Source organism: Streptomyces sp. NPDC052773 (assembly GCF_044547145.1).
In the GTDB taxonomy this organism is placed as follows: Bacteria; Actinomycetota; Actinomycetes; order Streptomycetales; family Streptomycetaceae; genus Streptomyces.
In genome coordinates this window covers 280342-338012 of sequence record NZ_JBITZX010000006.1, presented here as the reverse complement: position 1 = coordinate 338012, position 57671 = coordinate 280342, and the positions used below count along the sequence as shown (strand labels likewise).

Below are 57671 nucleotides of genomic sequence, written 5' to 3'. Positions count from 1 at the left end.
CCAGGTCGAACGGCTCCACGCCCAGTTCGGCGAGCTGCCGCTGGTGGTCCTCCAGGCGCAGGTCGGCGAGGATGCCCGCGTGCACCCGCGGGTGCAGGGTCTTGACCCGGCCGTCCAGGCACTCCGGGAAGCCGGTCAGCTCCTCGACCTTGGTGACGGGGACGCCGGCCGCGGCGATGCGCGCGGCGGTGGACCCGGTGGAGACGAGCTCCACGCCCGCCTCGTGCAGGCCGCGCGCGAGGTCTTCGAGGCCCGTCTTGTCGTAGACGCTGACGAGCGCCCGGCGAAGGGGCCGCTTGTTGCTCTCGGCGGTCACTGGATAACTACCTTTCGTCCCTCAATGCGATAGCCGTTGCGGGCGAGGCGCCCCACGACCTCGACGAGCAGCCTTCGCTCGACGTCCTTGATGCGCTCGTGCAGCGCGCTCTCGTCGTCCTCGTCCCGGACCTCCACCACGCCCTGCGCGATGATCGGCCCGGTGTCGACGCCGTCGTCGACGAAGTGGACGGTGCAGCCGGTGACCTTGACGCCGTACGCGAGCGCGTCACGGACGCCGTGGGCGCCGGGAAAACTGGGGAGCAGGGCGGGGTGGGTGTTCACGAACCGCCCGCCGAAGCGGGCCAGGAACTCCTTGCCCACGATCTTCATGAACCCGGCGGAGATCACGAGGTCGGGCTCGTACGCGGCGACGGCCTCGGCGAGCGCGGCGTCCCACTCCCCGCGGGTGGCGTGGTCCTTGACCCGGCACACGAACGTGGGCAGTCCGGCGCGCTCGGCCCGCGCGAGCCCCTCGATGCCGTCACGGTCGGCGCCGACGGCCACGATCTCGGCTCCGTACGCCTCGGCGCCGGTGGTCGCGATGGCGTCGAGAAGCGCCTGGAGGTTGGTGCCGGATCCGGAGACCAGCACGACGAGGCGCTTGGCCACGGGCTTGGCGGCCACGGTGGGGCCCTTTCTCGGGGGGTACGACGGTACGGTCGGCCGCGTACGGCGCCGTATGTGCGTTCGTACGAATGCTTCGCGCCCCCGGATACGGGGAAGCCTACGAAGCAGCCGACCGTCAGCAACGATACCGGCACACCGGGCGGCCCCCTCGGGACGGGGGCGTGGCCGGAAGGTAGCGTCTGGGGAGAGCCGGGTCGGGAACCCTCCGCGCACACGGTGCGTTGATCGGGTGACGGGCCTGGCCCTGTCGTATTCGTCATGCCGTACTCACCAGGGGAACGCTCACTTGATGCCGGACCGCAGCCTGCGACGCCTCACGCTCACCCCGCAGTCGGCGCAGGGAGGGCGGCCCGGCGGCGTACTGCTGCGGGAGCGCCCCACCTCACCCCCCGACAGCGACGAGCGCGCCGGAGCCGGGCAGGAGGACAACCCGTTCGCGCCGCCGCCCGAGGGCACGCCCGACCGGCCCTGGCAGCCGCGACGGCCGGTCGACGGCGGCGGTCCGCAGGACGGCGGGGGCCCGCAGGGCGGCGAGGGCGACGGCCGGCCCCGGTGGGGCGGCCAGTGGAGCGACCGGCAGCCCGGCCGCTCCCCCGGCGGCTTCGGCGAGCGGCCGGGCGGCGGCCCCGAGGGACAGGGCGGCCCCGGCCCCGGCGGGATGCGCTGGGACCCCACGGACCCGGCCCAGCGCCGCGCGCGCTACGCCCTGCTGTCCGGCATGTGGGCTTTCTTCTTCGCCCTCTTCTCGTGGGCGTATGTTGCGTTGCTGCTCGGCGCGCTCGCCCTCTACTGGGGCATCAGCGCGCTGCGCGCCAAGCCCCGCACCCCCGACCCGGACTCCCCGGCCCCCGTGTCGAACGCCCGGCCCCAGACCGCCGCCGCGATCAGCGGCCTCGTCACCGCCTCCCTCGCCATCACCCTGGTCGCGGCGTCGTTCATGGCCCAGCTGGTCTACCGCGACTACTACACCTGCACCAACGACGCCCTCACCAACGAGGCCAAGCAGGCCTGCACCCAGCTGCTCCCGAAGGAGCTGCGGGGGGTGCTGGGCGGCGACGGCTGAGGTTCGGCTGGTTCGCCACGCCGGCAGTCCGACGTCCGGCTGGTTCAGTGCGGCGCCGGTGGGCCCCCCGGCGCCGCTGCTTCGGGTTCCGGTGGGTCCGGGCGCCAGGAGTCGTCCGCGCGCCAGATGTCGCCTGGGCGCAGGGGTTCCTCCGTGCGCCACGGCTCGTCGGTGCGCCACGGTTCCTCCGTGCGCCACGGTTCGGTCGGCAGGAAGTCGTACGGCTCGAAGGACGGGTCGTCGGCGGCCGGGCGGCCGATGGACAGCTCGCCGTCCTCGCCGAGGGTGATCTCGTCGTCGTAGTCGTGCGAGGGAGCCGGGTCCTCCTGGTCGTACGGCTCGTCGTGGTCGTGCCGCTCGTGCTGCTCGTCGCAGGGTTCCTCGGGGGCGGTCTCCCGTGGGTCGTCGTGGGGCGAGGGCACGGGGGCCGCGGGTGCCGGCACCGACACGCCTGACGTGCCGGTCCGGGTGTCGCCGGACTCCGTTCGCTGGTCGCGCCGGTCCCGCCAGGCCCGTACCGCCCACGCCACCGGCATCCCCACCACCGCCGTCCACACCGCGCCCGCCACGCCGACCTGCCACCACACCGGGCCGAAGTGCGCCAGCCGGCCGACGCCGAGCGGTCCGCCCGCCAGGCCGGCCAGCACGGCGAGCGCGGGTGCGCACAGCCCGGCGGCGTACAGCGCGCCCAGGGCGGCCCGGCCCCGCGTCCAGCCGTCCCCGGCCGCCCGGCCCGCGAACCAGCCCACCGTCACCCCGGCCGCCACCGGCACCGCCCCCGCCGCCCAGTGCAGCGGCGTGCCGGGGCCGGGCTCCGGTACGGCCGCCAGCAGCGGGAACGGCGGCAGCAGTGGCGCGGGCGCGGCGGACAGCGGGCCCGTGACCTGGCCGGCGCCGAGGGCGAAGCCCGGGCCGAGGGCGTACGCCATGCCCCAGACCGCCGCGTTCGGCACCAGCGCCAGGCAGAGCAGGAGCACCGCGAACCGGCCCGACCAGCCCTCCGTGAGCTGGGCGAACGCCACCCGGGCCGCCCCGCCGTGCCACACCAGCGACACCGCCACCAGCAGTGCCCCGCCGCCGACGTAGGCCGCGGTGCCGGCCGCGGCGGCCCGGGCCGCGATCGCCGGCCGTGCCCGGCCCGGCCACCGCCCCGGATCGAGGAGGAAGCGGCGCAGGCCGCCCGGCAGCGGCAGCGGCGCGCTGCCCAGGGGACCGCGGGGCCGGCCGTACGCCGTCCACACCCCGGCCCCGGACGCCACGACGGTGACCAGCGGCAGGGACAGCCCGGTCCACAGCCACGAGGGGCGCAGCGCGCCGCCCGCCGCGTACAGCGCGACGCCGGCGCCGACGGTGAGATAGCCGAGCACCACCCCGGCCCACGCGGTCCGCGCCCCGACCGGTCCGTCGGCGTTCTCCGCGCTGTCCGTCCCGTCGGCCCCGTCCACCGCGTCGCGCGCCGCCCGGTGCAGCAGCCAGGCGGGAAGGGCGAGCAGCAGCAGCGGGGTGACGCCGACCGGGGCGGGGACGCCGGAGAGGGTGTCGGCGCGGACCAGTTCGGCGCCGTGTGCGAGCAGCCACAGCGCGGCGACCACGTGCAGGGCGCTGCCGGGCCCGCTGTCGGGGTACGGCGAGCTGATCCACAGCATCATCACCAGCATGGTGAAAGAGCCGAGGCCCAGTCCGGCCGCGAGGGCGCCGCCCAGCAGGCCGGCGGCGAGTCCGGGCGTACGGCCCCGCACCGGGGTGAGCAGGGGCGACGGTGACGTTCGGCGGTCGGTCATCCGGTTCACGCCCGTCATGCTCCCAACGACACGCGCTTTTCCGTCGTAACAGGCGAAGCTCCGCCGTGTCACTCAATATGTGCTTATGTGGTTTTTCGTACGGAGGCGCGACCGGTGACGCGGCAGCCCGCAACCCCGCTTCCCCCGCCCAAGGAGCGCCGACGTCTGCGTGAGGCCGGGGCACTGACGCATGCTCAGCTCGCGTCGCGCGTCGGCGTCAGCCGGGAGACCCTGCGCGCGTGGGAGTCCGGCCGCACGGCTCCTCGCGGTCACAGACGCGAGGCGTACGCCCGACTGCTGACCCAGCTCGCCGAGTCGGACCGGTCCGCCGTACAGGAGGCGGCAGGCGAGCGGGAAGTGACGGACGGTCACACGGCCCTGCGAGCCGAGGAGCCGGCCCCGCCGCCCGACGGGCCCGCGCCCCTCACCCCCGCCCAGGCCTTCGACGCCCTCTACGCCTTCTGCGCGCCCGCGCTGGTCCGGCAGGCGTACCTGCTCACCGGGCGGCGGGAACTCGCCCGCGAGTCCGTGGAGCGTGCGTTCGAGCTGGCCTGGCAGCAGTGGCCGGAGGTGGCCGTCGACCGGGACCCGGCGGGGTGGGTGCGGGCGGCGGCGTACGAGTACGCCCTCTCCCCCTGGCACCGCTTCCGCCCCCGCTACCGCCACCCCGAGCCGCCGCCCGCGGACGTGCGGGACCGGGCCCTGCTGGACGCGCTGCTGGCGCTTCCCGCGCCGTACCGGCGCACGCTCGTGCTGCACGACGGGGTGGGGCTCGGGCTGCCGGAGACCGCGGCCGAGACGGAGGCCAGCACCCCCGCGACGGCGAAGCGGCTGCTGCACGCGCGGGAGGCGGTGGCCGAGCGGCTGCCCGAGCTGGCGGACCCGGCCGTGCTGCACCGGCGGCTCGCCGAGCTGGCGTCCACGGAGCGGCTGCGTGCCGCGCGGCCCCCGGCGGTGCGCGTGGGCAGCGAGCGCCGGGCACGGTTCTGGACCCGGGCCGCCATCGCCTTCACGGTCGCCCTGATCGGCGCGACCACGCTGACGCTGCGGACGGCTCCCACGCGGTACGAGCCGCCGGTGCCGCCCGGTGAGACGGTCCGCGGGGTGCCGCCACGGGCGGCGCCGGGGCCGCTGTCGCAGCGGGAGCTGGGACTGCGGGAGAAGCTGCGCGAGGAGATGGTGACCGGGCCGGTGAGGCTGGTCCCGCAGGCTTGGTGAGCGAAATGGCGGCAGGCCCGCCCCCACGCGGGGGACGGGCCTGCCGACGTGTCGATGCCGGGTCGGCGAACCTCAGCCGGCGAGGATCTCGCGCGCCAGCTTCGCCGTCTCGGTCGGGGTCTTGCCGACCTTGACGCCGGCGGCCTCCAGGGCCTCCTTCTTCGCCTGGGCGGTGCCGGACGAACCGGAGACGATGGCGCCCGCGTGGCCCATGGTCTTGCCCTCGGGCGCGGTGAAGCCCGCGACGTAGCCGACGACCGGCTTGGTCACGTTGTCCTTGATGAAGGCCGCGGCCCGCTCCTCGGCGTCGCCGCCGATCTCACCGATCATCACGATGAGGTCGGTCTCCGGGTCCTCCTGGAAGGCGGCCAGAGCGTCGATGTGGGTGGTGCCGATGATCGGGTCACCACCGATGCCGACGGCCGTCGAGAAGCCGATGTCACGCAGCTCGTACATCATCTGGTACGTCAGCGTGCCGGACTTCGAGACCAGGCCGATGCGGCCCGGCTTCGTGATGTCGCCCGGGATGATGCCGACGTTCGACTGACCCGGGGTGATGATGCCGGGGCAGTTCGGGCCGATGATGCGGGTCTTGTTGCCCTTCTTGCCGGCGTACGCCCAGAAGGCGGCCGTGTCGTGCACGGCGATGCCCTCGGTGATCACGACGGCCAGCGGGATCTCGGCGTCGATGGCCTCGACGACCGCGTCCTTGGTGAACTTCTCCGGCACGAAGATGACGGAGACGTTGGCGCCGGTCTTCTCGATGGCCTCCTTGACGGTCCCGAAGACGGGTACCTCGGTGCCGTCGAAGTCCACGGTCTGACCCGCCTTGCGCGGGTTCACGCCGCCCACGACGTTGGTGCCGTCACCGAGCATGAGCTTGGTGTGCTTCATGCCCGTGGCGCCGGTCATGCCCTGGACGATGACCTTGCTGTCCTTGTTGAGCCAGATAGCCATGGTGTGTGGTGTCCTCGTCCTGAGTGCTTACTTGGCGGCGTGGGCCAGCTCGGCGGCCTTGTCGGCCGCGCCGTCCATGGTGTCGACGCGCTGCACCAGCGGGTGGTTGGCGTCGGTGAGGATCTGGCGGCCCAGCTCGGCGTTGTTGCCGTCGAGACGGACGACCAGCGGCTTGGTGACCTCCTCGCCGCGGTCCTCGAGGAGCTTCAGGGCCTGGACGATGCCGTTGGCGACCTCGTCACAGGCGGTGATGCCGCCGAAGACGTTGACGAAGACGGACTTCACGTCCGGGTCGCCGAGGATGATCTCAAGACCGTTGGCCATGACCTGGGCGGAGGCGCCGCCACCGATGTCCAGGAAGTTGGCCGGCTTGACGTTGCCGTGCTTCTCACCGGCGTACGCGACGACGTCCAGGGTGCTCATGACGAGACCCGCGCCGTTGCCGATGATGCCGACCTCGCCGTCGAGCTTGACGTAGTTGAGGTTCTTCTCCTTGGCGGCGGCCTCGAGCGGGTTGGCCGCGGCCTTGTCGTGCAGCTCCTCGAAGTCCGGGTGGCGGAACTCGGCGTTGTCGTCCAGCGACACCTTGCCGTCGAGGGCGATGACGTCGCCGGAGGCGACCTTGGCCAGCGGGTTCACCTCGACGAGGAGGGCGTCCTCCTTGATGAAGACGTCCCACAGCTTGACCAGCACGTCGGCCACCTTGTCGGCGACCTCGGCCGGGAACTTGGCGGCCTCGACGATCTCGCGGGCCTTCTCCGGGGTCACGCCGTCGATCGCGTCGATCGGCGTCTTGGCGACGGCCTCCGGACGGGTGGCCGCCACCTCCTCGATGTCCATGCCGCCCTCGACGGAGGCGATGGACAGGAAGGTGCGGTTCGCACGGTCGAGGAGGAAGGAGACGTAGTACTCCTCGACGATCTCCGGAGCGGTCTCGGCGATCATGACCTTGTGGACCGTGTGGCCCTTGATGTCCATGCCGAGGATGTCCGTCGAACGGGCGACGGCCTCGTCCGGAGTGGCGGCCAGCTTCACGCCACCGGCCTTGCCGCGACCACCGACCTTCACCTGCGCCTTGACGACGGACTTGCCGCCCAGACGCTCGGTGATCTCGCGCGCCGCCTCAGGCGTGTCGATGACTTCACCGGCCAGCACCGGTACATCGTGCTTGGCGAAGAGGTCCCTCGCCTGGTACTCGAACAGGTCCACGCGCTTCCGTCCCTATCAGTGATCTCGCGGTTCGTTGGATGCGTGGGCGTGCCGCGAAGGGCAACGTGACGACCGCATGTGTCACAGGGGAGGCGCACACGGTGTCCGAGCGCGCGGCATGTCCGTCTCGCAGGTTATCGCCGGTTGCGGGGGCGTTCTAAATCGCGGGTCACACCCGAGCGGTGATACCTGTCACATGATGCCGCGATCTGTGGCACCCGGTGTCGGAGCCTGTGCGGAGCCTGCGCGAACGGGGCGGAACCTCACCGGGTTGGGGTCTGCCCGGTGAGGTTCCTCGATCGGACCCCGGGCGGGACGAAACCGCCGTCCCGTGCGGGGCTCGGGCCCGGCGATCCCCACCCCAATGGGGACCGCCGGGCCCTCTCCGCGGGGCTCCGGTCCGGACCGGCCGACGGCTTTCGGCGGTCCGGGACGGGCCCCGGCGGGGTCGGGGTTACGGCGCCCGCGGCGGTGGAGGGGCGGATCAGACGCCGTACGAGCCGTTATGCGCCGTACGCGCCATGCGAACTGTTGTGCGGGGCGTGCAGGTCGTCGGCGTCCGGTGCCCAGCCGGGGGTGGCGGAGCCTGCGACGCCCTGCGTGCCGGTGACCGCGTGGCCGGCGAGCGAGCCGCCGGTGGAGTGCGTGGTTCCGGTGAGGTCCCGGGCGAACGGGTCCACGTCGCCCGCCACGCCCTGCGCGAACGGGGCGGCCTCGCCCGCCACGCCGTACGCGAACGGGGCGACGTCCTCCGCGACGCCGTATGCCAGTCCGGTGGCGCTGCCGCCGACGCCGTCGACGACCGGCCGCGCGATGTCGTACACCGCCTCCACGACCGGCTGGACGGCACCCGTGACGCCCTGGGCGAACGGCGGCACCTCGTCGGCGACGCCCTCCGCGAACCGGCCCGCCTGCCCGGCCACGCCGTACCCGAACGGCGCCACGTCCGCGGCGACACCGGCCCCGAAGGAGTGCACGTCGCCCGTCACGCCGTACGCCAGCCCGCCCGCGTCCGCGACGGCCTGCCCGGCGACCGGCACGACACCGTCCACGACGGTGTGCGCGAGCGGCGGCAGCACCGCGCCCGTGGCGTCCGCGACGGCCTGTCCGGCGAGTCCGCCGGCGTACGGCGGCACGTCCGCGACCACGCCGGTCGCGTAACCGGGCACGTCCGCGACGACCCCGCCGACCACCGGCTGGACACCGGCCACGGCGTTCCCGGCGACGTACCGGACGTCGGCCACGGCACCGGCGGCGACCGGCGTCACCCCGTCGACGGCCTGCCCGGCGACCGGCGTGACCCCGTGCACCGCGTCCGTGACGACCGGCTGGATGCCGTGCACCGCGTGGGCGGCGACCGGCTGGACGCCCTGCGCGACCCCGTACGCGACGGGCTGGACGTCGGCGACGACGCCGTACGCGAGGGCGGTCGCCGCGGCCACGGTGTGCGCCGCGGTGGCCTCGACCCCCGCGACGGCCTCCCCGGCGACCGGGGTGAGGCCCGCGACGGCGTCCGTGACGACCGGCTGGATGCCGTGGACGGCCTGCCCGGCGACGGGGGCCACGCCGTGCGCCACGCCCGTGACGACCGGGGTGGCGCCGGCCACGGCCTCACCGGCGACGGGGGTCACGCCGTGCACGGCGTCCGTGGCGACCGGCTGGAGGCCGTTCACCGCGTGGGCGGCGACCGGCCGGATCCCGTGCACCGCGTCCGCGGCGACCGGCTGCACGCCGCGGACCGCGGAGGCGGCCAGCGGAGGGGTCGCCGAGGCGGCGGTCTCCTGGGCGATGGGGGTGACCGTGCCGGGGAGGGCGGTCGCGGTGGCGGTGGCCGCGTCGGCGGTGGTGCCCGCTGTGGTGCGGACGGTGGTGACCGTGCCGGAGACGGTGGTGACCGTGCCGACGACCTGCTGCCGGACGCCGTCGGCGGTGCCGGTGACATGGGCCGGCACGGCGGAGACGGAGGCCTCGGCGGCCGTGCGCACCTTGCCCGCCTCGGCCTGCCCGACCGCCGCCACACCGGCGGCCCGGGCCTGGGTGCCGTGGAGCGTGGCCTGGGCGGCGCCCTGCGCGCTGCCGGCCGTGCGGCCCGCACCGGCGACCGCGTACTGCGCCTTCGTCCGCACGACGCCCTCGACGCCCTGCGCCTGGCTGCGCGCGGCCGACTGCACGCCCTGGAGCCGCGTCTGGGCGGCGGCGAGGGCCTTCTCGAGCTCGGGGGCGAAGGCGGAGAGGGGGCCGAAGAGGTAGTCGATCACGTCCTGGGGGGACGTGGGGGCGTCGGGCAGCGCGTCGGTGGTGGCCGCAGCCTGGGACTGCGCGGCGGCGCGGGCGGCCTGGGCTCCCTGGATGGCCTCGCCACCGCGGACCTTCGTGGCCCTGGCGGCCTTGTCCGCCTTGTCGGCCTTGCCGGTCTTCGGGAGGGAGACCTTGGCGTCGATGTAGCGGCGGGCCTGGTCCTCGGGGGAGAGGGCCGGGATGTTCTTGGTGGCGGTGGCGGTGTTCGTGGCGGTCGTCGCGGTCTTCGAGACGGTGCCGGTGACCTGGGAGGTGGCGCCCTCGACCGTGCCGAGGGTGTCGTCGACCGTCGAGGTCACGCCCCGCACGGCGCTGCCGCCGGTGACGTCCGACAGGGTTCCTTCGACCGTGTCGGTGACGCCGTCGGTGACCGAGGCGAGGGTGCCCTCGGCGTCGGCCGCGTCCGGGGCGGAGAGGGCGGAGGCGGGCAGTTCGTCGGCGCTGGCGTAGGTGGAGCCGAGCGCCCAGGCGCCGGTGACGCCGGCGGCTATGACGATCGAACGGCGGATGTGCTTGTTCATTGCGTGCGTCTGATCCTTTGGGGTTCCGAGACGCCGCGGATTCCGTCGGGACTCCGGGCTTGGGGACATTCCGGAGGTGGGATCTCCGGGGTGGGTGGGCAGACCTGTTCCGCCCCCGCGCGGCAGGTCAGGCGGGGAAGGCCTGCCCTAGCCCGGGAATACGGGAATGTCCTGGTACCGGTCCCGCGACTCACCCGCGCCCGCCCAGGCGGCGACGCCGGGCAGGAGCCGCAGCGGAGCCGCCTGCTCCGCGGTCATCGCGTACGCGTCACCATGCCGCGAACCGCCGTTGTCCGCGGCCGTCCGGTTGCCGAGCACGCCGCTGTCGCCACCCGTGGGTGCGGGGTGGGCGGGGGCGTGATCGGTGCCGCGGGAGTCGCCGTGGGGGTCGCCGTGGGCGGGGGCCGACGCGGGGCCCGCCGCCGAGGCGGGGGTGGTGTGGGCCGTGGTGATCCGCTGGGGCCCGTGGTGTGGGGCCGGCTTCGGCTTGCCGGAGTCGGCCACCCGCGCGTCCGGCGCGTCCTCGCCCTCCTCCGAGACCGCCGGGGCCTGCGGCTCCGGCAGGGGGTGGGGGTGAGGGTCGGGGTGGGCGGGCGACGGGAGCGGAAGCGGATGCTCATCACCCGGTGCCGGAACGGTCTGCTCCGGGAACTGGGGCAGACCCGGCAGCGACGGATTCTCGGGGAGGCCGGGCAGCGAGGGGTTCTCGGGGAGGCCGGGCGGGCCGGGCAGGCCGGGCAGGCCGGGGAGTGAGGTCGGGCCGGGAAGTGAGGGCAGCGACGGCTTCGCCGTCTGACCGTCGGGCAGGCGCCCGGACACGGACGTCACCGCGTCCGACACGGGCTGCACGACATGCCCCGACACGCCCTCGACGACCGACTCGGCCCCGGAGAGCGGCTTGGCCTCGGAGAGCGGCTTGGCCTCGGAGAGAAGCTTGGTGTCGGTGGGCGGCTCGGTGTCCTCGGAGTCGGTGGGGAGCGAGGAGTCCGCGTCCGGCGCCGTCTTCGGCGTCGTCTCCGCCACCGCGTCCGCCACCGCGTCCCTGACCGCGGTCGTCGCCCCGAGCGGCGAACCCTCCGCCGCCTCGGCCCGCGCCCCGCAGACCGCCCCCAGCACGAACAACCCGCCCACCAGCAGGGCCAGCTGGAGCGCACGCCGCCCGGCCGCCGCGCGCAACACACGCACAGCGGCACCGGGCAGGGCTGCTGACCAAGTCAAGAGGGGGAGGTTCCTCCCGTGCGGCGGGACGAGACGGGACCGGGCATTCGGAGCCGGTGGGCGGCGTCGATCCTTGCACGGAACTCCCGAGGTTACGCAAGCCCCCTGTTACCGATGGGTAGTCATGTCCCCTTTCACCTATGCCTTCTCCACCGATTACCGGTTTCTCACACCGTGTCCGGTATCGGCAGCGGTCGCTTCTCGATCGCCGCCGCCATCACCTCCGGGAACAGATCGGGCGTGCAGGCGAAGGCCGGTGCGCCGAGCGCCGCCAGCGCCGCCGCGTGACCCCGGTCGTACGCGGGCGCCCCCTCGTCGGACAGCGCGAGCAGCGTCACGAACTGCACCCCCGACGCCTTCATCGCCGCGACCCGCTTCAGCATCTCGTCGCGTATCCCCCCTTCGTAGAGGTCGCTGATCAGCACGACCACCGTCTCCGTGGGCCGGGTGATCCGCGACTGGCAGTACGCGAGCGCCCGGTTGATGTCCGTGCCACCGCCCAGCCGGGTGCCGAACAGCACGTCGACCGGGTCGTCGAGCTGGTCGGTGAGGTCGACGACCGCCGTGTCGAAGACGACGAGCCGGGTGCTGATCGACCGCATCGACGCCAGCACCGCCCCGAACACCGAGGCGTGGACGACGGATGCCGCCATCGACCCCGACTGGTCGACACACAGCACGACGTCCTTCTTCACCGAGCGCGCCGCCCGCCCGTATCCGATCAGCCGCTCGGGCACGACCGTCCGGTGTTCGGGCAGGTAGTGCTTGAGGTTGGCCGCGATCGTGCGGTTCCAGTCGATGTCGTGGTGGCGCGGGCGCCGGACGCGGGCGCTGCGGTCGAGCGCGCCGGTCAGGGTGGCCCGGGTGCGGGTGGCGAGCCGCTTCTCCAGGTCGTCGACGACCTTGCGGACGACCGCCCGCGCCGTCTCCTTCGTCGCCTCCGGCATCGCCTTGCCTAGCGAGAGCAGCGTGCCGACGAGATGCACGTCGGCCTCCACCGCCTCCAGCATCTCCGGCTCCAGCAGCAGGGTGGACAGCCCGAGCCGGTCGATGGCGTCGCGCTGCATCACCTGGACGACGGAGGACGGGAAGTACGTCCGGATGTCCCCGAGCCACCGCGCCACGGCCGGCGCCGACGCCCCGAGCCCCGCCGCGCGTTCCCTGCCCGCCGCCGGTTTGTCCCCCTTCCCGTACAGCGCGGACAGCGCCCCGTCCATCGCGGCGTCCCGTCCGGCGAGGGCGTGTCCGGTGCCGTCGGCCGGGTCGCCGCCGAGCACCAGCCGCCACCGCCGCAGTCGCTCCCGAGCCGCGTCGCTCGGCTCCGTCGTCATGCGTCCACCTCCACAAACCGGTCGTCCTCGGCGCCGGCCGGCCTCCCGGCTTCGTCCGCGTCCAGGCCCAGCAGCAACCGCACCACCGGCACCACGGCATCGGCCCGCGCGAGGTCCGGTTCGGCGGCGAAGCCGGGGAGTCCGGTGCCCGTTCCGGCGACGCTCCCCCGCGCCCCGGGTCCACGCCGGACCAGCTCGCCGAGGGTTCTGCGCACCCCCGCCTCGTACGCGGAGAAGGTCCGCCGCAGCAGCGGCAGCACATCGGTGAACGCGTCCGCCGGCACCCGGGTCAGCCAGTCGTCGACCAGGGCGAGCAGCCGCTCGTCGTGCACGAGCAGCATTCCGCCACCGCCGCCCCCGACGAAGCCCTCGATCCACGCCGCCGCGTCGCCCGGCGGCGTCCCCGGCGACAACGCGAGCCCCATGAGCCGCGCCGCCTCGCGCGGATCCAGCACCCCGTCGTCCAGCAGCAGCCGCACCGCACGGCCCCGGATGACCCCGGGCACCCTGTCCCGCCCGGACAGCACCCGCAGCACGGCCTGCCAGCGTGGCCGCAGACCGACGCGGTCCGGGGGGAGGGAGGGATCGGCCGGTGCCGGGGCTGCGGGGGCGGGCGCCGACGCGGGCGGGTGGGCGACCGCCTCGACCTCGCCGAGCAGCCCCACCGCCCCGTGCACGGCGTCCAGATGGCGCCGCATCTCCTCCGCCGCGTCCGCGTCGAGCGCGGCGCAGGCCGGGGGCAGGCCGACGAAGACCCGCTCGGCGAGGCCCGCGGCGACCCCGGCCAGCGCCCGGGTGTCCGTGCCGCGCACATCGCCGTAGCGCAGGGCGCGGACCAAGGCCGGAAGCGCCTCGGCGAGACGGCCGACGTCGGTGTCGAGCGCCGCGCGGTCGGCGAGGATCCGCATCACCGCGGGCAGCGCGTCCGGCAGTTCGGCCGGCAGGCAGTGCTCGGCGAGCGCGGTCACCTCGGCGAGACTCTGGGCGGCGACGGCGTCGGCCTCCGCCTTGGCGGTCGCGGCGCCGAGCACCGTCGTCCCCCACACGCCCGCCTCGGCGACCCGCACCGCCAGCTCCGGCTCCCAGCGCAGCCGCCAGGTCTCCCGGAAGGTGCCGGTGCTGCCGCGCGAGACGGCCGGCTCGCCCCAGGGCACCCCCAGCAGCCGCAGCCGGTGCAGCAGCCGGCTGCGCCCGGCGTCGGTCTCCTTGCGCAGGTCCAGCTCCAGCTCGCGGTCCTGCGGCTCCGGTTTGAGCCGCAGTGCGCGCTGGAGCCGGGCGAGATCCCGCTGCAACGGCACCGCGGGCGCGCCCGGCGGCACCTCCCCCATGGCGTCGCCCACCACCAGCCGGTCCCGCACCAGCGCGAGCGGCACCTCCGAACCGTCGCACATCACCGCCCGTACGGCGTCGGTCGTCTCGCCCAGTCCGGGCAGCGGGCGGCCCCGCAGCGCGGCGAGCGTGTCCGCCAGCCGGACCGCCTCGATGACATGGGCCGCGGACACGATCCGGCCCTCCTCCCGCAGCAGCCCGGCCACCTTGGCCATCCACCGCTCGACCGGCCGGTCCGGCGCGGCGAACAGATGCCCGTACCACCCCGGCGAGTCGATGCCCGCCCCGTACCCGCCGGCCCTCGCGAGCCGGCGGTACGTCCACGGCACCCAGGTCAGGTCCGCCTTGACCTTGGGCAGCCCCTTCAGCAGCGCCCGGTCGGCCGCGACGGTGGGCCTCCGGCGCAGCGCCGGCACGTGCCAGGCACCGCAGACCACGGCCACACCGCCCCCGAACTCGCGCTGGGCGGCGCGCACCTGGAGCCGCATGTACGCCTCCCGCACGAGGTCCCGGTCGTGGCCCCCGCTGCCGTACACCTCCCGCACCGAGCCCATGGCCTCCTCCAGCGCGGCGAACGGCGCGAACGGGTCCCCCTCGTCGCCGACTCCCCGGTGCTCGACCACGTCCTCCCACCAGCGCTCCGGGTCGTCGTATCCGGCGATCCCGGCTAGCACCGCGAGCGGGTCGACCCGCATGTCGGCGCGGGGCGGGGAGGGCTCCGCGGCGGGCACGTCCACCGGGGTGTCCGCAGGCGCGTCCGCGGGCGGGTCCGCGGGCCCGTCCGCAGGTGCCTCCATGGGTGCGTCCGCGGACGGTTCCGGCGGGTCCGCCGTCTTCTGCCCGGCCGCCTCCGCGCCCCACGCGAGGGTGTGCGCGGCCGGCAGGTCGATGAAGCGGGCGGGGACGTCGTGGTCCAGAGCCCAGCGGAGGGCGACCCACTCCGGGGAGAACTCGGCCAGCGGCCAGAACGCCGACCGTCCGGGTTCGTCCACGGCGTGGGCGAGGAGGGCGACCGGCGGACGCATCTCCTCGTCGGCGGCGAGCGGAATCAGCGCGTCCGCCTCGGGCGGGCCCTCGATCAGCACCGCGCGGGGGAGCGCCGCGTCCAGCGCCGCCCGGACGGCCCGTGCCGAGCCGGGGCCGTGGTGCCGTACGCCGAGCAGCAGCGGCTCGGCGGCAGCGGCCCGCCCGCGCCTCTCCGCGCCGGCCCGTTCAGTCTCCTCGGCGCCTGGCATTCCGTCCCCCTCGCCGCCGCGGCCATCCCAGGTCGTCGTCGGACACCGCGCGGCCGGTCACCCCGTACGTCCCGCCGCCGGGTACGGCGTTCCATCCGCTGTCGTCGCCACCGTTGCCGCCGTCGCCGTTTCCGCCGTTGACGTTCACGCGCTCACCTCCCGGCACGCCCGGTAGAAATCGCTCCAGCCGTCGCGTTCGCGCACCACCGCCTCCAGGTACTCCTGCCAGACGACGCGGTCGGCCGCCGGGTCGCGGACGACGGCGCCGAGGATGCCCGCCGCGACGTCGCCGGGCCGCAGCACGCCGTCGCCGAAGTGGGCGGCGAGCGCGAGTCCGTTGGTGACGACGGAGATCGCCTCGGCGGTGGACAGCGTGCCGCTCGGCGACTTCACCTTCGTCCGGCCGTCGGCGGTGATCCCGTCGCGCAGTTCGCGGAAGACGGTCACGACGCGGCGGATCTCGTCGATGCCGTCGGGCACAGCCGGCAGGTCGAGGGAGCGGCCGATCTGGTCGACGCGCCGAGCGACGATGTCGACCTCGGCCTCGACGCTCTCCGGCAGCGGCAGCACCACCGTGTTGAAGCGGCGGCGCAGGGCGCTGGAGAGGTCGTTGACCCCGCGGTCGCGGTCGTTGGCCGTGGCGATCAGGTTGAAGCCGCGGACCGCCTGCACCTCCTGGCCCAGCTCCGGTATCGGCAGGGTCTTCTCCGACAGGATCGTGATGAGGGTGTCCTGCACGTCGGCCGGGATGCGCGTCAGTTCCTCGACGCGGGCCGTCATGCCCTCGGCCATCGCCCGCATCACCGGGCTGGGGACGAGCGCGTCGCGGCTCGGGCCGTGGGCGAGCAGCTGCGCGTAGTTCCAGCCGTAGCGGATCGCCTCCTCCGGTGTGCCGGCCGTGCCCTGCACCAGCTGCGTGGAGTCGCCGCTGACGGCCGCGGCCAGGTGCTCGGACACCCAGGTCTTGGCGGTGCCGGGCACGCCGAGCAGGAGCAGGGCGCGGTCGGTGGCGAGCGTGGAGACCGCGACCTCGACGATGCGGCGCGGGCCCACGTACTTCGGTGTGATCACCGTGCCGTCCGGCAGGGTGCCGCCGAGCAGGTAGGTCGCGACGGCCCACGGCGACAGCTTCCAGCGGGCCGGGCGCGGACGGTCGTCCTGAGCCGCCAGCGCCGCCAGCTCGTCCGCGAAGGCGTCCTCGGCGTGCGGACGCAACGCCTCGTCGGTCTCGCTCTCGGTCGGTTGCACGGATGCGGATGCGGATTCCACGGACACAGGCATGGCGAAGTCCCCCTCCAGCTCTGCCGGTTCGGTCTGGCATCAACCGTGCACCACGCCACTGACAATCCGTTCCGACCTGCGCAAACGCGCCTGCGGCGGTGCTCGCGGGGCCGATTGTCAGTGGGGGGATCTACCTTCGATGGCATGACTCAGCAGGGGGTGCGCTGGACGGCGGACCAGGTGCTGGCACTGGCACCTGATCGGGCGTCACGCAGAGCGGGCGGCAGGCTCGGGGCGGCCGGGCCGTGGTCCGGGACGGGGACGGACGAGGGGACGGTGTGGGGGCTGTGCGAGGGAAGCGGGAGCAGGCCGTACCGGACGGTCGTGGATGTCGCGGACGCGTCGGGTCCGGCGTACGAGTGCAGTTGCCCGAGCCGGAAGTTGCCGTGTAAGCACGCGCTGGGACTGCTGTTGCTGTGGTCGGGTGGGGAGGTCCCGCAGGCGCCGGGGCAGGCACCGGGCTGGGCCGCGGCGTGGTCGGCGGGGAGAAGGGAGCGTGCGGCGGGGCAGCGGACGGCGGACGCGGGCGGCACCCCCTCGTCCGGCCCGGCCGATCCGGAGGCGGCGCGGCGCCGGGCGGAGCGCCGGGCCCAGCGGATCACCGCGGGCGCGACGGAGCTGGAGCAGCGGCTGGCGGACCTGCTGCGCGGCGGCCTGGCCACGGCCGACGAGGCGGGGTACGGCCTGTGGGAGGAGACGGCGGCCCGGATGGTCGACGCCCAGGCCCCGGGGCTCGCCGCGCGTGTGCGGGAGCTGGGGGCGATCCCGGCGTCCGGGCCCGGCTGGCCGGTGCGTCTGCTGGAGGAGTGCGCGCTGCTGCACCTCCTCGACCAGGGCTGGCTGCGCCGTGAGCGGCTGCCGGACGACCTGGCGGCGACGGTCCGCTCCCGCGTCGGCCTGACCGCCCCGGCGGACGGCCCGCCGGTCCGCGACCGCTGGCTGGTCCTCGCCCGGTACGACGTGGCGGACACCCGTCTGACCACCCGCCGCATCTGGCTGTACGGGGCGCGGTCGCACCGCACCGCGCTGCTCCTGTCGTACGGCGCCGCGGGCCGCGCCCCGGACCTGGCGCTGCCGGTCGGGCTCGCCCTGGAGGCGGAGCTGTCCGCCTATCCGGGCGCCGGCCGGCTGCGGGCGGCCCTCGGCGAGCAGTTCACGCCACCCGAGCCGACGGCGATACGCCCGCCGGGGGTGACGACGAGCGAGGCGGCGGCCCGTTACGGCGAGGCGCTGCGGGACGACCCGTGGCTGGACGCGGTCCCGGTGACCCTGGACCGGGTCGTGCCGGTCCCGGACGGCGACTCCTGGCAGCTGGCGGACGCGGACGAGGACACGGCCCTGCCGCTGACCCCCTCGGCACGGTCCCGGCCGGGCCTGTGGCGTCTGGTCGCCCTCTCGGGCGGAGCCCCGGTGACGGTCTTCGGCGAGTGCGGCCACCAGGGCTTCACCCCGCTGACCGCCTGGCCGCAGGGGGCGGGCGAGGCGGTGCCGCTGCACTGACCGACGCCTTGACTCTCCCCAGGCGTGCATCCGTCCCACGCCGAGGGACACCCGCCCACGCATGCCCCGTCCGCCCCTCCGACCCGCGCTCGGCCGAAAGGAACCTCGTGACCAGGACTTCCACTCCCGCGCCGGCGCCCGCCCCGGGCGCCTGGGAGGAGCTCGTCACCGCCGCGCTGCTCGGCACGGAGCGGCGTACGCCACCCGGCGTCGCCCCCGGCCCGCAGGCACCGGCGGCGCTGCTGGACGCGGCCGCGGTGGAGACCGTACGGCGCCGTGCCGGGCTGCGCCCCGCGCGGGCGGCCCGGCGTCCGGAGCCGGCGCCCGAGGACCCGCGGCCCGCGCTGCCCGCGGCGGCGGCGCGCAGACTCGCGATGCTGCTGGCCGACCGGCCCGGCACGGCGGGCGGCGGACGCAGAGGCACGGCACCGGATCTGATGGAGCTGCTGCCCCAGTGGCTGGCCATGGCCAACGCCCATGGTTTCGCGGCACCCCCGCAGGCGCTGCCCGCGCTGCTGGACGCCGCCCGGGGGCGGACGGATCTGCGGCCGGCGGCGCTGAGGTTCGCCGGCCCGCGCGCCCTGTGGCTCGCCTGGCTCAACCCGGACTGGCGGTTCGCGCTGCGCGCGGCACCGGGCGGTGACGCGGCGCTTCCCCGGCCGGAGGAGACGGACCGGGTGCAGCGGCTGTGGCAGGAGGGCCTGTTCGCGGAACGGGTCGCCCTGCTGGCGGCCATACGCGCGCAGGACCCGGCCGCCGCCCGTGAACTGCTGGCCGATACCTGGCCGGCGGAACGCGCCGAGGACCGGCTGATGTTCCTGGACTCGCTGCGCACCGGACTCGGCCCGGACGACGAACCCTTTCTCGAGCAGGCGCTCGCCGACCGCAGCCGCAACGTCCGGGCGACGGCGGCGGAACTGCTGTCCGCGCTGCCGGGTTCGGCGCTCGCCGGGCGCATGGCCGTGCGCGCTGCGGCCTGCGTCGCCGTCGACCACACCGGGGACGGTCCGCGACTGGTCGTCGAGGCACCCCACGAGTGCGACGCGAGCATGGAGCGCGACGGTGTGATCGCCAAGGCACCCATGGGGCGGGGTGAACGGTCGTGGTGGCTGGGTCAGTTGGTGGAGGCGGCATCACTCGCGACCTGGCCCGCGCGGCTGGGCGGCCGGACGCCGCGGGAGATCCTGGCCCTGCCGGTGGCCGACGACTGGCGGAGCGAGCTGCACGCGGCCTGGTGCCGGGCGGCCGTGCGGCAGCGGGACGCCGAGTGGTCGCGGGCGCTGCTCGGTACGCCGTCGTCGCCCGAGGCGGGCGGCCCGGGGGCGGTGTCCCTCGCCGAGCGCGCCAAGCTGCTGTCCACGCTGAGCGCGGAGGAACGGGCCGAGTGGGTGGCCGGGTTCATCGCGGCACACGGCCTGTCGGAGGCGTTCCAGCTGCTCGGCGTGTGCGCGGTGCCGTGGGCCCCGCCGCTGGGGCGGGCGGTCGTCGACGCGCTCAACATCGCCCGCGACGCGGGGAGTTACCCATGGAGTTTCAGTGGCGTGATGGGACTGGCCGAGCGCTGCCTGGACCCGTCCGAGGCGAGCCGCCTCGACGCCCTCGTGGCGGCACCGGAGGAAGCGGAAGACGCCTCGCCGGGGGCGGGTGGGTACTGGGCCGAGGCGTTCCAGCGCCTGGTGACCACCCTGCGGCTACGGGCCGCGATGGCCGAGGAGCTGAGCCAGGGACCGGCCGGCGCGCCGAGCCCGAAGGGCACCTGAGCGCGAGGCGGGTTGACGGCGCGAGCGGGGGCGCGGGCCGGGGAGCGGCGACCACCGGGCGGCGACTCGGCCGCCCGACGCGACCGCGCGGGGAACCCGCCCTGGGTGCAGGCGGCGGTGCCTACGCAACCGGCGGCACTGATGCAACCGGCGGCACAGACGCAACGTGCAGCCCAGACGCAACCGATGACACAGACGCAACCCATGGCACAGCCGGCACCGACCACACCGAAGCCACCGGAGACAGGGACTGCGCCCCAGGCACCGAAGGCGCCCCGCGAACCCGAGGCATTCACGGCACCCGCCGCACCCGCACCCCAATCGCCGAAGGCCTACGCCCCGGCCGGCTGCCGTACGTTCGCCCGCACCCACTCCACGATCGACGCCGTCGTCGCACCGGGCGTGAAGATCTCGGCGACGCCCTTCTCCTTCAGCGGCGGGATGTCGCCCTCGGGGATGATCCCGCCGCCGAAGACCAGGATGTCCGCCGCGTCGCGCTCCTTGAGCAGGTCGATCACCGCAGCGAACAGCGTGTTGTGCGCGCCGGAGAGGATGGACAGGCCGATCGCGTCGGCGTCCTCCTGGATCGCGGTGTCGACGATCTGCTCGGGAGTCTGGTGGAGCCCGGTGTAGATGACCTCCATACCGGCGTCGCGCAGCGCCCGCGCGATCACCTTGGCCCCCCGATCGTGGCCGTCGAGCCCCGGCTTGGCGACCACCACGCGGATCGGACCGGCTGCCACACCCATCACTGCCTCCATGAAGCGACTACATCCATCCGTACCGACAAGTACCGCACACATGACACATGCCGTACATGTGGCGCGTATCACACATTCGTTGCGCGCGTACCGCGCGGTCCGCCGCCCACCGTCCGGGGGCGCCACCACGGCACGGACACCCCCGTCCCGCACCGACCGGGGAAGTGAACGAACGTTATCGCCAGCATCCCGCAACCGGCAGTTTCGCGGTGGAGAGCGAGGGGGAAATCACACGTGGGACACATTCGCAGCGCACCGTTCCGAGCCCTCGCGGCCCACGCGCCGCATCAGCCGAGGCCCCACGGGCCGGCCCGGGACCCTGCGCGACGGGAGCCGCCAGGAGCACGCCCCGCCATCGCGCCGCAGGCCGCGCGGCCCGGAGGTGGGGCCCTCCTCGAGAGCCGCGCGGCATCCCTCACCAGCACACGGGGGACAGCGCCGTCCTCCGGCGTGCCGACAGGAGGTCGGCCATGAAGGCCTTACAACTCACCCGGGCACTCCCGCCCCTCCCGCCACTTCCTCTCCCTTCTCTCCCCCTCCCTCTCCCGCCGTTCCCTTCACTGGCCCTCCCCCCGCTGTGCCGACGCTTCCTCCCCGGCGGCCTGACCGGACTCTCCGCCGCCCTGCTGAAAGCGACCGCCCTGGAGGTCGCGATCCTCGCGGGCCACCTGCTGCTCTACCCGTCCGGCATCACCCAGGAGCGACGGCTCCCCTCCGCACCCGCACCGGACCCGGGGACGACACCACGACTGCCGACGCCGACCCGTCCCCCGGTCGTGCTGCTGCACGGCTTCATCGACAACCGCTCCGTGTTCGTCCTGCTACGCCGCAGCCTTGCCCGGCACGGCGGGCAGCGGGTCGAATCGCTCAACTACTCACCGCTGACCTGTGACATCCGCACCGCCGCCGCACTGCTCGGCCGGCACATCGAGGAGATCTGCGAACGCGCGGGCAGCGAACGCGTGGACATCGTCGGCCACAGCCTCGGCGGCCTGATCGCGCGGTACTACGTCCAGCGGCTCGGCGGCGACCGACGGGTGCGCGCCCTGGTCACGCTCGGCACCCCGCACGCCGGCACCCGGGTCGTACGGCTGGCCAACGCCCATCCGATCGTGCGGCAGATGCGCCCCGGCTCCGAGGTGATCGAGGAACTGGCCGCGCCCGCGCCCGGCTGCCGTACGCGGTTCGTCAGCTTCTGGAGCGACCTCGACCATGTGATGGACCCGCCGGAGGCCGCCCGCCTCGACCACCCGGACCTGTCCGCGCGGAACGTACGGGTGACCGGGATCGGCCATCTCGCCCTGCCCGTCCACCCGGCCGTCGCGTCCGCGATACGCCAGGCCCTGGACCTGGTGCACCAGGCGGGGGCGGACACCGCACCGCACACCGACGAGGTGACGGTGGCCTGAGCACGGCGGCGACCGAAGCGGCCTTCAACGCCCCGTCAGCACAGCCGTTTCAGCGGCGCCGGACAGCAGCCGGACAGCGACCGGGCATCGAACACTCTTCGAACACAAAGCCAAAGTCGTGCCCGCCCTCCCCCGAAACACGGCCGAATGCCCGTTTCCCGTCGGCACGAAACCTGCCGAAGATTGTCGTGCCCGCGTACCGCCGGGTACAGTCGCCGCACTGCTCTGGCAGCCCCTGTTGTCGAGGCGAAAGAGAAGTTGGTGAACGACCGTCACCCGTCGGGGAGCATGACCACCCCGGCCCCGGCTTCCGACGCCGCCTCGGCGCACTACGCGTCGTACGGCACCCAGGAAGCCCACTACGGGGACTTCACCACATACGGCGGCCATCAGGCCAACGGTTTTGACACCGGCGGCCACCCCACCGCCACCACGACCTTCCAGGCCGACCCCCTGTTCGGCGACATGACCGGCGGCCACGACACGGGCGCGTACGACAGCTCCCAGTGGTCCACCGGCAGTCACGACACCCTGAACCAGGACCCGTACGCGGCCCAGCACCACACCGCCTACGAGACCGGCGCCTACGACACCACCGCCTGGACCACCGGCTACCAGCAGCTCGCCGGCATCCCGCACCAGACCGCCGCGCCCGACACCAGCGGCCAGTGGGACGCGAGCGCCTGGCTCCAGCCCGAGCAGACCGGCGGCCCCGCCGACCAGACGCAGCAGTGGGAGTGGGGCACGCAGGCCTTCGACACCGGGGCGTACGACGCCACGCAGTGGAACACCGCCGGCGGCGACACCGAGCAGCAGGGCACCGCCACCTTCGAGCAGGTGACGTACGAGGAACCCGCGGCCTACGACGAGTCCGCTTCGTACGACGAGACCGCGTCGTACGAGGAGACCGCCGGCTACGACCCGGCCGGTCACGAGGGCGGAACCGCCTACGAGGAGACCGGGCAAACCGTTCCGCCGCAGGACGGCCTGACCGCCACCGGTGAACTCCCCGCCGTCGAACTCCTCGACGACCAGGAGGAGGTCACCCCCGCGCCCGCCCCGCGCGCGGCCTCCCGCAGCGGCTCCCGCTCCCGCCGCCGTACGCCCGCCAAGCGCTCCGCGCTGCTGACGGTGGCCGTTCCCTCGGCGTGTGTCATGGGTGTCGCGGGCATCGCCGCCGCCTCCGTCGGCACCTTCTCCGCCGAGGACGCCCAGGAGTCCTCGACGACCGCGGCCGACGCCCAGCCGGTGAAACCCTCCACGGCCAACAACAAGCTCGACACCCAGCTGGAGAGCCTCTCCGCCGAGGCGGACGACTTCGCCGACCGGGCCAGCCGCACCCAGGAGCGCATCGACCTCAAGGCGCAGCAGGAAGCTGAGCGCAAGCGGGCCGCCGAGGAGGCCGCCCGCAAGGAACGGCTCCGCCCGAAGTTCGCCCTCCCGGTCGCCCAGCACGGGCTCAGCGCCTACTACGGCCAGTCCGGCATCAACTGGATGTCGCTGCACACCGGCATCGACTTCCCCGTCTCGTACGGCTCGACCGTGATGGCCGCGACCGACGGCACCGTCCGCACGGAGTGGAACAGCGCCTACGGCAACATGATGATCGTGACCGCGAAGGACGGCACGGAGACCTGGTACTGCCACCTCTCCAGCTACCGCGTGGCCTCCGGTACGACGGTCAAGGCCGGTGACCCGATCGCGTACTCCGGGAACTCCGGCAACTCCACCGGCCCGCACCTGCACTTCGAGGTCCGCCCGGGCGGTGGCGCGGCCATAGACCCGCTGTCCTGGCTGCGCAGCCACGGCCTGGACCCGACGTAGTCAGCGCACTCCCGAGTGAGCCCCCGCCCGTCCGGCGGGGGCTTTCCCGTGGCACCGGCTACAGCTTCTCCACCGGCGCGTAGCGCAGCAGCAGCCGCTTCGGCTTGGCGTCGCCGAAGTCGATCGTCGCCTCGGCGTTGGCGCCCGTGCCCTTGACCCCGACGACGGTGCCGAGCCCGAACTGGTCGTGCGTGACGCGGTCGCCGACGGCCAGGGACACCACCGGCTTCTCCGCGGTGCGGCGGGTGGCGAACCCGCCGGACGCCGACGAGCGTGAACGGGACGACGACAGGGAGGCCGCCACGCCCGACACCGGTCCCGCCGGGGCCGCGACGGCGCCGGTGCGCTTCCAGTCGACGTACGCCGCCGGGATCTCCTCCAGGAAGCGGGACGGCGGGTTGTACTGCGGCTGGCCCCAGGCGCTGCGCATCGAGGACCGGGTGAGATACAGCCGCTCCCGCGCGCGCGTGATGCCCACGTACGCCAGGCGGCGCTCCTCCTCCAGCTCCTTGGTCTGGCCGAGGGCGCGCATGTGCGGGAAGACGCCGTCCTCCATGCCGGTGAGGAAGACGACCGGGAACTCCAGGCCCTTGGCGGTGTGCAGGGTCATCAGGGTGATGACGCCGTCGCCGTCCTCCTCGTCGGGGATCTGGTCGGAGTCGGCGACCAGCGCGACCTGCTCCAGGAAGTCGGCGAGCGTGCCGGTCTCCCCCTCGCCGCGCTCCTGTTCGAACTCCAGGGCGACGGCGGCGAGTTCCTGGAGGTTCTCGATCCGGGTCTCGTCCTGCGGATCGGTGGAGGCCTGCAACTCGGCGAGATAGCCGGTGCGTTCGAGCACCGCCTCCAGGATGGTCGCCGGTCCGGCGCCGGACTCGACGATCGTGCGCAGCTCCTCCATCAGCGCGTTGAACCGCTTGACCGCGTTGGTGGACCGCGCGGCCATGCCGTACGCCTCGTCGACGCGCTTGAGCGCCTGCGGGAAGCTGATCTTCTCGCGCTGGGCGAGCGCGTCGATCATGGCCTCCGCGCGCTCCCCGATACCGCGCTTGGGCACGTTCAGGATGCGGCGCAGCGGGACCGAGTCCTCGGGGTTGGCGAGGACGCGCAGGTAGGCCAGGACGTCCCGGACCTCCTTGCGCTCGTAGAAGCGGACGCCGCCGACGACCTTGTAGGGCAGGCCGACGCGGATGAAGACCTCTTCGAAGACACGGGACTGGGCGTTGGTGCGGTAGAAGACGGCGACGTCGCCGGCCTTCGCCTCGCCCGCGTCCGTGAGGCGGTCTATCTCGTCGGCGACGAACTGGGCCTCGTCGTGCTCGGTGTCTGCGACGTACCCGGTGATGCGGGCGCCCTGGCCGGCGTTGGTCCACAGGTTCTTGGGGCGGCGGGACTCGTTGCGCTCGATGACCGCGTTGGCGGCGGAGAGGATCGTCTGGGTGGAGCGGTAGTTCTGCTCCAGCAGGATCGTCGTCGCGTCCGGGTAGTCCTCCTCGAACTGGAGGATGTTGCGGATGGTCGCGCCGCGGAAGGCGTAGATCGACTGGTCGGCGTCACCGACGACGCACAGCTCGGCGGGCGGGAGGTCGGCCTCGCTCGGCGGGACGTCCTCGTCGTGCTCGCCGGTGCCGACCAGCTCGCGGACCAGGGCGTACTGCGCGTGGTTGGTGTCCTGGTACTCGTCGACCAGGACGTGGCGGAAGCGGCGGCGGTAGTGCTCCGCCACGTCCGGGAAGGCGCGCAGCAGGTTGACCGTCGTCATGATCAGGTCGTCGAAGTCGAGGGCGTTCGCCTCGCGCAGCCGCGACTGGTAGAGGGCGTAGGCCTGGGCGAGGGTCTTCTCGAAGCCGTCGGAGGCCTGGGCGGCGAAGTCCTCCTCGTCGATCAGCTCGTTCTTCAGGTTGCTGATCTTGGCGCTGAAGGACTTGGGCGGGAAGCGCTTGGGGTCGAGGTCCAGGTCGCGGCAGACCAGGGCCATCAGGCGCTTGGAGTCGGCGGCGTCGTAGATGGAGAACGACGAGGTGAAGCCGAGCTTCTTGGACTCGCGGCGCAGGATGCGCACGCACGCGCTGTGGAAGGTCATCACCCACATCGCGTTCGCGCGCGGGCCCACCAGTTGCTCGACGCGCTCCTTCATCTCGCCCGCGGCCTTGTTGGTGAAGGTGATCGCGAGGATCTGGCCCGGGTGCACGCCCCGCTCGGCCAGCAGGTAGGCGATGCGGTGGGTGAGCACGCGGGTCTTGCCCGAGCCGGCGCCGGCCACGATGAGCAGGGGGGAGCCGGAGTGGACGACGGCGGCGCGCTGGTTGTCGTTCAGGCCCTCCAGGAGGGCGGCCGAGTCGACCGCCGGCCGGGGAGCACCGTCGCGGTAGTAAGCGTCCCGGTCCGGCGGCACGTCGAACTTCCCGCCGAACAGATCGTCCGGAAGCGACTCCGGAACGTGATCGTCCTCGGGCGGCGGCGGGGGCTCCTCCTCGTGCCCGCGAGGGGCCCGGAGGTCCGCCAGGAAGCTGTCGTCAAAGAGGCTGCTCATCGCTCTCCGAGTCTAGGGTGCCCCACTGACAACCGAGGGCCGCCCGGAGAACATCACAACGGCCTTCGGCCGACACACGCCGTTCAGGTTCGGCCACGGCCTGCGACGCCGCCCGGAAGGTCACGAAAATGTATCGGGCATATCACCCACCAACCTTCACAGCAGCCACACGAGTTGGCTACCGTTCCGCGCAGGCCGTACGACCTCCTACCGGCGAACGTCGCCGGGCCGCGCGGCCTCCGCCGAGTCCGGCGCGCCCGCACAGCGGCCGGAGCCGGGGACCCAACCGACTCTGGGGTGAATCGGCCCTCCCCCCTTGGGGAGGGGCTGTAGGGCAACCCTTCCTCACGACCCGCCCGAACCCGACAGCTAACCCGGTAGGCGGCCCATGGAAGGAGTCGCCTCCCTTGGCGTCGCACCGCAAGTCCCGTCCCACCCCGCGCGTGGCCGGCATACGCACCCCCGCCCTCGCCACCGCGGCCCTCACCTCCGTGGCCCTGCTGTCGCAGACCGCCGACGCCGCCCCGTCGGCCGACGAGAAGCCGAGCCTCGAGGAGGTCGAGAAGAAGGTCGACGATCTCTACCGCCAGGCGGAGTCGGCGACCGAGAAGTACAACGCGGCCAAGGAGAAGACCGCCAAGCAGCGCAAGCGGGTCGACACCCTCCTCGACGACGTCGCCCAGCGGGCCCAGAAGCTCAACGAGGCCCGCGAGGAGCTGGGCTCCTACGCCGCGGCCCAGTACCGCACCGGCGCCGCCGCGCCCGGCACCGCGACCCTGCTGCTCGCGGACTCGCCGCAGGACTACTTCGACCGGACCCACCTGATGGACCGGCTGACCAGCCGCCAGAAGGAATCGGTCGACGACTACTTCGCCCAGCAGTCCGAGACGATGAAGAAGCGCCAGGAGGCCGCCGAGAGCCTTCAGACGCTCACCGAGTCCCAGGCCGACCTGAAGGCGGCCAAGGCGACCGTCCAGAAGAAACTCGCCACCGCGCGGGAGCTGCTGTCGCGGCTGACCGCCGAGGAGAAGGCGCGGCTCGCGGCGATCGAGAAGCGCGAGCAGGAGGAGGCGGCGCGCAAGGCCGCGGAGCTGGCCCGGCAGCAGGCGGAGGAGCAGCGGCGGCGGGAACGGGAAGAGGAAGAGCAGGCGGCGACGGCCCCGCAGGAGGACACGGGCGGCCCTTCGACCTCACCCTCCGCCGGCACCGGCGAGACCGCCGCCCCGGCCGACTCCACGTACGCCGCCAAGGCCGAGAAGGCGATCGCCTTCGCCCGCGCCCAGATCGGCAAGCCGTACGTCTGGGGCGCCACCGGCCCGGACTCGTACGACTGCTCCGGCCTCACCCAGGCCGCCTGGAAGGCCGCGGGCGTCACCCTCCCGCGCACCACCTACGACCAGGTGAACGCCGGCACCGCGGTCCCGCTGTCCGCCGCCCTCCCCGGTGACCTGGTCTTCTTCTACGACGACGTCACCCACGTGGGCATCTACATCGGCAACGGGATGATGATCCACGCGCCGAAGCCCGGGGCGTACGTCCGGGAGGAGTCGGTCTACTACGACGGCGAGTCGTCGATCCACAGCGTGGTGCGCCCGGCCTGAGGCGGGGTGGGGGCGCGGAGGCACGGCGAGGGCGCGGGGGGGTCCGGGCGGGCGCCCGGGTCCGGGAGCGCGCGGGGCGCACGCGCATGAGGTGCGCCCCTTCGGCCGCCCGGCCACCCGGGCGCGCCGGGATCAGGTCCAGAGCACCGCGATGAAGATGTTCGCGGTGGTCAGCAGGCCCACCAGCCCGAAGAGGCCCTTGCCCACCTTCTCCTCGTCCCGCTTCACGTAGACCAGACCGAGGATCACGATCAGCAGGGCCAGCTTCACGCCGATCTTGATGTTGTTCACCGTCTGGTCGTCGGCCTGGTTGAGGCCGACCAGGATCACGCCGGTGACCAGCATCGTCAGCGCGCCGTGCAGCATCGCCGGGACGAAGCGGGCGGTGCCCTGGCCCATCGCCTTCATCTGGGTGAGGAAGCCGCCGAGGAGCGAGGCGATGCCGATGATGTGCAGGCCGACGAAGAGATGGATGAGTACGTCCATGGGGCCGGAGCCTAACGAGGCCCTCCCCCGCCACCCGACACCGGCCCGTCACTGCGGCGCAGGGAGAGGCGGGCGCACAGGCAGGGGCCTCAGGGCGAGGGCGGGCGCACATACCCGGGCGCACATATCCGGCGCATAAATGCGGCCCATAGCATCCTGCTCCGCTCCCCCGTCCCGGTTTCGTCACTTCGGTCAGCACACTGCGTGATCCGGGCAGCCCCGCAGAAACGTCACGGTCACATACGGTCACCCGACAGCCCGCTCCCGTCACTTCCGTACTTCTCGCCACCGCTCGGACATATCGGGGCCTAGCGTCCTCCCCCAGGCGTCCGGCTCCCCACCGCCGCCCGGGCCTGGGGCGGCAGCCGGACGTCTCCGCCGAGAAGGTCCGGCGGCGGATCCGCTCCCCTGTGGGAAACCGCCGCCGGACCGCGGCCGAAGGGAAGGACGTGCAGACCACGTGGCAGCCCACCGCAAGTCCCGGCATCGCTCGGCCGGCGGTCATCGGGCCCGTACGGCGGCGGCCATCGCGCTCGCGGGCGCGGCGACCGCGACGGCCTTCGACGGGACGGGGCACGCCGAGCCCGAGCCGACACCGGCGCAGGTGAAGGCCACGGTCGACAAGCTGTACCAGGAGGCCGAGGTGGCCACCGAGAAGTACAACGGCGCCAAGGAGAAGGCCGACGCGGCCCAGCGGCGGCTCACGACCCTCCAGGACGAGGCGGCCCGGAAGGCGGAGGACCTGAACTCGGCGCGGGAAGCCCTCGGGTCCTTCGCCGCGGCGCAGTACCGCCGCGGCAGCCTGCCCCCGGCGCTGCACCTGGCGCTGTCGGACGACCCCGACCGGTACCTCGACGGCGCCTCGTTCGCCGAACGGGCCGGTGACCGCCGGTCGGCCGCCGTGGCCCGCGTCCGCGAGCAGCTGCGGGAGATCGAGCAACTGCGCGGCGCAGCGCGGATCGAGCTGGCCGCCCTCACCTCACGCCGGGCGGAGCTGAAGCGGCACAAGAAGACGATCACCGGCAAGCTCGACACGGCCCGGCGCCTGCTGTCCCGGCTGACGGCCGAGGAACGGGCACGGCTCGCCGGGGAGAGCCCGGGCACGGGGCGTGCCTCACGCGCCGGGACGACCGGACGGCACCGTCTCGCGGCTCCGGGCAGCCCGGTTGCGGCCCCCGACTCCCGCGCGGCGGCGGCCGTCTCCTACGCCTACTCCAAGCTCGGCAGCCCCTACGTCTGGGGCGCCACCGGACCCGACGCCTTCGACTGTTCGGGCCTGGTGCAGGCCGCGTACCGCTCCGCCGGCGTCTCCCTGCCCCGCACCACCTACGCCCAGATCGGCGCCGGCCGCCGCGTCACCCGCTCCGAACTCCTCCCGGGTGACCTGGTGTTCTTCTACTCCGGCGTCAGCCACGTGGGCATCTACGTCGGCAACGGGCAGATGGTCCATGCGCCCAACCCCTCCGCTCCCGTACGGGTCGCGCCCATCGACGAGATGCCGTTCGCGGGGGCCACCCGCGTGGTGTGAGACCCGCGTGGCGTGAGAAGGGCCCCGCGGCCGGGGACCGGCATGGCATGAGCACGGCGGCACGGTAGCGTCGGGCAGCGAAGCGGTGGTGCCCCGCTTCCCGCGCCCACGCAGGTCCGTTCGCTCAGAAGGTCCCGATGCCCCGCTCCCCTCTGCCCCCGCCACCGCCTCCGCCCCACATCCGGACCTGGCCGGACCGCGCCGCGATGCTGGCCGACCGGGGGCGGGCGCTGGAGGAGCTGCGCCGCCGCAGCCTGGGGGTGCACCGGGTGCTGCTGCTGTGGCTGCTGGCGCTCGCGGCCGTGATCGGCTGGTCACTGCTCGTCCTGCCGATCCAGCAGTTCGAGGAGAAGGACCCGCTCGGCTTCGTCCTGGGCCCGATCTTCGCGGTCCTCGGTCTGGCCTCCCTCGTCCCCTCCGTCGTCGCGGTGGTCCTCGCCATCCGCCGCGACCAGCGGATCCGGGAACTCATCGACGCCTGGCTGGCCCTGGACAGCCACCCGCCGACCGACACCCGGCTGCGCTCCCCCGCCCTCAGCCTCTTCTGGATGCTCTCCTCCCTGGTGGTCTGCGCGATCGGCCTGTGGGCGTCCTTCGCTACGGCGGCCCGGGCGGAACCCGGCCGGTCGGCCTACGGCGACGTCGTGCTCGGCATGGGCATCGGCATGATCCTCTGGCTGACCGGGCTGATCGGCGTGGTCAAGGCCGTACGGCACTACCGGTGGGCGCTACGCGTGCTGGGACCGGCGCCCCGGTCGCCGCACCGCTGACGGCCGGGAGGCGGCGCCGCCCCTCACACCAGGCGCCGCGCCGTCGCCCATCTCGTCAGCTCGTGACGGTTGGACAGCTGGAGCTTGCGCAGGACGGCGGAGACATGGGACTCGACCGTCTTCACGGAGATGAACAGCTGCTTGGCGATCTCCTTGTACGCGTACCCCCGGGCGATGAGCCGCAGCACCTCCCGCTCGCGCTGGGTGAGACGGTCGAGGTCCTCGTCGACCGGCGGGGCGTCGGTGGAGGCGAACGCGTCGAGCACGAAGCCGGCCAGCCGCGGCGAGAAGACCGCGTCGCCCTCCTGGACCCGGAAGATCGAGTCGATGAGGTCCGAGCCGGTGATCGTCTTCGTCACATAGCCCCGCGCGCCGCCGCGGATGACCCCGATCACGTCCTCCGCCGCGTCCGAGACGGACAGCGCGAGGAAACGGACCGGCTGCTCGGTGTCGGCCATCAACGCGGCGCAGCGGCGCAGCACTTCCACCCCGCCGCCACCCGGCAGATGCACGTCGAGCAGGACGACCTCGGGCCGGGTCGCGGTGATGACGCTGACCGCCTGGTCGACGTCGGCGGCCTCTCCGACGACCTCGACGCCGGTCTGCTCGGTCCGGCCGATCTCCGCCTGCACGCCCGTGCGGAACATCCGGTGGTCGTCGACGAGGACGACGCGCACCCGCCGGTCGCCGGTGCCCTGGCCGGCCGGCTCCGCGGACTCGGCCGGTTCCGCCGCTGACGCTGTCCCGTTCGCCTCGGTCGGGTCGCTCATCACGTGTTCTCCGCCCTCTCCATTTCCAGCTCGACCTCCGTGCCGCCGCCGGGCACCGCCCGCAGCCGGGCCGTGCCGCCGTTGCGCTCCATGCGGCCGATGATCGATTCTCTGACGCCCATGCGGTCGGCGGGTATCGAGTCGAGGTCGAAGCCGGGGCCGCGGTCCCGCACGGACACGAAGACCGTCCTGCCCTCGACCTCGGCGTAGACCTGGACGGCGCCGCCCTCGCCACCGTACTTGGCGGCATTCACCATCGCCTCGCGTGCTGCCTGCATCTGTGCGCCGGTCCGGTCGTCGAGCGGGCAGTCGCCGACGACCACGACCTCTATGGGTACGCCGTGCTTGTCCTCGACCTCGGCGGCGTTGCGCCGCACCGCCTCGGCGAGCGTGGTGGGTTCGTCGTCCTCGTCCTTGCCGGTGCCCTCCGGTTTGTACAGCCAGGTGCGCAGGTCGCGTTCCTGGGCGCGGGCGAGGCGGCGGACCTCGCCCGGGTTCTCCGCGTTGCGCTGGATCAGCGTGAGGGTGTGCAGCACCGAGTCGTGGACGTGGGCGGCGACTTCGGCACGCTCCTGCGCGCGGATGCGCATCAGGCGCTCCTCGGACAGGTCCTGGGTCATCCGCACCAGATACGGGCCGGCGAGCAGGGTGATGCCGACGAGCACGGCGAGGGCGGCCTGGAGCACCGAGCCGAGGTGGGCGGCGGAGCCCTGGAGGACGAAGATGCCGGAGACACCGGCCGTGACCAGCAGGACGCCGGCCCCGGCGCGCAGCAGGGTGAGCGTGCGCCGGCGGCGGCCGACCTCGACCCAGCGGGCCCGGCGGGCGTTGTCCGCCTGGCGCCAGACGAGGGCGACACCGGCGCCGACGAGGACGGCGGGCCAGAGATAGGCCTGGGCGGCGCCGCCGAGGTTGACGCTGCTGACGAAGACCATCGCCACGACGACCATGAGCAGCAGCGCGACGATCTGGCCCTTGTCAGGTCTGCGGGTGACAAGTCTGCGGCGGCCGTCGGGCGAGGTCTCGGTGGCGGCGAAGGACGGCGGCCTGTCCGCGTCGACGCCGCCGACGCCGAGCGGCACGAAGAACCAGAACGCGGCGTACAGCAGCGCGCCGAGGCCGTCGGCCATGAACAGGCCGACGAAGACCAGGCGGACCCAGATCACGGGCAGCCCGAGATGCCCGGCGAGCCCCCGCGCCACGCCCCCGAGCCAGCGTCCGTCACTGCTGCGGTAGAGCTTGCGCGGCGGCCGCGGTTCGGCGAGTGGCGCTGCTGCGGTTGCGGCTTCCGGCATGCCATCGATGGTCACACGGCGGGCGGGCCCGGGCATCAGGGTCGATCCCCGAGACACCCCTGATCTTCGGGCGGGCGGGGTGTCGTACCGATCCCCGGTCGCGGGTCAGGGGCGATATCAGGGTCGGGCCAGGGTCATTCCCACTGCCGCCGGGGCGGCCCGGCCGTCACCATGGACGCATGACTGATCACCAGCACGCCGCGGATTCCGGGCCCGACGCGGGCTCCGCGTCCGACCCGGCGACCACGGCCTCCGCGGGTGCGGAATCGCGCGCGCACGAGCGCGCGGGCACGCACGGGCGGGCGGACGCGCGCGATCAAGGGGACGCGCCGGCGGAGCTGGACACGAACGGACAGCCGGGCGCCGCCGACGAGGCGGCCCGGGCCGAAGGAGCACGGGTGAACGGGGCGACACCGGCCGACGGGACCGAACCCCCGACCGGGACCGGGCAGCGGGCGGGCACGTCCGGCGACATGGGTGCGCCCGGGGCGTCGGGCACGCCCGGGAACACGGGGACGCCGGGTGCCGGGCCGGCGAGCCCCCGGGAAACCGGCGGACCGGAGGCGGAGCGGCCGGTCGAGGGGCTGCTGGGCTTCCGGCGGGACCGGCGGCACAAGATGTTCGCCGGTGTCTGCGCCGGGCTGGGGCGGCAGTGCGACATGGACCCGGTGATCTTCCGGATCACCCTCGCCGTGCTGGCCGCCACCGGCGGCATCGGCCTCATCTTCTACGGCTTCGCCTGGCTCCTCGTCCCGTACGACGACGAGGAGGAGAACGAGGTCCGCAAGCTGCTGACCGGCCGAGTGGACGGCCAGGCGCTGACCGCGGTGCTGTTCGCGCTGGTCGGCTGCGGGGTCTTCCTGTCGATGCTGAACAACGGCGGTGTCCTCACGTTCGCCGTCGTCCTCTCCGTGCTGCTGGCGGGCGCGGGGTACTGGTCGCGGCGCCGCGGCGCCCCCGACCCGGATCCGCTGGCCGCGCAGGCCGCCGCCGACGCCCCGCCGGAGGCCCAGGCGCCGCCGGCGCCCATCGCCTACTCCTGGTGGCGCGACCCGATCGTGAAGGACGGCACGCACGTCGGCGGCACCGGCTATCTGTGGGGCCCGAGGGATGCCCGGGACCATGACATCGCGGCGACCGTCAGCCTGAGCCTCGACGAGTATCCGCACGGCCGCGAGGCCCGCGGCGTGCCCCGCCAGGAGCCGCCGAAGCCGCGCGGCCCCCGCTGGATCGGCGGCTGGGTCTTCCTGCTCGCCCTTGTCGCGGGTGGCCTCGGCACCGCGCTGACCTGGCACGGGCATCCGCTCGGCACCAGCTTGCAGACCGGCCTGTCCTGCGCGCTCGCCGTCTTCGGCCTGGGCATCGCGGTCAGCGCGTTCCTCGGGCGGACGGGCGCGGGATCGGTGTTCCTCGCGGTCGTCACCGCGGCGCTGCTCGCCGGCTCGGCCGCGGTGCCCAAGGACATCGGCACACAGTGGACCCGGACCACATGGCGGCCGGCGGCGGTGGCGGACGTGCGGGAGAAGTACGACCTCGGCACCGGTGTCGGCACCCTGGACCTGTCCCGGCTGGACCCGGCCGACGGGCGGACGCCGTCCACGGCGGCCCAGGTGGGCATCGGGCGGCTGCGGGTGATCGTGCCGCCGGACGTGACGGTGAAGGCGGTCATCGAGGTGGGCGTGGGCGACATCCGGCTGCCGGGCGACAACAGACGGGACGTGGACGTCGCACCGGGCAGGTACAGAGAGGTCACGCTGGAGCCGAAGGCGGGCACGAAGGGTGCCGGCACGATCGACCTCGACCTTCAGGTCGGGATGGGACAGGTGGAGGTCAGCCGTGCTGCGTCATGAGTTCCAGCCGGGCAGGCTCGTCGCCGGATGCGTCCTCGCCCTCGCGGGCGTCGTCTACGCCGGGGACGCGACCGGCGCCTGGGACACACCGTGGTTCCTGGTGATTCCCCTCGTCGTGGGCGGCCTGTGCCTGGCCGGTGCGGTGGGCCTCCTGGGCTGGGCCGTACGCCGCAGACAGTCCCGCCGCCAGCCGGGCTAGGGGGTGTCTCGTCGATCAAGCCGGATCAGCGAGCGGCGTCTGGTGCCGTGCATCGCAAGGCGGAGGAGGGAGTCGATGCGATGGGGGTCCCCCCGCGCGAGCGCAGCCGAGCGTGGGGGAATCGGCGACCGACGACAACGCGGCGAGGCACGGTGCCAGACGCCGGGAGCCCGGCATGATCGGCGAGACACCCCCTAGACCGAGTCCGCGTCCCGGATCCGGCCCCGGCGCCGTGCTCGCAGGGCCGCGTCCACGGAGAGGTACGGCGCGCCGGCGAGGACGAGGGGCAGCCAGGCCATCAGGTAGGCGAGGTCGTTGCCGTAGTAGTAGGGGTCGGAGGCCCAGCTCACGGTCAGCCACAGGCTGAGGGAGATCAGTGCGCCGCCGAGGGCGGCGAGGCGGGCGAAGAGACCGAGCAGGGTGCCGATGCCGACGGCCAGTTCACCGACGGCGATGGCCGTGCCGAAGGCGACCGGGTTCTCGAGGGCCAGGTCGACCAGGGCGGGGATCGCCGAGGAGTCGCGCACGGTGCGCATCATGTCGCCGACCGACCCGGAGCCGCCGTCCTGGAGGAACGCGCTGTCGGTGAGCTTGTCCAGGCCGGCGTAGACGAACGTGATGCCGAGGAAGAGGCGCAGCGGGAGAAGCGCGTAGTGGGTGGCGGTGTCCCGCCGGCCGCCACCGCCGCCCACGGGCGAGGTGTGGGTGTCCGGACGAATACCGTAAGTCATCGCTGTTCGCCGCCTCCCGCCCGCCGTGCCGTGACCCCTCATCAGACGATACGTACGAAAGAGAGGACCCGCTCACTCATGTTCCAGCCGCTTTCCGGCCGTCCGGGCCGCTCACCGCACGCGCTGACGCACCGGCTCGGCCGCCTCGGCCACGACCGGCTGCGCCGCCTCGGCCTACTCCGTCACCTCGATCACGTACGGGTTCGTCTCCACGCCCGCCGCCGTCACGACCTGCACGGTCACCCGGCCCGGCTCGACATCGGCCGGCACGGGGACGGTGAGCAGGGTGTCGGTGGGGTTGCTGAAGCCGCCGGTCACGGGCACGAGCGGGACATGGACGTGAACCGCCCCGATCCGTACGGCCATCCGCGACAGCCGGTCGGCGCCCTGCGCGCCCGGCGGGAGGAATCCGGCGCCGCGGATCTCGATGTCCTCGCCGGTGCGGATGGGCGCGTCGAGGTCGCCGGCCTCCCTGGCCCGTACGACGGAGAGGATCACGGGGCGCCCGCCCTCGGAGTACTTGCCGGCGAGGTAGGTCGCGGCCGAGATCAGGACGACCACCGCGAGCCCCCAGGGCAGGTCGGGCAGTTGGTCCGGGCGGCGGGCCAGCCTGACCACACCGAAGACGAGGGCCACGGCGCTGATCACCACGTACTGGAGGTCGGCGAAGCTGCCCCGCCCCGAGTCGTCGGTGAGCAGATCGGCCGCCCGGGGACGGTCCGCGCGGACCTTCTGCAGCCGCTGGGCGAGCACCCGCAGCCCGACCACCCGCCGCACCAGCACCGCGATCGCGCACACCACGGCGAGCACGGTCACCACACCGGCGCCGCGCGCGAGTTCGAGGCCGGCGATCAGCGCGTCGCGCTCGTCGTCGTCCGAGGCGGCCGCCATCTGCCCCGCCAGGACCAGCACCGCGTAGGCGACGAACAGCACCCACGCCGCGGCCACGGCACGGGAGGTGGACAGCCGGTTGTCCTCGCCGATCACCGGCGCCAGCGCCCCGCCGCGGGCCCGATGGAAGAAGGAGGCCGCCGTCAGCGCCCCGGCCACCACGAGCGCGGCGAGCAGACCGGCGGTGCGGGCCGCCGTCCAGCCCGTGCCGATCGCGGTGAGCGCCTGCACCAGCAGCAACAGCACGACGAGCGCCCACACCGTGAACGCCGTCCGCCGCCACAGCCGGGCCAGCCAGGCCTCGCCCTCAGCGCGGCCCCGTTCGGCGACGAGCTGCGCGGACTGGGTGAGTTCGTCCGAGACCCACTGGCGGGAGGCCGAAGGGGAGTGCGCGACCGCAGGCGGCAGCCCCTGTCCGGCCGCGAACTCGTCCCGCTTCAGCAGGAACGCGGCGACGGCCCGCCGATGCCCCTCGCGTGCCCCGTGCGGGCAGTCCCCGCCGGTACAGCCGCCGCCGTGGGCGCCTCCGTACCCTCCGGGCTCCGCACCCTGTCTCGCCTCCTGTACCGCCACGCCCGACGCCCGCCCTTCCCGGCCACCACCCTGCGACGCCCGTTAGACGCCGCCGTACAACTCCCCTGCGACGACAGCGAATTGTGCCCTATACCACGCCGTTTACGTCTGGCGGTTCTGGTCAGGGCGGGTGAAATCGTGACCGCCGTGTTGACCCGGCTGGGAGAATTTCGCTATGGCCGAGATCATCCAGCGCGACGGCACCTGGGTCTTCGACGGCACAACGGTCCGGATCACGCCGGGACTTCACCGGTCGGTGCCGCTGTTCCGGCAGACGTACGGGGAGATCACGGTGCCGCTGGAGGCGGTCTCCTCAGTGGTGCACGAGCCCGATCGCAAGCGCGGCCGGCTGCGGTTGCGGCTGCGGGAGGGCGCGGATCCCCTGCTCCAGGCGACCTCGGGCCGGCTGCCGGACGCGGCCGACCCCTACCGGCTGGTGGTGGACGCGGACCGGGCGGGGGTCGCCGAGTACGTGGCGGAGGAGATCCGGCGCGCCCTGCTGCTGGACGAGATCCCCAAGGAGCCGACCACGAGCTATCTGCTGCCCGGGCCGCCGGTGCCGGTGTCGGTGCGGTCCTCGGACGGCACGGTGTCCTTCGACGGGACGCGGGTCAGGATCGACTGGAGCGAGACCTCCGACCGGGTGAAGCGGGCGACGGGTCCGCGGATCATCGAGATCGGCGATCTGGAGAGGGTCGAGTGGCTGCCGAACTCGGGGGCGGAGGACGGCTTCCTGCGCTTCGTGACCGCGGAGGCGGGGGCCGGGAGACTCCCGCCGGAGAAGGACCCGTACGCGCTCGACCTGTGGGGCAGCACGCGCCGGGATCTGCTCACCGCGCTGGTCGCCACGGCGGTCACGGCCCGTCTGCCGCACCCGTCGACCCGCACGGGCGGGGAGCCCGCCGACGCCCGGCCGCACCGGCAGCCCACCGCGCCGCCCACCCCGCCGGCCCCGTCCCGGGACGACCACCACGACGTGCTGCTGCGCCGGCTGCGGGAGCTGGGCGAGCTGTACCGGGACGGGGTGCTCACGGAGGAGGAGTTCACGCGGGTCAAGGCGGCGGTGCTGCGGGGCTTCTGACCGAGCGACGCGCACGCCCCCGTCGCTCGGCTCGTCCCGGCGGCGCGGGCGCTAGGCGTCGGGAGCCCGGCGTGATCGGCGAAGCACCCCCCTAGCTCAGCAGGTCGGGTTCGCTGCGGGTGATGTCCTGCCACAAGGGCTGGTAGTTGATCCAGGCCACCAGGTCGCCGCCCAGCTGCTCGCGGGTCGCCACGGCCGCCTTGTGGTCGATCCTCACCGGCCGGCCCGCCGCGTGCGCGGTGAGCTGGACCTGGCAGGACCGCTCCATCGACAGGAACCACCAGGCGGCGGCGTCGACGGAGTCGCCGACGGTCAGCAGTCCGTGGTTGCGCAGGACCAGTGCCTTGCGGGAGCCGAGCGTGGCGGCGATCCGGCGGCCTTCCTCGGCGTCGACGGTGACGCCGGTGTAGGCGTCGTACAGGGCGACGTCCTCGTAGAAGGCGCAGCTCTCCTGGGTGATGGGCTCGATGAGGTCGCCGAGGGCGGCCAGGGCACGGCCGTGCACGGAGTGGCAGTGGGCGACCGCGACGACGTCCGGGCGGGCGGCGTGGACCTGGGCGTGGACGGTGAAGGCGGCCTGGTTGACGTGGTAGCGGCCCTCGACGACCTGTCCGTCGGCGTTGGCCAGCACCAGGTCGCTGACGGTGACGTGCTTGAACGGCATGCCGAAGGGGTTGACCCAGAAGCAGTCGCTGAACTCGGGGTCGCGGGCGGTGATGTGGCCGGAGACGCCGTCCTCGAAGCCGAGCCGTCCGAAGATCCGCAGGGCGCCCGCCAGCCGTTCCTTGCGGTGCCGGCGCTCCTCCTCGACCGTCTCGTGCATCGGCGGCATGGCGAACCGGAGCCGGTCGGTGGGCAGGGGTGGGGGTGGGGTGGGCCCGGGCATTGCTCCTCCGGCGCTGGGGTGCGGTACGGGCGGGAAGCTACCGGTGGTCGGCGGAAGAGAACAGACCCCGACCAAAGGCGACAGAGGATGTCGGAATTCGGCGCCACACTCGTCGTATGGGAGCAAACTGGGAAACCTTCGTCACCGCCGAACCCGATCTCGCGAAGACCGTCGAGGAACGCTTCGGGGCGTTCACCCACCACGTCCTCGCGACGCTCCGCAAGGACGGCTCGCCCCGGACGAGCGGTCTGGAGGTGCGTTTCCTGAACGGGGAGCTGTGGCTCGGCATGATGCCGGACTCGCTGAAGGCGCTGGATCTGCGCCGTGACCCGCGGTTCGCGGTGCAGGCGAATCCCGGCGAGGGCACCGGGATGGGCGGCGGGGACGTCCGGATCAGCGGACGGGCGTTCGAGGTGACCGACGCGCGGGTGAAGGCCGCGTACACGAAAGAGGTGGAACCGCCGGAGCCGTTCCACCTCTTCCGCACCGAGCTGACGGAGGTCACGCGGACCTACGTGGAGGACGACAAGTACCTCGTCGTCCAGGTCTGGAAGCCCGGCGCTCCCCTGCGCACGATCAAGCGCACGTAGGGGTCACGCGCACGCGGGGATCACCCGCGCGCGGGGATCACCCGCAGCCGCGGGTCACTCCCACTCGATCGTCCCCGGCGGCTTGGACGTCACGTCGAGCACGACGCGGTTGACGTCGCGGACCTCGTTGGTGATCCGGGTGGAGATCCGGGCGAGGACGTCGTACGGCAGGCGCGACCAGTCGGCCGTCATGGCGTCCTCGGAGGACACCGGGCGCAGGACGATCGGGTGGCCGTAGGTACGGCCGTCGCCCTGGACGCCGACGGAGCGGACGTCCGCGAGCAGGACCACCGGGCACTGCCAGATGTCGCGGTCGAGGTCGGCCGCGGTCAGCTCCTCGCGCGCGATGGCGTCGGCCTCGCGCAGCAGGTCCAGGCGCTCCTTGGTGACCTCGCCGACGATCCGGATGCCGAGGCCCGGGCCCGGGAACGGCTGGCGCTGGACGATCTCCTCCGGCAGGCCCAGCTCCTGGCCGACCATCCGGACCTCGTCCTTGAACAGCTTGCGCAGCGGCTCGATCAGCTTGAACTCGAGGTCCTCGGGGAGGCCGCCGACGTTGTGGTGGGACTTGATGTTGGCGGCGCCGGTGCCCCCGCCGGACTCGACGACGTCCGGGTACAGGGTGCCCTGGACCAGGAACTCGACCGCCGGGCCCTCGTCCGCGATGATCTCGGCCTGCGCCTGCTCGAAGACGCGGATGAACTCGCGGCCGATGATCTTCCGCTTCTCCTCGGGGTCGGTGACCCCGGCGAGCGCCTTCAGGAACCGCTCCTCGGCGTCGACGACCTTCAGCTGCACGCCGGTCGCGGCCACGAAGTCCTTCTCGACCTGCTCGGTCTCGCCCTTGCGCATCAGGCCGTGGTCGACGTAGACGCAGGTCAGCTGGGAGCCGATGGCCTTCTGGACCAGGGCGGCGGCCACGGCGGAGTCGACGCCGCCGGACAGACCGCAGATCGCCCGCTTGTCGCCGACCAGCTCGCGGATGGCCTCGACCTGCTCCTCGATGACGTTGCCGGTCGTCCAGTTGGGCTTCAGGCCGGCGCCGCGGTAGAGGAAGTGCTCCAGGACCTGCTGGCCGTGCGTGGAGTGCATGACCTCGGGGTGGTACTGGACGCCGTAGAGCTTCTTCTCGTCGTTCTCGAAGGCGGCGACCGGGACGACGTCCGTGGAGGCCGTGACGGTGAAGCCGTCGGGGGCGGCGGAGCAGGCGTCGCCGTGCGACATCCACACGGCCTGCTCGTCCGGGGTGCCCTCGAAGAGGGTGGAGGAGGGGCGGGAGACGTGCAGCGGCGTGCGGCCGTACTCGCGGGCGCCGGTGTTGTCGACGGTGCCGCCGAGGGTCTGCGCCATCAGCTGGAAGCCGTAGCACATACCGAAGACGGGGACGCCGGCCTCGAAGATCTCGCGGTCGAGACGCGGGGCGCCCTCCTCGTACACCGACGAGGGGCCGCCGGAGAGGATGATCGCCGCCGGGTTCTTGGCGAGCATCTCCTCGACCGGCATGGTGCTCGGGACGATCTCGCTGTAGACCCGGGCCTCGCGGACTCGGCGGGCGATGAGCTGGGCGTACTGCGCGCCGAAGTCGACGACCAGGACGGTGTCGGGGGCGGCGGCAGCGGGAGTCGCTGATGACACGGGGTGCCTTCCGGCGGTTGGGCTGGTCCTTGTGCTTGTCGATTCTACCGAGACGGGCATGGGGAACGGCCCGTCGCTATCTCCGATCACGGCTCCGACGCGCCGGTTGTGACGAACGCCGCTTGCCAGGGCCACCCCCCGCCCGTGCATACTGAGCCCCATGCTCACGCACCAGACCTACGCCTTTACCTATGGCAACCGGCCCGCCGGCTGCCATGGTCGTGCTGCTTGAGCAACTGACAAGCGACTTCCCAGGCGCCCCGGGCCGACAAGGTCCGGGGCGCCTGGCGTTTTCTCCGGTTCCTGTCGGCTCCCGGGGCACCGCGTCCGACCACCCCGTCCGACCACGCACCCCGAGGAGCCCCACATGACCGCGACCGCAGCGACGACGACCACCACGGCTGCTACCACCACGGCTACGACCACGGAGAAGACCGGCGCGCGCACCCCCGAGGCCGCCGATGTGATCACCGGCGCCCGCGAGCGGATCGACGCCCTGGACGACCGGATCATCGGTCTGATCCAGGAACGGATGGCCGTCTCGGCCGTCATCCAGCAGGCCCGGATCCGCTCCGGCGGCCGGCGCGTGAACCTCTCCCGCGAGATGGAGATCCTCGGCCACTACAGGGACGCCCTGGGCAAGCCGGGCACGGCGCTCGCGATGACCCTGCTGGAGCTGTGCCGCGGCAAGATCTGACCGCCGGCCCCCGGACCCGGACGCCCGGCGCCGAACCCGCGCGCCTGGACGTACGTGCGCATCCCCTCTCACCCGTACGGCGCGTGACCGCCCCGCGGGTCGCTTCGTTGGTCCCGGTGCCCGTGCCAGCCAGGCGCGGGCCCGAAAGAACCACGCGTGGCTCGCTGGGGCGATGAGACGTACGGATCGTGCCGTGCGTCGTGGGACCTCGCTCCAGGGAAGTGACCGGACGGCAGGGGACAGCAGCCCGGTCACCCAAGAGAACGGCCGGCTCCGGGGACGCCCGGGGCCGGCCGGCGGAAAGACCCTGACCCGTCGAGTCCCCGAGCGGGCAGGCGTTCCCGCATCGATCAGAGACCCAGACCAACGGCGCAGCCCCCCGGCGCCGCTTCCCCTGGCACCGGTGCCGCCCTGACACCGGTGCTGACGAACGAAGGGCCCCGCGGCTGCGTCCCGCGGGGCCCTTCGGCGTGCCCGGCGGCCCGCCACAGGCGCCCCCGCCCCGAGCGCCGACTCGATGTGATCCAGGCCACATAAAAATTCTGTGAGACGCCGGACAACCATTCACACCACTCACGGATCAAACCTGCTGAAACAAGGGTCACAACCGCGCCCCACGCGGGGCGGCCCTCCGCCCCACGCGTGCTGCGTCGCCCGCAGCACCGGACATTCGAGGTCTTCATGAAGCTTCGCCGCGCCATGGCCGCAGCGGCCGCTACGGCAGCGATAGCCCCGCTGGCGCTGCTCTCGGCGCCGGCCGCGTTCGCGACCGAGGACACGTCCTCCGCGAGCCCGTCCGTCACCGCGACGGAGACGGTGTCCGAGTCCGCGACGCCGACGCCCACCGCCTCGGCGAGCGAGACCGCGCCCGAGCCGACGGGTTCCGCCACCGAGACCAGCCCGGCTCCCACCGGTTCCGCCACCGAGACCTCCCCGGCGCCGACGGGTTCGGCGACCGAGACGAGCCCGGCGCCGACCGGTTCCGCGACCGGGTCGGCCTCTCCGTCGCCGTCGCCGAGCGAGTCCGCCGAGCCGGACCCCATCTGCGCCGACCCCGGTGACGAGTCCGTCGGCCTCAGCGACGACCTGCGCAGCGGTCTGTCCGGCCTGGCCGACACGATCGTCGCGGGCAGCGGCTGGGAGCAGTTCTCCTTCGACGTCTCCAACCGCGGGGACGAGGAGATCAAGGACATCAAGCCGCTGATCGGCGTCGCCGCGATCGGCTGGGACGAGCAGGACTACTCCGGTGAGATCACGGTCCAGGTCCGCGACAAGGCCTCCGGCACCTGGTCGACGATCGCCAACACCGGCGGCGAGGGCGGTACGTTCCCCGCGTTCTCGCTGGGTGCGGGCCAGTCCATCTCCTTCGAGATGCGGCTGAGCGTCAGCGGTGAGGTGCCCGACGCGATCGGTCTGACCGGTGGCTTCGCCCAGTACGCCGACGAGGAGGGCTGCTGGATCGCCGACGACCCGAACGGCTGGCTGTACTTCTTCGACATCCTCGCCGCCGGCTCCGAGGCCCCCAAGCCGGGTGACGCCAAGCCCCAGACCGGTGGCATGGCCGACCTCGATGACGTCAACTCGGTCGACGTCACCGGCAGCCTCGCCGAGACGGGTGCCGGTTCCGCCCTGCCCATGATCGGCCTGGTCGGCGGTGCCGCCGTCGTCGCCGGTGCGGGCGCGGTGTACATCGTGCGCCGCAAGAAGGCCGAGGCGTAAGCCTCAGCGGCCACAGCGCCGTACAGACCAAGAGGGACCTGCGCTCGGAGGGGGGCACAGGTCCCTCTTAGCGTTTCCGCCTCACGCCTCCTGCGGCTCCTGCTTCTTCGGCGGCACCGCCGGCATCCCGAGGAACGGCAGCCGCAGCGCGCCGAACGCGTCCGCGGGGACCGTCGGCTGCTTCGGCTCGACCGGCTTCAGACGTTCGTACGCCGCTCCCTGCGCCGGACGCGGGTCGGCCTCGCCCTTGTTCGGCCAGTACGACATGGCCCGCTCGGCCTGGGCCGTGATGGTCAGCGACGGGTTGACGCCGAGGTTCGCGGAGACCGCCGAGCCGTCGACGACCGAGATGCCGGGGTGGCCGTAGAGCCGGTGGTACGGGTCGATGACGCCGGTCTCGCGGGAGTCGCCGATCGGGCAGCCGCCGAGGAAGTGGGCGGTGAGCGGCGTGCCCATCAGTTCGCCGACGTTGGACCCGGCGAAGCCGTTGATGGAGGCGGCGAGCGCGTCGGCGCCCTCCGCGGCGGCCTTGATCTGCTTGGGGTTGGGCGCGCCGTGGCCCTGGCGGGCGGTGAGCAGGCCCTTGCCGAGGCCGGACGGTTTCAGATAGGTCGTCAGGGAGTTGTCCAGCGACTGCATGACCAGGCCGATGATGGTCTTCTCGGACCAGCGGCGGTTGGACAGCGAGCGCAGCATCAGCAGGGGATGGCGGGCGGCGTTGCCGAGCCAGGCCAGCAGCCGGGAGGAGCCTTCGGCGTACGGCACTTGCAGGATCGACAGGCTGCCCATCGAGTTGGAGCCCTTGCCGTAGCGCACGGGTTCGATGTGGGTGTTCTCGTCCGGGTGGATGGAGGACGTGATGGCGACGCCGCGGGTGAAGTCGGGCCGCTCGCCGCTGACCTTGCGGTAGCGCCGGTCGGTGGTCTGGGCGCCGACGAGGGCCTCGGAGTTGGTGCGGGTCAGCATGCCGAGCCGGTCGGATATGTGCGGCAGCCGGCCGCTCGCCTTCATGCGGTGGAGCAGGGTCTGGGTGCCGTAGGTGCCGGCGGCGAGGACGACCTGGCGGGCGGTGAAGGTCCGGCCCTTGCCCTTCTTCTTGTTGTCGGTGGGCAGGGTCGCGATCGCGTAGCCGCCGCGGGAGTCCTCGGTGACGGAGACGACCGTGGTCATCGGGTGGACGACGGCGCCCGCCTTCTCGGCGAGGTGGAGGTAGTTCTCGTTGAGGGTGTTCTTGGCGCCGTGGCGGCAGCCGGTCATGCACTCGCCGCACTCGGCGCAGGCTCTGCGGGCGGGGCCCGCGCCGCCGAAGTACGGGTCGGGAACCTCCTGGCCGGGCCTGGCCTTCACGGTTCCGTCGGCGTCCTGGCCGTCGCCGAAGAAGACGCCGACCGGCGCCATGTGGAAGGTGTCGCCGACGCCCATGCGCCGGGCGGCGTCCTTGAGGTGGACGTCGGAGGGCGTCATCGTCGGGTTGAGCCGTACGCCGAGCATGCGCTGGGCCTGGTCGTAGTACGGCCGCAGCTCGTCCTGCCAGTCGGTGATGTGGCGCCACTGGGGGTCGTCGAAGAACGCCTTGGGCGGGACGTAGAGGGTGTTGGCGTAGTTCAGCGACCCGCCGCCCACGCCCGCGCCTGCCAGGACCATGACATTGCCGAGCAGGTGGATGCGCTGGATGCCGTACATGCCGAGCTTGGGCGCCCAGAGGTAGTTCTTCAGGTCCCACGAGTTCTTCGGGAGGGTGTCGCGGGTGAAGCGGCGGCCGGCCTCCAGGACGCCGACGCGATAGCCCTTCTCGGTCAGGCGCAGGGCGGTGACCGAGCCGCCGAAGCCTGAGCCGACGACGATGACGTCGTAGTCGTACCCGTTTTCGTCCCGGGTCTGGACGGACTTCTCCTGCGACACGTGCTCTCCTCGTCGAGAACGGCGGGTGGGGCCGAGACCGGGCTCGGGGCCTGTCCTAGCGGAAGCGGAACGCCTTCATCAGCCGCAGGCTGCGGGTCATGAACGCCGCGTACTTCTCGTCGTCCATGCCGAGCGACGGCGCCATCGGCAGCAGCCGCTGGTGGGCGACCGTCTGGGCCTCGGTGTACTTGAGGATGCCCTCGGCACCGTGGCGGCGGCCCAGACCGGAGTCCTTCATGCCGCCCATCGGGGACTGGACGCTGCCGTAGGCGGGGGCGTAACCCTCGTTGATGTTGACGGTGCCGGTGCGCAGCCGGGCGGCGACGGCGTGGCCGCGGCGGGCGTCCTTCGTCCACACCGAGGAGTTCAGGCCGTACGGCGTGGAGTTGGCGTGTTCGATCGCCTCGTCCTCGGTCGTGAAGCGGTAGAGGGAGACGACTGGGCCGAAGGTCTCCTCGGAGCAGACGGCCATGGGTTCGGTGACGCCGTCGAGGATGGTCGGCTCGTAGAAGTACGGGCCGACGTCCGGGCGGGCGACGCCGCCGGCCAGCACCTTCGCGCCCTTGGCCACGGCGTCCTCGACATGCCGCCGGACGGTCTCCAGCTGGCGCTCGCCGACCAGGGAGCCCATGTCGGCGCCGTACGCCAGGGCCGTGCCGAGCCGCATGGCCTTGGTGCGGGCGGCGAAGCGCTCGGCGAAGGCGTCGGCGATCGACTCGTGGACGTACAGCCGCTCGATGGAGATGCACAGCTGGCCCGCGGAGGAGAAGCAGGCGCGGACGGCGCCCGCCGCGGCCTTGTCGAGGTCGGCGTCCTCCAGGACCAGCATGGCGTTCTTGCCGCCGAGTTCGAGGGAGACGCCGACCAGGCGGGCGGCGGCCCCCTGGGCGACCTCGCGGCCGGTGCGGGTGGAGCCGGTGAACGAGACGTAGTCGGCGTGCCTGACGACCTCGGGGCCGACGACCGGGCCGTCGCCGAGGACTACCTGGAAGACCTCGGCGGGCAGCCCGGCCTCGATGAGCAGGTCGCGGGCCCACAGCGCGGTCAGGCAGGTCTCCGTGTCCGGCTTCATCACCACGGCGTTGCCCGCGACGAACGCGGGGAGCGCGTCGCCGACGGACAGCTCCAGCGGGTAGTTCCAGGGGGCGATCTGGCCGACCACGCCGCGCGGGTGGCGCAGTTCGAGGACCTTCGTCAGGGTCGGTACGGCGCCCGCGTGCCGCTTGGGCTTCAGATAGGCGGCGGCCTTGCGGCCGTAGTGGCGGGCGGCGACGGCGACGGCCTGCACCTCCTCGTGGGCGTGCAGGCGGGCCTTTCCGGTCTCCAGCTGGATGAGGTCCAGCACCTCGGCCTGGCGCTCCAGGACCAGGTCGTGGAAGCGGAGCAGGACGGCGGCGCGGTCGCGGACCGGTGTGCGCTCCCAGACCGGCTGCGCGGCGCGGGCCGCCTGGAACGCCTTCTCCACGTCCTCGGGCGTCGACTCGGGCAGGTCGGCCAGCTTCTCACCGGTGAACGGCGTGTGGTTGGCGGTCCGTCCGGAGCCGGTCACCCCCTTGGTGAGCTGGGCGATCAGCTCGGGTGTGACGACATCGGCGGCGGTGCGGACGCCCGCCGGGACGGGGGCGACGGGGTTGGTGGCGGTACCGGCCTTCTCAACAGCCTGCGCGTCGGTCATGAGGCGCAGGGTATGCCGCGCCGCAGGCTTTGTGTACCCGTCGGTAATGGGGATTCACCGACCGCACACATGCCGCCAGCGATCACTGGCAACAAACGTGCTGATCAGGGCCGTTGTGCGCCCGCTCAGGGCGGTGCCACGACGAGCCGGTCGCGGGCGCCGGTGAAGACCGCCTCGCCCTTCCGCTCCTGCGCCGCGTCCTCGGGCATCTCGGCGCGCAGTTCGTAGAACCGGCCGTCGTCGGTGCGGAACAGCAGCTCGATGACGCGGTACCGGAGGCCGTCCTCGCCGAAGCGGCTGTCGGACCTGACGGCGTCCCAGCCCTGGAAGCTGGTGGGGGTGTGGCGGGTGCGGGCGTTGCCGTAGAACTCGAAGGTCGTCGCGTGTTGTTTCGCCTGCTTCATCGGCGTTCCTGGCGATTTGTCCCACTGGGTGAGGCGGACCTGGACGGAACCGGCGGCGTACTCCACCGCGCGCGGCTGGATGGTGTCGTTGCCCTGGCGGGCGAACTCCTCGTATTCGGGCGGGAGGGCGAGGGTCGCGTGCATGGCCTTCTCGTGGTGGGCGGTCCAGCCGTCGAGGGCGGGGGTGGATGTGGTCGCGGTGGTCGGGGTGGTCGGGGTGGGGCTCGGCTTCGGGGAGGGCGAGTGGCCGGCCGCGGTCCGCTCCGGGTTCCGCGCCGCCGCGCCGCCGTCCGGGCCGGTGAGGAGGGAGAAGCCCAGCCAGGCGGTGCCGAGCAGGAGCCCGCCGAGGGCGGCGAGCGGGGCGGGGCGGCGGTGGAGAGGGCGGCGGGGAGGGAGTCGTACGGCGGACACCGGGTCGGGCACCGGGTCGGGCGCTGTGTCGGATGCCGGGGCGGGCACCGGGTCGGGCGCTGTGTCGGATGCCGGGCCGGGCACCGGGCCGGGCGCCGGCTCGGACGCCGGTCCGGACAGCGTGTCCGCCTCCGGGTCGGCCCCCGCCCGCCGTGCCGCCAGCCGCACCGTCCCGATGTCGTCCCCGAACTCCTCCAGCCGCGAGGCGTCCTGGAGCGCCGCTTCACCGGTGGGATCCTGGAGCGTTGGGTTCTGGAGCGTGGGGTCCTCGCTCGCCACCGCCGCCAGCGCCGCCGTGACCGCCTCCGCGTCCGGTCGCCGGGCGGGGTCCTTCTCCAGCAGGCGCAGCAGCAGCGGACCGAGGGCGCCGGCCCGCCGCGGCTCGGGCGGCTCCGTGGTCAGGATCGCGGCGAGCGTCGACTCAAGTGCCGTACGGCGGAAGGGCGACCAGCCCTCCACGGCGGCGTACAGCAGGACGCCGAAGGACCACAGGTCGGAGGCCGGGCCCGCGCCGCGGCCGGACATCCGCTCGGGGGCGATGAACTCCAGCGAGCCCACGAACTCGCCGCTGGCGGTGAGGGGTTCCTCGCCCTGGACGTGGGCGATGCCGAAGTCGGTGAGCACGACCCGGCGGTGGGGGCCGAGCAGGACGTTGGCGGGCTTCACGTCACGGTGCACGATCCCGGCGGCGTGCGCGGCGCGCAGCGCGCCGAGGACCGCGAGGCCGATCCGGGCCGCCTCGGCGGGCTCCAGCGGCCCCCGCCCGAGCAGGTCGTGCAGGGACTCGCCGCGCACCAGCTCCATGACGATCCACGGCAGCCCGTCCTCCTCGACGACGTCGTGGATGGCGACGGCGGAGGGGTGGTCGACGCGGGCGGCGGCGCGGGCCTCGCGGTGGAGGCGGCGGGCGGCCCGGCGGTGGACCTCCTCCTCCGGGTCGCCCGGCAGGCGGGGCTGCTTGACGGCGACCTCGCGGCCCACGAGTTCGTCGTGGGCGCGCCAGACGGTGCCCATCCCGCCGGAACCGATCCGCTCGACGAGCCGGTAGCGGCCCCCGATCACGCGTTCGGCGCGCTGCCGTTCGCCACCGTCACTCATGCCCCATGCCTGCCTGTTCAGGGCTTGCCGATGTCCAGGTTGGCGATCGCCGTCCTGGCCACCTCGCGTCCGCGCTCGGTGAAGTCGCCCTTGCTCGGGTAGCTGACGGTGAGCTTGTACATGTCGCCCGTCGCCTTGGTCTTGTAGTAGAAGATCCGCAGCTCGCGCGGGCGCGGGTTCTGGGTGTCGTTCGTCGTGTAGGTGATCGTGTTCTCGGCGGCCGGGCGGCCCCGGTACGTGGCGTCGTCGACGGGATTCGTCCTCGGGTTCTCCGGCATGGAGAGGTCGTACTCGCCGCTCTCCTTGTACGTGGCCTCGTCCTCGTACATCTCGGCCTCCGCGGAGCCCGCGATCTCGCCGTTCGTGTCCTCCGACTTCTTGTCGAGGTTGAGGTGGACCCAGATGCTGCCGCTCGGGTCCGAGTACGTCACCCAGTGGCCTTCGTCGGACTCCTCCGGCTCGGCGCGCTCGTAGACCTCCGGCACGGCCAGCGTGGCGCCCAGCGCCTTCTCCTGGTGCTCCTTCCAGCCGTCCGGCAGCGGGCCCGCGAACGGCTCGCTGATCACCAGATACGCCGTCAGCGCCGCGGCCACGACCGCCGCGCCGAGTCCGATCAGCGTCTTGCGGCCGATCCGGACGCCGCCCCGGGAACCGGAGTCGCCGGTGACGGTCACGACCTGCGTGGGCACGGGCGCCGGCGGGTTCGCGGCGGCCTCCAGCAGGGCGCGGACCCGCGCGGCGTTCGGCCGGTGCGACGGGTCCTTCTGGAGCAGGCCGTTGATGACCTCGGCGAGCGGGCCCTGCGCGGAGGCGGGCGGCGCGGGCGTGGCGTTGAGGACGGACTGGAGGGTGGCCGGGGTGTTGCTGCGCCGGAACGGGGACACGCCCTCGGTCGCCGCGTACAGCACCACGCCCAGCGACCAGAGGTCGGCGGCCGGGCCGGGGCGCTGGCCGAGCACCCGCTCGGGGGCGATGTACTCGGGCGAGCCGACGAAGCCGCCGGTGTCGGTCAGGTTGGTCTCGCCCTCGATCTGGGCGATGCCGAAGTCGGTGAGCACGATCCGGCCGTGCCGGCCGAGCAGGATGTTGTCCGGCTTGACGTCGCGGTGCAGGATGCCGGCCGCGTGCGCGGCCTCCAGCGCGCCGAGCACTTCCAGGCCGATCCGGGCGGCCTCGCGCGCGTTCAGCGTGCCCTCGCGCAGGGCGTCGCCGAGGGAACGTCCCTGCACCAGCTCCATCACGATCCACGGCCGGCCGTCGACGACGACGGCCACGTCGTGCACGTTGACGACCGCGGGGTGGTCGAGCCGGGCCGCGGCGCGCGCCTCACGGCGCATCCGCTCGAAGGCGTTGGCGCGTTCGCGTTCGGGGAGGTGGTCCGGGACGCGCGGCTCCTTGACGGCGACCTCGCGGTCCACCGTCTCGTCCTTGGCCCGCCAGACCGTGCCCATGCCGCCGTTCCCGAGCTTGGCGAGCAGCCGGTAGCGGCCGGCGATCAGGCGTCCGGCGCCGGGGTCGGGGGTGGGGGTGGAGGTGGGGGTGGCGGCAGGGGCATGGGCAGGGGCGGCAGCGGCGGCCGGGTGCGGGTGACCCTGCTGCCCGGCGTGCTGGTGCGGAACGCCCGGGGCAGGGGCCGGTGCCGGCGTGGGCCTCGGCGTCGGCGTCGGCGTCGGCGTCGCGTACGGATTCCCCGGATGCGGAACACCGGAGGGCGGCTGCTGCTGCGGATTCGGCGGTTGCAGCCCGAAACTGGTCGGCTCGTCAGCCCCGTAGCGGGCTCCCCCGTTGTTGCTCATGCGTTCATGGATATCGCGCCAAGCGCTTGCGCATCCACTTGGGAGGGGGCTCGGTCACAGAGCCGTGACCGCAGCGCGGCTTATCTCCCGTTTATACGGGGGCTGGAGTCCCCTCGCGGGCTGGAGGTGACCGACGACGTGACCGTCGCCGTCACCGTCACGCTCGGCGTCGGAGGCGCCGGGGGGTCACCGCCGTTGCCACCCCCGCCGGTCATCAGCAGCGCCGCGGCCGACACCCCCGCCGCCGCCATCGCGGCCACGAGTAACGCGGTCACCAGCCGGTCCCGCGGACCGCGCCCCGAGGCACCGCGGGGCGGCGGCATCCGCCCCGTCTCCCGGAACGCGCGCAGCATCCGCTCGGCCTGCGCCGCGTCCAGCCGTCGCTCCGGGTCGCGCTCCAGCAGGCCCTGGACGACGGGCAGCAGCGGCGCCGCCTGCTCGGGTGGCCGGATCTCGTCGTCCACCACCGCGTGCAGGATGCCCCCGAGGCTGTCCCGGTGGAACGGCGACTGCCCGCTGAGCGCCGTGCACAGCAGCACACCCAGCGACCACAGGTCGGAGGCCGGTCCGGTGCGGGCGCCTGCCATCCGCTCCGGCGCGGTGTACTCGGGCGAACCGACGAAGGAGCCCGACTCGGTGAGCGTGGTGGCGCCCGGCACCTGGGCGACGCCGAAGTCGGTGAGCACGACCCGGCCGGTGCCGGACTCGATCAGCACGTTGGCGGGCTTCAGATCGCGGTGCAGGACCCCCGCCGCGTGCGCGGTGCGCAGCGCGCCGAGCAGATGGACACCGATCCGCGCGGCCTCGTACGCGTCGACCGGGCCGTGCGTGGCGATCCGGTCGGCGAGGGAGCCGCCGTCGATCAACTCCATGACGATGTACGGCCGTTCGTCGTGAACGACCACGTCGTGCACGACGATGACGTGCGGATGACGCAGTCGCGCCACCGCTCGCGCCTCGCGCAGGATGCGGTCGCACTGGCGCCGCGCCTCCTCCGGGGAGAGGGACGCGTCCTGCGCGATCTCCTTGACGGCCACCCGCCGCCGCAGCAGCTGGTCGGTGGCCTGCCATACGAGGCCCATGCCGCCGCGGCCGAGCAACGCCTCCAGCCGGTATCGCCCCGCGATGACCCGGCCGTCCGTCCGCTCGGTCCCCATGCGCCCATGATGCCCCAGCCGGAGCCACCGCCTCCGGGGGTAAAGTCGCAGGTTGGCCGACAACCGACGGTCCGTCAGACGCTTTCGGTCAGACGGTCGGGACGCTTTCGGTCAGCGGACCGTCCCGGTCACCCGTGTCCCGGCCGCCAGCTGCGCATCACCGTGGTGAACTGCTGCCGCGTCGTCTCCCAGTCGTCCGCCGGGCCGGACATGTAGATCGCGTACTCGACGCCGTCGCGAGCGAGGTACATCCGGTCGATGGCGCGCCGCGGCCCCGTGTAGGGCCCCGGGTCACCCTCCAGCGCGGTCCACGTGTACTCCCACAGGGAGCTCTGGCGGTCCCGGTAGAGCTCGTCCTCCAGCGACACCCGCCGGTACTCGGCGAGCCGCCCGACCTGCTGCTCCAGGTCGAGCTGGTGGTCACGCGCGTTGTCGAAGTCGGGCGAGAGGTCGACGGCGACGCGCAGCAGGTGCACTCCGCCGTCCGGCGAGTAGTCGATCTGGGTCAGTTCGCCGTCATCGCTGTACACGCTCCGCTCCCAGTCCTCGCCGGGCACGGAGAGGCTGAAACCCACCGGGTCGTCGACACGCACCCAGCCGTCGGGCAGAGGCGCCGCGGAGGCACCTGCGCTGGTGCCGCCGGTCCCGTTGCCGTTGCCGTTGCCCCAGGTCTGCCAGGCCGCCGCGGTACCGCCGCCGACGATCGCGGCCACCGCGACGACCAGCGCCAGCGTCCGCAGCCGGCGGCGCCGGGGCGCGGGCAGGGCGGGTGCGGAAGGCGCGGTGGACCCGGTTGAGCCGGTGTACGCGGTGGGCCCGGTTGGCCCGGTGTACGCGGTGGACCCGGAGTGTGCGGCGGGCCCGGTGGGCACGGTGGCGTCCGGGCGGGTGTGGGCCCGGGTGTCGGCCGCCACCGGACGGGGTGTCACAGGACGGGTCGCCTCGTACGCCGCGACCTGCGGGATCCGTCCCTCCGCCGCCTCGGCGAGCAGCCGTTCGGCCTCGGCGGAGCCGGGCCGGGCGGCGGGGTCCTTGCGCAGCAGTGCGGCGATGACGGGCGCGAGCGGTCCGGCGTGGCGGGGGTCGGCGAGCTCCTCCTCGACGATGGCCTGCATGGTGGACAGCGGCGAGGTGCGGCGGAACGGCGAGCCGCCCTCCACCGCCGTGTACAGCGTCGCGCCGAGCGCCCACAGGTCGGAGGCGGGCCCGGGGTCGTGGCCGCGGATGCGTTCGGGGGCCAGGAAGTCGACCGAGCCGACGACCTCGCCGGTGCGGGTGATGGTCGTGTCGCCCTCGATCTGCGCGATCCCGAAGTCGGTGAGCAGCACCCGGCCGTCGTGGGCGAGGAGGACGTTGCCGGGTTTGACGTCGCGGTGCAGGACGCCGGCGGTGTGCGCGGCGCGCAGGGCGCGCAGCACCCACAGGCCGATCCGGGCGGCCTCGGCGGGCTCGACCCGGCCGTCCGCCTTGACGGCCTCGGCGAGCGAGCGGCCCTCGACCAGCTCCATCACGATCCACGGGCGGCCGTCGTGTTCCAGCACGTCGTGCACGGTGACGACCGCGGAGTGGTTGATCCGGGCCGCGGCGCGCGCCTCGGCGCGGGTGCGGGCCAGCAGGACGGCCCGGTCGCTCTCGGAGACGTAGAGCGCCGCGGTCAGTTCCTTGATGGCGACCGCACGGTGCAGCACCTCGTCGTGGGCGCGCCACACCCGGCCCATGCCGCCGCTGCCGATGGCGTCGTCGAGTCGGTAGCGGCCCCCGAGGAGCAGGCCCTGCATCTGATTCACGTTTCCCCGCAATGCTCTTGACAGGGTCAGCGTAAGGAGCGGCCCCCTCGCGGGGAACCACGGGGGCGGCACGGAGACCGCACTGTGACGGTTGTCGCTTTCCGTGACGGACGGGAACCGTTCACCCAACCCCGGGAAACGCGCGGGCCAACGGCGGTCTACGACGGTCTACGGCGTTCTACGGCGTTCTACGGCCGGTCCACTTCGTCCCAAGAACCGGGCTACTACGTCCCACGGCCGGTCCACGGCGCTCCAGCGGCCCTGTCAGCCGGTGACCTGGTAGGTCGCCGCCGCCTGCTCGTACAGCCGGGTCACCTCGTCCCGCTCCGACTCCGGGCCGCGCAGTTGCAGGACGTGATAGCGGCCGTCGACCAGGATCGCCAGGTTGCGCACGAACAGTTCGTCACCGTCCTCGCCGGTCCAGGTGTACTGCCCCTCGGCCATGGTCCGTTCGCCGACCTGAATGGACTTCAGGCCCGTCGCGGTGGCCCAGCTCGACTCCCGGTAGGGCCGCAACTCCGGCTCGCGCTCCCGCTGGTACGTCATCGGGTCGTCGCCGTACTCGTCCGCGGCGTCCCGCCCGGGCACGACGATCAGCTCGAAGTCACCCTTGCCGTAGACGACCTGGCCGCTGCCGTTCTTCGGGGTGCGCCGCCAGTCCTCGGCCACGGCGACCCGGAAGCCCTCCGGGTCGGTGCGCACGACGAAGCCGTCGGCGGCCTTCGGGTCGGTGGTCTGGGTGTGGGTGGAACCGGCGGTTCCGGAGGGCCCGCCGGTGCCGGGGGTGGCCTGGTCCGGGTCGGTCCGGCCGCTCGCGTCGTCCGGCCGGCCGGGCGCCTCGCTCACCTGCCCCGCCGCACCGGTCCGCTCGGTGCCTGCCGCGCCGCCGCTCTCGTCGGCCTTCGGCATGAACAGCATCGCGTACGCGATCGCCGCGCCCAGGCCGAGCAGCACCAGCAGGAGCAGGGTACGGCCGAGGCTGAGCGGCGAACGCGCCTTCTCCTTGCCCCGCTTGTGCCGCCCGTGGTGCACCGGCAGTCCGGCTCGCCGCCTGCGCACCAGCTCGCCCCGGCGGCGTACGACCGGCAGCCGGCCGGTGCCGACGGGCGGCGCGGCCACCACGTGCACCCCGGCCTCCGGCTCGGGCGCCGAGCGCACCAGGGAGCGCAGCCAGCCGCGCAGCTCCTCGAAGTCGAGGCGCTCGGTGGGGTCCTGACGCAGCAGCGACTCCACGACCGGGCGCAGCGGTCCGCACTCCTCGGCGAAGGCGGGCGGCTCGGCGCACACCATCTGCACCAGCTCGGCCGTCGACTCCTCGGGATACGGCGCGTGGCCCTGGACGGCGCGGAAGAGCAGCGCGCCTAGCGCCCACAGGTCGGTGGCGGGCCCGATGGGCGGCGCCAGCTGCCAGTTCTCGTGCACCGGCCCGGCCTGCTCGGGCGCCCAGCGCTCCGTCACCGGCCCCACCACGGCCATGCGCGCCTGCCGCGCCCGCTCGGCGGCGAGCGCGGTGGTGGGCCCCCGGCGGGCGGGGGCACCGGCCGCGAGCTCGTCCCAGCGACCGGTGGGCGCCTCCGGGCCGCCGCCCGGGGTGAGGGCCGTACGGCCGTTCCGGTCCGCGGGTCCGGCGCCGCCGCCGGGCCGGGGGGCTCCAGGGCCGTACTGCTGCGGGCTGGGCAGGGTCCGGCCGTCGGCCGGGGTCCGGGGACCGCCGTACTGCGCCGGGACGCCCGGCTGCGGTCCGCCCGTGCCGTACGGCTGGTCGGCCGGGGAGCCGCTCACCGGGAGCGCGGGCCGGCCGTCCGGCGCCTGGCCCCGCCCCGGTGTCTGGCCCGGGACCGGTGTCTCACCCGGGACCGGTGTCTGCCCCGGGCGCGGGGACGCGCCGTGCCACGGGGCGGTGGTGCGGACGCCGTACGGGTCGGCTATCCGGCCCGGCGGGTGGGACTCGGCCGCGGTGTCACCGGGTGTGCGGGGGGCGGCCTGGCCGTCGTCGGGAGCGGGGCGGGCGCCGGGGAGGGCGGTGCGGTCGCTCTGCCGGGCCTCCTGGACCCGGGCGGCGGCGCGTGCTCCCGCGCGGTACGCGGCGATCGCCCCCGCGCGCGCGGCCCTGATGTCGTCGCCGCTGTCCGGAGTCCTGCCCGCGGGGGCTCCCGACCCGCGCGGCGTGGCGATGCCGCCCGCCTGCTCGGTGCCCGGCAGCCCGCCGGCCGCCCGCGCCTCGATCGCGGCCCGCCGCGCGGCCTCGGGGTCCGCCCCGGGGAGACTGCCCGCGGGACTCGTGGACCCACCGATGGCGGACCCCGCGTAGCCAGCACCCGCCGAACTCTCGTACGCGCCACCAGTCGAGCCCACGTACGACCCACCGCTCGGGTCGACGCCGGCGTCGGCGCCCCAGTGGCCGTCGTCCCCCGAGCCCTCGCTCTCCGGGCCCTCCTCCGGCGGCACCGGGTCGTACCCGCACAGCGCCTCCTCCGCCGCGCCGACCGCGAGTCCGGTCAGCATGACGCGGCCGTCGTCGCAGACGAGGACCGTGCGGGCGGTGATGTTGCGGTGCACCCAGCCGTGGGCGTGCAGGACCCGCAGGGCCATGAGGACGTCGGAGGCGACCTCGGCCGCCCGGTAGGGAGTCAGGGGCTTCTCGGCGAGCAGCGCCGACAGCGGTCGCGCGGGCACCAGCTCGCTGACGATCCACAGCGAGCCGCCCTCGGCGAACACGTCGAAGACCTGGTCGAGTCGCGGATGGTCGGGGATGCGGGCCGCGGCCTGCGCGGCCTCCACCGCCCGGCGTACCGCCGGGTCCGTGGGCCGCCGCACCGCCCCGCCGGTCCGTCCGGTGGCCGGCCGCCGGGCGGGCCGGTCGCGGGCCGTGAAGCCCTCGGGGAGCCCTTCGGCGTCCAGCACCTCCGCCTCGACGACCTCCGGCAACGGCACCTGCCGGACGAGGACTTCCTGCCCGCTGTAGGTGTCGAAGGCACGGGTCTCGGTGAGTTCGTACTCGTCGGCGGGCGGCAGCGGCAGGCGGTAGCGGTCGGCGAGGACCCGTCCCGCGTAGTCGTCCACGTTGCCTCCCCCGGCCGACCTGCTGTCAGTTCCGTTCGTCCGGCGCCCGGTTCCGGATAGGCCGGTTCCGGATGCGTACGGTTCGCAAGCACTCACGATACGTGCCGGAGGCAACCCGTACGGAGGGGATGCGAGATATCACGTCCGCGAACCGGTCGCGGGACCGGTCACGCCTTGGGTTCGAAGGTCTTCGTCAGCGTCCGCCAGGTGATCCTGCGCAGCTCGCCGTCCCACTTGGCGGCCTTCGCCGTGTACATCAGCGCGTAGCCCTGGTCGTCGTCGACCACGAAACCGCGGTCGATGGTCCGGTACTCGGTGCCGCCGTCGACGTAGGTGAACTCCCAGTCGGCCGTGTTCCAGCCGCGGTAGTCCACCTTCTCTATGCGGATCCGGTCGTACTGCGCGCGGACCATGTAGCGCTCCTGGTTCTTCCAGTCCGCGACCGGGTCGTCCTTGGGTGTGCTGGTCCAGCCGATGAGCAGCTTCTGGCCGTCGGGGCCGGTGAAGCGGTCGCCCGCGGCGTCCGACGACCGGTACTTCCAGCCCTCGGGCAGGCCGATCGAGTAGCCCTGCCTGCCCTGGTGGGTGGAGTCGGCGGCGATGTCGTCGTCCTTGCCGGAGCCGCTCGCGGAGTCCTTGCCGGTCTCCTTGCCGGACTCCTTGCCCGAGGACGCCTCCCCGCCGGCTCCGTCGCCGCTCGCCGTCGTATCCGGCGTGCCGTCCGGGGTGGAGGCGGCCGAGCCGGTCGCCGAGCCGTCGGTGCGCACGCCGCCGCTCGGGTCGGCCTTCGTGCCGGGCTCCGAACCGGCCCCGGCGGCCGCCGTGTTCCCGGCATCTTTCGACTGGTTGGTGCCGTCGTCGTCGCCGCCGAGGGTCAGGGCCAGGACGACGCCGAGCACGGCGACG

42 protein-coding genes and 1 riboswitch (2 of these 43 only partly in view) are annotated in these 57671 nt (G+C 73.6%); of the genes, 15 read left to right on the top strand and 27 right to left on the bottom strand.

Annotated elements, in window-relative coordinates:
* Both purH and purN read right to left on the bottom strand, forming a co-directional pair.
* Positions 1–316: the 5' portion of a bifunctional phosphoribosylaminoimidazolecarboxamide formyltransferase/IMP cyclohydrolase gene (gene purH / locus ACIG0D_RS16630; protein WP_399800941.1), read on the bottom strand. The gene continues 1250 nt to the left of window position 1, outside the view; the window shows 316 of its 1566 coding nt (coding positions 1–316); the start codon lies at positions 314–316; its stop codon lies beyond the left edge, outside the window.
* Positions 313–942: a phosphoribosylglycinamide formyltransferase gene (gene purN / locus ACIG0D_RS16625; protein ID WP_399800939.1), complete on the bottom strand. Its 630-nt coding sequence runs from the start codon at positions 940–942 to the stop codon at positions 313–315. The genes purH and purN overlap by 4 nt, the downstream gene beginning before the upstream one ends.
* Before the next feature lie 292 nt (positions 943–1234).
* Between purN and ACIG0D_RS16620 the strand changes: the two genes are divergently transcribed.
* On the top strand, positions 1235–2008 hold the full coding sequence (locus ACIG0D_RS16620; protein WP_399800937.1) for a hypothetical protein: 774 nt from the start codon (positions 1235–1237) through the stop codon (positions 2006–2008).
* 44 nt (positions 2009–2052) lie between these two features.
* On the opposite strand, the gene ACIG0D_RS16615 is transcribed toward ACIG0D_RS16620, so the two are convergent.
* The gene (locus ACIG0D_RS16615) at positions 2053–3807 is read right to left on the bottom strand and encodes a DUF6350 family protein (protein ID WP_399800935.1); all 1755 of its coding nucleotides are present in this window, start codon (positions 3805–3807) and stop codon (positions 2053–2055) included.
* Positions 3808–3903: 96 nt separating this feature from the next.
* Between ACIG0D_RS16615 and ACIG0D_RS16610 the strand changes: the two genes are divergently transcribed.
* Entirely contained in the window at positions 3904–5007 is a 1104-nt protein-coding gene (locus tag ACIG0D_RS16610; protein WP_399800932.1) for a helix-turn-helix domain-containing protein, read from the top strand.
* A 72-nt stretch (positions 5008–5079) separates the two neighbouring features.
* Here ACIG0D_RS16610 and sucD read toward each other — a convergent pair whose 3' ends face one another.
* The 7 genes from sucD to ACIG0D_RS16575 all read right to left on the bottom strand — a co-directional run bounded on the left by sucD (position 5080) and on the right by ACIG0D_RS16575 (position 16386).
* Positions 5080–5964 carry a succinate--CoA ligase subunit alpha gene (gene sucD / locus ACIG0D_RS16605; RefSeq protein WP_166001727.1) on the bottom strand — a complete coding sequence of 295 codons (885 nt, stop codon included), beginning with the start codon at positions 5962–5964 and terminating at the stop codon, positions 5080–5082.
* A gap of 27 nt (positions 5965–5991) precedes the next feature.
* Positions 5992–7173: an ADP-forming succinate--CoA ligase subunit beta gene (gene sucC, locus ACIG0D_RS16600; protein WP_399800929.1), complete on the bottom strand. Its 1182-nt coding sequence runs from the start codon at positions 7171–7173 to the stop codon at positions 5992–5994.
* A gap of 503 nt (positions 7174–7676) precedes the next feature.
* Positions 7677–9992, bottom strand: coding sequence for a hypothetical protein (locus ACIG0D_RS16595; RefSeq protein ID WP_399800926.1), 2316 nt, complete (start codon positions 9990–9992; stop codon positions 7677–7679).
* A 147-nt stretch (positions 9993–10139) separates the two neighbouring features.
* Complete coding sequence (locus ACIG0D_RS16590; RefSeq protein ID WP_399800923.1) at positions 10140–11177, bottom strand: hypothetical protein; 1038 nt, start codon at positions 11175–11177, stop codon at positions 10140–10142.
* A gap of 200 nt (positions 11178–11377) precedes the next feature.
* On the bottom strand, positions 11378–12541 hold the full coding sequence (locus tag ACIG0D_RS16585; RefSeq protein WP_399800920.1) for a VWA domain-containing protein: 1164 nt from the start codon (positions 12539–12541) through the stop codon (positions 11378–11380).
* On the bottom strand, positions 12538–15105 hold the full coding sequence (locus tag ACIG0D_RS16580) for a DUF5682 family protein (RefSeq protein ID WP_399800918.1): 2568 nt from the start codon (positions 15103–15105) through the stop codon (positions 12538–12540). The genes ACIG0D_RS16585 and ACIG0D_RS16580 overlap by 4 nt, the downstream gene beginning before the upstream one ends.
* 144 nt (positions 15106–15249) lie before the next feature.
* Positions 15250–16386, bottom strand: coding sequence for an AAA family ATPase (locus tag ACIG0D_RS16575; RefSeq protein WP_399800915.1), 1137 nt, complete (start codon positions 16384–16386; stop codon positions 15250–15252).
* A 144-nt stretch (positions 16387–16530) separates the two neighbouring features.
* Here ACIG0D_RS16575 and ACIG0D_RS16570 point away from each other — a divergent pair, with 144 nt between their 5' ends.
* Complete coding sequence (locus ACIG0D_RS16570) at positions 16531–17886, top strand: SWIM zinc finger family protein (RefSeq protein ID WP_399800912.1); 1356 nt, start codon at positions 16531–16533, stop codon at positions 17884–17886.
* Positions 17887–17993: 107 nt separating this feature from the next.
* On the top strand, positions 17994–19646 hold the full coding sequence (locus tag ACIG0D_RS16565) for a DUF5691 domain-containing protein (protein WP_399800909.1): 1653 nt from the start codon (positions 17994–17996) through the stop codon (positions 19644–19646).
* A gap of 332 nt (positions 19647–19978) precedes the next feature.
* Here ACIG0D_RS16565 and ACIG0D_RS16560 read toward each other — a convergent pair whose 3' ends face one another.
* Positions 19979–20395: a cobalamin B12-binding domain-containing protein gene (locus ACIG0D_RS16560; RefSeq protein WP_399800907.1), complete on the bottom strand. Its 417-nt coding sequence runs from the start codon at positions 20393–20395 to the stop codon at positions 19979–19981.
* Positions 20396–20877: 482 nt separating this feature from the next.
* Between ACIG0D_RS16560 and ACIG0D_RS16555 the strand changes: the two genes are divergently transcribed.
* Positions 20878–21816 carry an esterase/lipase family protein gene (locus tag ACIG0D_RS16555; protein WP_399800904.1) on the top strand — a complete coding sequence of 313 codons (939 nt, stop codon included), beginning with the start codon at positions 20878–20880 and terminating at the stop codon, positions 21814–21816.
* Between the two features lie 261 nt (positions 21817–22077).
* The gene (locus ACIG0D_RS16550) at positions 22078–23640 is read left to right on the top strand and encodes a peptidoglycan DD-metalloendopeptidase family protein (RefSeq protein ID WP_399800901.1); all 1563 of its coding nucleotides are present in this window, start codon (positions 22078–22080) and stop codon (positions 23638–23640) included.
* 58 nt (positions 23641–23698) lie between these two features.
* Here the strand turns inward: ACIG0D_RS16550 and pcrA are convergent, their stop codons facing one another.
* Positions 23699–26170, bottom strand: a complete 2472-nt coding sequence (gene pcrA, locus ACIG0D_RS16545) for a DNA helicase PcrA (protein ID WP_399800898.1) — start codon at positions 26168–26170, stop codon at positions 23699–23701.
* A 230-nt stretch (positions 26171–26400) separates the two neighbouring features.
* Positions 26401–26570: riboswitch (cyclic di-AMP (ydaO/yuaA leader) on the top strand.
* 7 nt (positions 26571–26577) lie between these two features.
* On the opposite strand from pcrA, the gene ACIG0D_RS16540 reads away from it, so the two are divergent.
* Complete coding sequence (locus ACIG0D_RS16540; RefSeq protein WP_399800895.1) at positions 26578–27771, top strand: NlpC/P60 family protein; 1194 nt, start codon at positions 26578–26580, stop codon at positions 27769–27771.
* Between the two features lie 132 nt (positions 27772–27903).
* On the opposite strand, the gene ACIG0D_RS16535 is transcribed toward ACIG0D_RS16540, so the two are convergent.
* On the bottom strand, positions 27904–28257 hold the full coding sequence (locus tag ACIG0D_RS16535) for a hypothetical protein (RefSeq protein WP_399800893.1): 354 nt from the start codon (positions 28255–28257) through the stop codon (positions 27904–27906).
* Positions 28258–28717: 460 nt separating this feature from the next.
* Between ACIG0D_RS16535 and ACIG0D_RS16530 the strand changes: the two genes are divergently transcribed.
* Both ACIG0D_RS16530 and ACIG0D_RS16525 read left to right on the top strand, forming a co-directional pair.
* Positions 28718–29785, top strand: coding sequence for an NlpC/P60 family protein (locus tag ACIG0D_RS16530; protein ID WP_399800890.1), 1068 nt, complete (start codon positions 28718–28720; stop codon positions 29783–29785).
* Between the two features lie 137 nt (positions 29786–29922).
* The gene (locus ACIG0D_RS16525) at positions 29923–30555 is read left to right on the top strand and encodes a hypothetical protein (protein WP_399800887.1); all 633 of its coding nucleotides are present in this window, start codon (positions 29923–29925) and stop codon (positions 30553–30555) included.
* 23 nt (positions 30556–30578) lie between these two features.
* Here ACIG0D_RS16525 and ACIG0D_RS16520 read toward each other — a convergent pair whose 3' ends face one another.
* The gene (locus tag ACIG0D_RS16520; protein WP_365762286.1) at positions 30579–31325 is read right to left on the bottom strand and encodes a response regulator transcription factor; all 747 of its coding nucleotides are present in this window, start codon (positions 31323–31325) and stop codon (positions 30579–30581) included.
* Positions 31325–32620, bottom strand: a complete 1296-nt coding sequence (locus tag ACIG0D_RS16515) for a PspC domain-containing protein (protein WP_399800884.1) — start codon at positions 32618–32620, stop codon at positions 31325–31327. Before ACIG0D_RS16515 ends, ACIG0D_RS16520 begins: the two co-directional genes overlap by 1 nt.
* 179 nt (positions 32621–32799) lie before the next feature.
* Here ACIG0D_RS16515 and ACIG0D_RS16510 point away from each other — a divergent pair, with 179 nt between their 5' ends.
* A complete protein-coding gene (locus ACIG0D_RS16510; RefSeq protein ID WP_399800881.1) occupies positions 32800–34470 on the top strand; it encodes a PspC domain-containing protein in 1671 nt (556 codons plus the stop codon).
* The gene (locus tag ACIG0D_RS16505) at positions 34457–34669 is read left to right on the top strand and encodes a hypothetical protein (protein ID WP_399800878.1); all 213 of its coding nucleotides are present in this window, start codon (positions 34457–34459) and stop codon (positions 34667–34669) included. Before ACIG0D_RS16510 ends, ACIG0D_RS16505 begins: the two co-directional genes overlap by 14 nt.
* A gap of 194 nt (positions 34670–34863) precedes the next feature.
* Here ACIG0D_RS16505 and ACIG0D_RS16500 read toward each other — a convergent pair whose 3' ends face one another.
* Both ACIG0D_RS16500 and ACIG0D_RS16495 read right to left on the bottom strand, forming a co-directional pair.
* Positions 34864–35400, bottom strand: coding sequence for a DoxX family protein (locus tag ACIG0D_RS16500; protein WP_399800875.1), 537 nt, complete (start codon positions 35398–35400; stop codon positions 34864–34866).
* Positions 35401–35574: 174 nt separating this feature from the next.
* A complete protein-coding gene (locus tag ACIG0D_RS16495; protein ID WP_399800872.1) occupies positions 35575–36864 on the bottom strand; it encodes a hypothetical protein in 1290 nt (429 codons plus the stop codon).
* A 175-nt stretch (positions 36865–37039) separates the two neighbouring features.
* Here ACIG0D_RS16495 and ACIG0D_RS16490 point away from each other — a divergent pair, with 175 nt between their 5' ends.
* The gene (locus tag ACIG0D_RS16490; RefSeq protein WP_399800870.1) at positions 37040–37945 is read left to right on the top strand and encodes a DUF4429 domain-containing protein; all 906 of its coding nucleotides are present in this window, start codon (positions 37040–37042) and stop codon (positions 37943–37945) included.
* A 91-nt stretch (positions 37946–38036) separates the two neighbouring features.
* Here ACIG0D_RS16490 and ACIG0D_RS16485 read toward each other — a convergent pair whose 3' ends face one another.
* Positions 38037–38831, bottom strand: coding sequence for a class II aldolase/adducin family protein (locus ACIG0D_RS16485; protein ID WP_399800867.1), 795 nt, complete (start codon positions 38829–38831; stop codon positions 38037–38039).
* Positions 38832–38947: 116 nt separating this feature from the next.
* On the opposite strand from ACIG0D_RS16485, the gene ACIG0D_RS16480 reads away from it, so the two are divergent.
* On the top strand, positions 38948–39421 hold the full coding sequence (locus ACIG0D_RS16480) for a pyridoxamine 5'-phosphate oxidase family protein (protein WP_399800865.1): 474 nt from the start codon (positions 38948–38950) through the stop codon (positions 39419–39421).
* Between the two features lie 54 nt (positions 39422–39475).
* Here the strand turns inward: ACIG0D_RS16480 and guaA are convergent, their stop codons facing one another.
* Positions 39476–41056, bottom strand: a complete 1581-nt coding sequence (gene guaA / locus ACIG0D_RS16475) for a glutamine-hydrolyzing GMP synthase (RefSeq protein ID WP_399800862.1) — start codon at positions 41054–41056, stop codon at positions 39476–39478.
* A gap of 367 nt (positions 41057–41423) precedes the next feature.
* Between guaA and ACIG0D_RS16470 the strand changes: the two genes are divergently transcribed.
* Together ACIG0D_RS16470 and ACIG0D_RS16465 are read left to right on the top strand one after the other, a co-directional pair.
* Positions 41424–41753 carry a chorismate mutase gene (locus ACIG0D_RS16470; RefSeq protein ID WP_399800859.1) on the top strand — a complete coding sequence of 110 codons (330 nt, stop codon included), beginning with the start codon at positions 41424–41426 and terminating at the stop codon, positions 41751–41753.
* A gap of 681 nt (positions 41754–42434) precedes the next feature.
* On the top strand, positions 42435–43472 hold the full coding sequence (locus tag ACIG0D_RS16465; RefSeq protein WP_399800857.1) for an LPXTG cell wall anchor domain-containing protein: 1038 nt from the start codon (positions 42435–42437) through the stop codon (positions 43470–43472).
* A gap of 81 nt (positions 43473–43553) precedes the next feature.
* On the opposite strand, the gene ACIG0D_RS16460 is transcribed toward ACIG0D_RS16465, so the two are convergent.
* The 8 genes from ACIG0D_RS16460 to ACIG0D_RS16425 all read right to left on the bottom strand — a co-directional run.
* The gene (locus ACIG0D_RS16460) at positions 43554–45374 is read right to left on the bottom strand and encodes a GMC family oxidoreductase N-terminal domain-containing protein (protein WP_399800855.1); all 1821 of its coding nucleotides are present in this window, start codon (positions 45372–45374) and stop codon (positions 43554–43556) included.
* Positions 45375–45429: 55 nt separating this feature from the next.
* Entirely contained in the window at positions 45430–47049 is a 1620-nt protein-coding gene (locus tag ACIG0D_RS16455; RefSeq protein ID WP_399800852.1) for a succinic semialdehyde dehydrogenase, read from the bottom strand.
* A gap of 125 nt (positions 47050–47174) precedes the next feature.
* Positions 47175–48962 carry a serine/threonine-protein kinase gene (locus tag ACIG0D_RS16450; RefSeq protein ID WP_399800849.1) on the bottom strand — a complete coding sequence of 596 codons (1788 nt, stop codon included), beginning with the start codon at positions 48960–48962 and terminating at the stop codon, positions 47175–47177.
* Positions 48963–48979: 17 nt separating this feature from the next.
* Entirely contained in the window at positions 48980–50758 is a 1779-nt protein-coding gene (locus ACIG0D_RS16445; RefSeq protein ID WP_399800847.1) for a serine/threonine-protein kinase, read from the bottom strand.
* A gap of 80 nt (positions 50759–50838) precedes the next feature.
* The gene (locus ACIG0D_RS16440; protein WP_399800845.1) at positions 50839–51915 is read right to left on the bottom strand and encodes a serine/threonine-protein kinase; all 1077 of its coding nucleotides are present in this window, start codon (positions 51913–51915) and stop codon (positions 50839–50841) included.
* A gap of 128 nt (positions 51916–52043) precedes the next feature.
* Entirely contained in the window at positions 52044–53693 is a 1650-nt protein-coding gene (locus ACIG0D_RS16435) for a serine/threonine-protein kinase (protein ID WP_399801242.1), read from the bottom strand.
* A 273-nt stretch (positions 53694–53966) separates the two neighbouring features.
* The gene (locus tag ACIG0D_RS16430) at positions 53967–56765 is read right to left on the bottom strand and encodes a protein kinase (RefSeq protein WP_399800842.1); all 2799 of its coding nucleotides are present in this window, start codon (positions 56763–56765) and stop codon (positions 53967–53969) included.
* 167 nt (positions 56766–56932) lie between these two features.
* Positions 56933–57671, bottom strand: partial view of a protein kinase gene (locus ACIG0D_RS16425; protein WP_399800840.1) — the 3' end only. Its footprint extends 1265 nt past the window's final position; the window shows 739 of its 2004 coding nt (coding positions 1266–2004); its start codon lies beyond the right edge, outside the window; its stop codon occupies positions 56933–56935.

What these genes read in the sequence shown, in the direction of transcription:
- ACIG0D_RS16620 (WP_399800937.1), top strand. Translation starts at nt 1,235, where the DNA reads ATGCCGGACCGCAGCCTGCGACGCCTCACGCTCACCCCGCAGTCGGCG.
- ACIG0D_RS16615 (WP_399800935.1), bottom strand. Translation starts at nt 3,807, where the DNA reads ATGACGGGCGTGAACCGGATGACCGACCGCCGAACGTCACCGTCGCCC.
- sucD (WP_166001727.1), bottom strand. Translation starts at nt 5,964, where the DNA reads ATGGCTATCTGGCTCAACAAGGACAGCAAGGTCATCGTCCAGGGCATG.
- ACIG0D_RS16595 (WP_399800926.1), bottom strand. Translation starts at nt 9,992, where the DNA reads ATGAACAAGCACATCCGCCGTTCGATCGTCATAGCCGCCGGCGTCACC.
- ACIG0D_RS16585 (WP_399800920.1), bottom strand. Translation starts at nt 12,541, where the DNA reads ATGACGACGGAGCCGAGCGACGCGGCTCGGGAGCGACTGCGGCGGTGG.
- ACIG0D_RS16580 (WP_399800918.1), bottom strand. Translation starts at nt 15,105, where the DNA reads ATGCCAGGCGCCGAGGAGACTGAACGGGCCGGCGCGGAGAGGCGCGGG.
- ACIG0D_RS16575 (WP_399800915.1), bottom strand. Translation starts at nt 16,386, where the DNA reads ATGCCTGTGTCCGTGGAATCCGCATCCGCATCCGTGCAACCGACCGAG.
- ACIG0D_RS16570 (WP_399800912.1), top strand. Translation starts at nt 16,531, where the DNA reads ATGACTCAGCAGGGGGTGCGCTGGACGGCGGACCAGGTGCTGGCACTG.
- ACIG0D_RS16560 (WP_399800907.1), bottom strand. Translation starts at nt 20,395, where the DNA reads ATGGGTGTGGCAGCCGGTCCGATCCGCGTGGTGGTCGCCAAGCCGGGG.
- ACIG0D_RS16555 (WP_399800904.1), top strand. Translation starts at nt 20,878, where the DNA reads ATGAAGGCCTTACAACTCACCCGGGCACTCCCGCCCCTCCCGCCACTT.
- pcrA (WP_399800898.1), bottom strand. Translation starts at nt 26,170, where the DNA reads ATGAGCAGCCTCTTTGACGACAGCTTCCTGGCGGACCTCCGGGCCCCT.
- ACIG0D_RS16535 (WP_399800893.1), bottom strand. Translation starts at nt 28,257, where the DNA reads ATGGACGTACTCATCCATCTCTTCGTCGGCCTGCACATCATCGGCATC.
- ACIG0D_RS16525 (WP_399800887.1), top strand. Translation starts at nt 29,923, where the DNA reads ATGCCCCGCTCCCCTCTGCCCCCGCCACCGCCTCCGCCCCACATCCGG.
- ACIG0D_RS16520 (WP_365762286.1), bottom strand. Translation starts at nt 31,325, where the DNA reads ATGAGCGACCCGACCGAGGCGAACGGGACAGCGTCAGCGGCGGAACCG.
- ACIG0D_RS16515 (WP_399800884.1), bottom strand. Translation starts at nt 32,620, where the DNA reads ATGCCGGAAGCCGCAACCGCAGCAGCGCCACTCGCCGAACCGCGGCCG.
- ACIG0D_RS16510 (WP_399800881.1), top strand. Translation starts at nt 32,800, where the DNA reads ATGACTGATCACCAGCACGCCGCGGATTCCGGGCCCGACGCGGGCTCC.
- ACIG0D_RS16500 (WP_399800875.1), bottom strand. Translation starts at nt 35,400, where the DNA reads ATGACTTACGGTATTCGTCCGGACACCCACACCTCGCCCGTGGGCGGC.
- ACIG0D_RS16490 (WP_399800870.1), top strand. Translation starts at nt 37,040, where the DNA reads ATGGCCGAGATCATCCAGCGCGACGGCACCTGGGTCTTCGACGGCACA.
- ACIG0D_RS16485 (WP_399800867.1), bottom strand. Translation starts at nt 38,831, where the DNA reads ATGCCCGGGCCCACCCCACCCCCACCCCTGCCCACCGACCGGCTCCGG.
- ACIG0D_RS16480 (WP_399800865.1), top strand. Translation starts at nt 38,948, where the DNA reads ATGGGAGCAAACTGGGAAACCTTCGTCACCGCCGAACCCGATCTCGCG.
- ACIG0D_RS16470 (WP_399800859.1), top strand. Translation starts at nt 41,424, where the DNA reads ATGACCGCGACCGCAGCGACGACGACCACCACGGCTGCTACCACCACG.
- ACIG0D_RS16465 (WP_399800857.1), top strand. Translation starts at nt 42,435, where the DNA reads ATGAAGCTTCGCCGCGCCATGGCCGCAGCGGCCGCTACGGCAGCGATA.
- ACIG0D_RS16455 (WP_399800852.1), bottom strand. Translation starts at nt 47,049, where the DNA reads ATGACCGACGCGCAGGCTGTTGAGAAGGCCGGTACCGCCACCAACCCC.
- ACIG0D_RS16450 (WP_399800849.1), bottom strand. Translation starts at nt 48,962, where the DNA reads ATGAGTGACGGTGGCGAACGGCAGCGCGCCGAACGCGTGATCGGGGGC.
- ACIG0D_RS16445 (WP_399800847.1), bottom strand. Translation starts at nt 50,758, where the DNA reads ATGAGCAACAACGGGGGAGCCCGCTACGGGGCTGACGAGCCGACCAGT.
- ACIG0D_RS16440 (WP_399800845.1), bottom strand. Translation starts at nt 51,915, where the DNA reads ATGGGGACCGAGCGGACGGACGGCCGGGTCATCGCGGGGCGATACCGG.
- ACIG0D_RS16435 (WP_399801242.1), bottom strand. Translation starts at nt 53,693, where the DNA reads ATGCAGGGCCTGCTCCTCGGGGGCCGCTACCGACTCGACGACGCCATC.